Source organism: Shewanella algicola (genome assembly GCF_014648035.1).
Taxonomy (GTDB): Bacteria; Pseudomonadota; Gammaproteobacteria; order Enterobacterales; family Shewanellaceae; genus Shewanella; species Shewanella algicola.
The window spans coordinates 1-57,671 of the sequence record NZ_BMQI01000023.1 but is presented as its reverse complement, the minus strand read 5'-3'; the positions used below and the strand labels follow the sequence as shown (position 1 = coordinate 57,671).

General features: G+C 40.5%; 47 protein-coding genes (1 of these 47 running past the window's edge). 26 read left to right on the top strand and 21 right to left on the bottom strand.

The annotated features are described in order from the left end of the window. The 4 genes in view from ccoP to ccoN are tightly spaced (at most 12 nt apart) and all read right to left on the bottom strand, a layout consistent with a single transcriptional unit that may run on beyond the window. A protein-coding gene (ccoP, locus tag IEY42_RS11495) for a cytochrome-c oxidase, cbb3-type subunit III (RefSeq protein ID WP_188925364.1) crosses the window boundary here: on the bottom strand, window positions 1–930 show its 5' portion. 39 nt of this gene lie to the left of the window's left edge; 930 of the gene's 969 nt are visible here — the first part of the coding sequence; it begins with the start codon at window positions 928–930; its stop codon lies beyond the left edge, outside the window. Between the two features lie 5 nt (window positions 931–935). Continuing rightward, on the bottom strand, window positions 936–1,112 hold the full coding sequence (locus tag IEY42_RS11490) for a cbb3-type cytochrome oxidase subunit 3 (protein WP_188925363.1): 177 nt from the start codon (window positions 1,110–1,112) through the stop codon (window positions 936–938). 9 nt (window positions 1,113–1,121) lie between these two features. Then, on the bottom strand, window positions 1,122–1,748 hold the full coding sequence (gene ccoO, locus IEY42_RS11485; RefSeq protein WP_188921496.1) for a cytochrome-c oxidase, cbb3-type subunit II: 627 nt from the start codon (window positions 1,746–1,748) through the stop codon (window positions 1,122–1,124). Window positions 1,749–1,760: 12 nt separating this feature from the next. Further along, on the bottom strand, window positions 1,761–3,188 hold the full coding sequence (ccoN, locus tag IEY42_RS11480; protein WP_188925362.1) for a cytochrome-c oxidase, cbb3-type subunit I: 1,428 nt from the start codon (window positions 3,186–3,188) through the stop codon (window positions 1,761–1,763). Window positions 3,189–3,458: 270 nt separating this feature from the next. Between ccoN and IEY42_RS11475 the strand changes: the two genes are divergently transcribed. The 3 genes from IEY42_RS11475 to IEY42_RS11465 all read left to right on the top strand — a co-directional run bounded on the left by IEY42_RS11475 (window position 3,459) and on the right by IEY42_RS11465 (window position 5,905). Next, window positions 3,459–3,911 (top strand): hypothetical protein, encoded by a 453-nt coding sequence (locus IEY42_RS11475; RefSeq protein ID WP_188925361.1) that lies wholly within the window; start codon window positions 3,459–3,461, stop codon window positions 3,909–3,911. Between the two features lie 344 nt (window positions 3,912–4,255). Beyond that, window positions 4,256–4,507, top strand: coding sequence for a hypothetical protein (locus tag IEY42_RS11470; protein ID WP_188925360.1), 252 nt, complete (start codon window positions 4,256–4,258; stop codon window positions 4,505–4,507). Window positions 4,508–4,606: 99 nt separating this feature from the next. Beyond that, complete coding sequence (locus IEY42_RS11465) at window positions 4,607–5,905, top strand: tyrosine-type recombinase/integrase (RefSeq protein ID WP_188925359.1); 1,299 nt, start codon at window positions 4,607–4,609, stop codon at window positions 5,903–5,905. A 551-nt stretch (window positions 5,906–6,456) separates the two neighbouring features. On the opposite strand, the gene IEY42_RS11460 is transcribed toward IEY42_RS11465, so the two are convergent. After that, entirely contained in the window at window positions 6,457–7,614 is a 1,158-nt protein-coding gene (locus IEY42_RS11460; RefSeq protein WP_188925358.1) for a PcfJ domain-containing protein, read from the bottom strand. Window positions 7,615–8,106: 492 nt separating this feature from the next. Between IEY42_RS11460 and IEY42_RS11455 the strand changes: the two genes are divergently transcribed. From IEY42_RS11455 to IEY42_RS11400, 12 genes are read left to right on the top strand one after another with little or no spacing between them, the layout of a single operon-like run. Next, window positions 8,107–10,095 carry a TonB-dependent receptor gene (locus tag IEY42_RS11455; protein WP_229780035.1) on the top strand — a complete coding sequence of 663 codons (1,989 nt, stop codon included), beginning with the start codon at window positions 8,107–8,109 and terminating at the stop codon, window positions 10,093–10,095. 9 nt (window positions 10,096–10,104) lie between these two features. Further along, window positions 10,105–11,103: an ABC transporter substrate-binding protein gene (locus IEY42_RS11450; protein WP_188925356.1), complete on the top strand. Its 999-nt coding sequence runs from the start codon at window positions 10,105–10,107 to the stop codon at window positions 11,101–11,103. Continuing rightward, the gene (locus tag IEY42_RS11445; RefSeq protein ID WP_188925355.1) at window positions 11,094–12,140 is read left to right on the top strand and encodes a FecCD family ABC transporter permease; all 1,047 of its coding nucleotides are present in this window, start codon (window positions 11,094–11,096) and stop codon (window positions 12,138–12,140) included. The genes IEY42_RS11450 and IEY42_RS11445 overlap by 10 nt, the downstream gene beginning before the upstream one ends. Beyond that, window positions 12,140–13,462: an ATP-binding cassette domain-containing protein gene (locus tag IEY42_RS11440; RefSeq protein WP_188925354.1), complete on the top strand. Its 1,323-nt coding sequence runs from the start codon at window positions 12,140–12,142 to the stop codon at window positions 13,460–13,462. Before IEY42_RS11445 ends, IEY42_RS11440 begins: the two co-directional genes overlap by 1 nt. A gap of 29 nt (window positions 13,463–13,491) precedes the next feature. Continuing rightward, on the top strand, window positions 13,492–14,184 hold the full coding sequence (locus IEY42_RS11435; RefSeq protein ID WP_188925353.1) for a hypothetical protein: 693 nt from the start codon (window positions 13,492–13,494) through the stop codon (window positions 14,182–14,184). Further along, window positions 14,181–15,002 (top strand): hypothetical protein, encoded by an 822-nt coding sequence (locus IEY42_RS11430; protein WP_188925352.1) that lies wholly within the window; start codon window positions 14,181–14,183, stop codon window positions 15,000–15,002. The genes IEY42_RS11435 and IEY42_RS11430 overlap by 4 nt, the downstream gene beginning before the upstream one ends. After that, window positions 14,999–15,802, top strand: a complete 804-nt coding sequence (locus tag IEY42_RS11425) for a DUF3450 family protein (protein ID WP_229780034.1) — start codon at window positions 14,999–15,001, stop codon at window positions 15,800–15,802. Before IEY42_RS11430 ends, IEY42_RS11425 begins: the two co-directional genes overlap by 4 nt. Beyond that, window positions 15,802–17,253: a MotA/TolQ/ExbB proton channel family protein gene (locus IEY42_RS11420; protein ID WP_188925351.1), complete on the top strand. Its 1,452-nt coding sequence runs from the start codon at window positions 15,802–15,804 to the stop codon at window positions 17,251–17,253. Before IEY42_RS11425 ends, IEY42_RS11420 begins: the two co-directional genes overlap by 1 nt. Continuing rightward, window positions 17,240–17,761, top strand: coding sequence for a MotA/TolQ/ExbB proton channel family protein (locus IEY42_RS11415; RefSeq protein WP_188925350.1), 522 nt, complete (start codon window positions 17,240–17,242; stop codon window positions 17,759–17,761). Before IEY42_RS11420 ends, IEY42_RS11415 begins: the two co-directional genes overlap by 14 nt. After that, entirely contained in the window at window positions 17,751–18,152 is a 402-nt protein-coding gene (locus IEY42_RS11410) for an ExbD/TolR family protein (protein WP_188925349.1), read from the top strand. Before IEY42_RS11415 ends, IEY42_RS11410 begins: the two co-directional genes overlap by 11 nt. After that, window positions 18,152–18,793: an energy transducer TonB gene (locus tag IEY42_RS11405; protein ID WP_188925348.1), complete on the top strand. Its 642-nt coding sequence runs from the start codon at window positions 18,152–18,154 to the stop codon at window positions 18,791–18,793. The genes IEY42_RS11410 and IEY42_RS11405 overlap by 1 nt, the downstream gene beginning before the upstream one ends. A 6-nt stretch (window positions 18,794–18,799) precedes the next feature. Then, complete coding sequence (locus tag IEY42_RS11400; protein ID WP_188925347.1) at window positions 18,800–19,999, top strand: tetratricopeptide repeat protein; 1,200 nt, start codon at window positions 18,800–18,802, stop codon at window positions 19,997–19,999. 83 nt (window positions 20,000–20,082) lie between these two features. Here the strand turns inward: IEY42_RS11400 and IEY42_RS11395 are convergent, their stop codons facing one another. The 6 genes from IEY42_RS11395 to IEY42_RS11370 form a co-directional block, all read right to left on the bottom strand. Beyond that, window positions 20,083–22,182, bottom strand: a complete 2,100-nt coding sequence (locus tag IEY42_RS11395) for an EAL domain-containing protein (RefSeq protein ID WP_188925346.1) — start codon at window positions 22,180–22,182, stop codon at window positions 20,083–20,085. Continuing rightward, window positions 22,182–24,518: an ATP-binding protein gene (locus IEY42_RS11390; RefSeq protein ID WP_188925345.1), complete on the bottom strand. Its 2,337-nt coding sequence runs from the start codon at window positions 24,516–24,518 to the stop codon at window positions 22,182–22,184. The genes IEY42_RS11395 and IEY42_RS11390 overlap by 1 nt, the downstream gene beginning before the upstream one ends. Window positions 24,519–24,520: 2 nt before the next feature. Beyond that, entirely contained in the window at window positions 24,521–24,979 is a 459-nt protein-coding gene (locus IEY42_RS11385) for a YfiR family protein (protein WP_229780033.1), read from the bottom strand. An 83-nt stretch (window positions 24,980–25,062) separates the two neighbouring features. Next, on the bottom strand, window positions 25,063–27,099 hold the full coding sequence (locus IEY42_RS11380) for a TonB-dependent receptor plug domain-containing protein (protein ID WP_188925343.1): 2,037 nt from the start codon (window positions 27,097–27,099) through the stop codon (window positions 25,063–25,065). 204 nt (window positions 27,100–27,303) lie between these two features. Then, window positions 27,304–28,728, bottom strand: coding sequence for a LysM peptidoglycan-binding domain-containing protein (locus IEY42_RS11375; RefSeq protein ID WP_188925342.1), 1,425 nt, complete (start codon window positions 28,726–28,728; stop codon window positions 27,304–27,306). Window positions 28,729–28,868: 140 nt separating this feature from the next. Beyond that, window positions 28,869–30,233 (bottom strand): MATE family efflux transporter, encoded by a 1,365-nt coding sequence (locus IEY42_RS11370; RefSeq protein ID WP_229780032.1) that lies wholly within the window; start codon window positions 30,231–30,233, stop codon window positions 28,869–28,871. Between the two features lie 585 nt (window positions 30,234–30,818). Between IEY42_RS11370 and IEY42_RS11365 the strand changes: the two genes are divergently transcribed. The 3 genes from IEY42_RS11365 to IEY42_RS11355 all read left to right on the top strand — a co-directional run bounded on the left by IEY42_RS11365 (window position 30,819) and on the right by IEY42_RS11355 (window position 34,296). Beyond that, complete coding sequence (locus IEY42_RS11365) at window positions 30,819–31,532, top strand: FadR/GntR family transcriptional regulator (protein WP_188925341.1); 714 nt, start codon at window positions 30,819–30,821, stop codon at window positions 31,530–31,532. A gap of 185 nt (window positions 31,533–31,717) precedes the next feature. Further along, entirely contained in the window at window positions 31,718–33,583 is a 1,866-nt protein-coding gene (locus IEY42_RS11360; RefSeq protein ID WP_188925340.1) for a putative nucleotidyltransferase substrate binding domain-containing protein, read from the top strand. Beyond that, window positions 33,583–34,296, top strand: coding sequence for a 3'-5' exonuclease (locus IEY42_RS11355; protein ID WP_188925339.1), 714 nt, complete (start codon window positions 33,583–33,585; stop codon window positions 34,294–34,296). The genes IEY42_RS11360 and IEY42_RS11355 overlap by 1 nt, the downstream gene beginning before the upstream one ends. 171 nt (window positions 34,297–34,467) lie before the next feature. Here IEY42_RS11355 and IEY42_RS11350 read toward each other — a convergent pair whose 3' ends face one another. From IEY42_RS11350 to IEY42_RS11335, 4 genes are all read right to left on the bottom strand, one after another. Then, entirely contained in the window at window positions 34,468–34,857 is a 390-nt protein-coding gene (locus tag IEY42_RS11350; protein WP_188925338.1) for a hypothetical protein, read from the bottom strand. Between the two features lie 40 nt (window positions 34,858–34,897). Further along, entirely contained in the window at window positions 34,898–35,296 is a 399-nt protein-coding gene (locus tag IEY42_RS11345) for a DUF1801 domain-containing protein (protein ID WP_188925337.1), read from the bottom strand. Window positions 35,297–35,524: 228 nt separating this feature from the next. After that, a complete protein-coding gene (locus IEY42_RS11340; protein WP_188925336.1) occupies window positions 35,525–37,675 on the bottom strand; it encodes a heparinase II/III domain-containing protein in 2,151 nt (716 codons plus the stop codon). A 2-nt stretch (window positions 37,676–37,677) separates the two neighbouring features. Further along, window positions 37,678–39,831 (bottom strand): heparinase II/III domain-containing protein, encoded by a 2,154-nt coding sequence (locus IEY42_RS11335; protein WP_188925335.1) that lies wholly within the window; start codon window positions 39,829–39,831, stop codon window positions 37,678–37,680. Window positions 39,832–40,136: 305 nt separating this feature from the next. Between IEY42_RS11335 and IEY42_RS11330 the strand changes: the two genes are divergently transcribed. The 6 genes from IEY42_RS11330 (at window position 40,137) to IEY42_RS11305 (ending at window position 46,570) form a co-directional block, all read left to right on the top strand. Then, window positions 40,137–40,472, top strand: a complete 336-nt coding sequence (locus IEY42_RS11330; protein WP_188916341.1) for a cupin domain-containing protein — start codon at window positions 40,137–40,139, stop codon at window positions 40,470–40,472. 26 nt (window positions 40,473–40,498) lie between these two features. After that, entirely contained in the window at window positions 40,499–41,431 is a 933-nt protein-coding gene (gene kdgK, locus IEY42_RS11325; RefSeq protein ID WP_188925334.1) for a 2-dehydro-3-deoxygluconokinase, read from the top strand. Window positions 41,432–41,447: 16 nt separating this feature from the next. After that, window positions 41,448–42,074 (top strand): bifunctional 4-hydroxy-2-oxoglutarate aldolase/2-dehydro-3-deoxy-phosphogluconate aldolase, encoded by a 627-nt coding sequence (locus IEY42_RS11320; RefSeq protein ID WP_188925333.1) that lies wholly within the window; start codon window positions 41,448–41,450, stop codon window positions 42,072–42,074. A gap of 86 nt (window positions 42,075–42,160) precedes the next feature. After that, a complete protein-coding gene (locus IEY42_RS11315; protein ID WP_188925332.1) occupies window positions 42,161–43,933 on the top strand; it encodes a sodium:solute symporter family protein in 1,773 nt (590 codons plus the stop codon). Window positions 43,934–44,148: 215 nt separating this feature from the next. After that, on the top strand, window positions 44,149–45,690 hold the full coding sequence (locus tag IEY42_RS11310) for a YjjI family glycine radical enzyme (protein ID WP_188925331.1): 1,542 nt from the start codon (window positions 44,149–44,151) through the stop codon (window positions 45,688–45,690). Beyond that, on the top strand, window positions 45,662–46,570 hold the full coding sequence (locus IEY42_RS11305; protein ID WP_229780031.1) for a YjjW family glycine radical enzyme activase: 909 nt from the start codon (window positions 45,662–45,664) through the stop codon (window positions 46,568–46,570). Before IEY42_RS11310 ends, IEY42_RS11305 begins: the two co-directional genes overlap by 29 nt. A 26-nt stretch (window positions 46,571–46,596) precedes the next feature. Here the strand turns inward: IEY42_RS11305 and IEY42_RS11300 are convergent, their stop codons facing one another. From IEY42_RS11300 to IEY42_RS11280, 5 genes are all read right to left on the bottom strand, one after another. Further along, window positions 46,597–47,529 (bottom strand): LysR family transcriptional regulator, encoded by a 933-nt coding sequence (locus IEY42_RS11300; protein ID WP_188925330.1) that lies wholly within the window; start codon window positions 47,527–47,529, stop codon window positions 46,597–46,599. Between the two features lie 331 nt (window positions 47,530–47,860). Continuing rightward, window positions 47,861–48,802 carry an NrfD/PsrC family molybdoenzyme membrane anchor subunit gene (nrfD, locus tag IEY42_RS11295; RefSeq protein ID WP_188916345.1) on the bottom strand — a complete coding sequence of 314 codons (942 nt, stop codon included), beginning with the start codon at window positions 48,800–48,802 and terminating at the stop codon, window positions 47,861–47,863. After that, window positions 48,799–49,371: a 4Fe-4S dicluster domain-containing protein gene (locus tag IEY42_RS11290; RefSeq protein WP_188925329.1), complete on the bottom strand. Its 573-nt coding sequence runs from the start codon at window positions 49,369–49,371 to the stop codon at window positions 48,799–48,801. Before IEY42_RS11290 ends, nrfD begins: the two co-directional genes overlap by 4 nt. A 28-nt stretch (window positions 49,372–49,399) precedes the next feature. Beyond that, complete coding sequence (gene phsA, locus IEY42_RS11285; RefSeq protein ID WP_188925328.1) at window positions 49,400–51,682, bottom strand: thiosulfate reductase PhsA; 2,283 nt, start codon at window positions 51,680–51,682, stop codon at window positions 49,400–49,402. 199 nt (window positions 51,683–51,881) lie between these two features. Then, entirely contained in the window at window positions 51,882–53,750 is a 1,869-nt protein-coding gene (locus tag IEY42_RS11280; RefSeq protein WP_188925327.1) for a sensor histidine kinase, read from the bottom strand. Window positions 53,751–53,907: 157 nt separating this feature from the next. Between IEY42_RS11280 and IEY42_RS11275 the strand changes: the two genes are divergently transcribed. Beyond that, window positions 53,908–54,504 (top strand): response regulator transcription factor, encoded by a 597-nt coding sequence (locus IEY42_RS11275; RefSeq protein WP_188925326.1) that lies wholly within the window; start codon window positions 53,908–53,910, stop codon window positions 54,502–54,504. A gap of 234 nt (window positions 54,505–54,738) precedes the next feature. Further along, a complete protein-coding gene (locus IEY42_RS11270; RefSeq protein WP_188925325.1) occupies window positions 54,739–56,814 on the top strand; it encodes a M13 family metallopeptidase in 2,076 nt (691 codons plus the stop codon). A 103-nt stretch (window positions 56,815–56,917) separates the two neighbouring features. Here IEY42_RS11270 and IEY42_RS11265 read toward each other — a convergent pair. Continuing rightward, on the bottom strand, window positions 56,918–57,671 hold a 754-nt coding region (locus IEY42_RS11265), incomplete at its 5' end, for a group II intron maturase-specific domain-containing protein (RefSeq protein WP_268244269.1).

The window sequence follows — 57,671 nt, the reverse complement described above, 5'->3', positions numbered from 1 at the left end:
ATGCACTTTCTCTTCACCGAGAATGTCTTTCCAAGCTGGCATTACACCTGCGCGGCCATTAACAATCGACTCAGAAATTACACCACGGCTTCCGCCATATAACCACACATTATCTGTTAGGTTAGGGGCACCCATGAGCTTGTTACCTTTTGCATCCATACCATGACATGCAAAACAACCTTTCATAAATGAACCTTGACCTTGTGCAGCTAAGGCTTCGTCGTGCTCACGACCAGACAGTTTAACGACGTATTCAGCTAGACCTTCAATCTCGCTGTCTTCGATAGGTAAACCACCTTTAGGGGGCATCATACCGTTACGACCGTTCATTAGCGTGGTTTTAATCGTGGCTAAATCGCCACCATATAACCAATCGCCATCTGTTAGGTTAGGGAAACCTTTTGAGCCACGAGCATCAGAACCATGACATTGAGCGCAGTTTTGTAAAAACAAACGACCGCCCACTTTCAATGCTTCTTCGTCTTTAACTAACTCTTCTAACGGGGTGGCTAGATAAGCAGCAAAAATAGGACCATATTTTTCGTCAGCATGCGCGACTTCACGGTCATATTGTGACAGACGATTTTCAGCTTTTGCAGCTTCTAATGCTGCAGCTGAGTCAGCTTTAAGACCTTGTTCAGTACCAATACTTTGGTTAGAACTTGTCCAACCAAACAAACCTTTGTAATTACCAAGGCCTGGGTATAGAGCTAAATAGATCACACCGAACACGATAGTAAGGTAGAACATATAAGCCCACCACTTTGGCAGCGGGTTGTTTAGTTCTTCAATTCCATCAAACTCGTGGCCCATTGATTTACCTTCTTCAACTCCGGTGTAGTTTTTATTCACCAATTTAAGAAGGATAAAACAACCAACAATGACCACAATAGTCAGTACAGAAATCCAAATGCTCCAGAAGTTACTCATAATCATTACTTCTGCTCTCCTGAGTCTTTAGACATTTTTGCCAGTTCATCATCTGAAAATACTAAGTTCGCAGCTTCGTCAAAATTAGACTTGCTGTGCTTACTGTATGCCCAGTAAAAAATACCGACAAATGTCACCATTACAATAATGGTTAAAATGCCTTGAAAAGTACCGTAATCCATTATTGCCTCCTACTTGAGTGCGTGACCCAAAGATTGCAAATACGCGATTAGTGCTTGTAATTCAGTTTTGCCTTCAACCGCTTTTTGAGCGCCAGCAATTTCTTCGTCAGTGTAAAGATCGCCACCTTTGTAACCGCCTTTGTGCAGATTACGTAGGATAGACATCTTGTCACCGGTCAATTCGCCGTCTAGCGTGTTTTCAGCTAACCAAGGGAAAGCAGGCATGTTTGATTGTGGCACCACATCACGTGGGTTGATTAAATGCACTTCATGCCATTTATCGCTGTAGCGACCACCTACACGTGCAAGATCTGGTCCTGTACGCTTAGAACCCCACTGGAAAGGGTGGTCCCAAACTGATTCGCCCGCAACAGAGTAGTGACCATAACGTTCAGTTTCTGCACGTAATGGACGGATCATCTGGCTGTGACAGTTATAACAACCTTCACGCACATAGATATCACGACCTTCAATCTGTAGCGCAGTGTAAGGAATTAACCCTTCAACGGCTTGAGTGGTATCTTTTTGGAAAATCAGCGGCGTAATTTGCACCAAACCACCAAAACTGATGGCAATCACAGTGAAAATAGCAAGCAGTCCCACATTCTTTTCAATTAATTCATGATTAAATTTCATCGAATCTGCTCCTTAAGCTTCTGCTAACGCTGGTAATGATTCTTTAGGCGCTTTAACAGTGCGTAACACGTTATAAGCCATAATCAACATACCGGTTAAGAAGAAACAACCACCAAGAAAGCGTACAAAGTAGAATGGGTATGATGCTTCTAAACTCTCAACGAAGCTGTACGTTAACGTGCCGTCAGAGTTTACTGCACGCCACATAAGACCTTGCATAACACCAGAAATCCACATACTTACAATGTATAAAACAGTACCGATAGTGGCCAACCAGAAGTGGACATTCACTAGCGAGGTGCTATACATACGACCATGGCCAAATAACACAGGCACTAAGTGATATAGTGAACCAATTGACACCATTGCTACCCAGCCTAGCGCGCCAGAGTGAACGTGACCAATGGTCCAGTCAGTGTAATGAGATAACGCATTTACCGTTTTGATTGCCATCATTGGGCCTTCGAAGGTAGACATACCATAGAAAGACAATGAAACAACTAAGAAACGTAACACTGGGTCTGTACGTAGCTTATGCCAAGCACCAGATAGCGTCATAATACCGTTAATCATACCACCCCAAGATGGCGCGAATAAGATTAATGACATCACCATGCCTAAAGACTGAGTCCAGTCAGGTAGGGCAGTGTAATGTAAGTGGTGAGGACCGGCCCAAATGTATAACGCAATCAATGCCCAAAAGTGAACAATCGATAAACGATAAGAATAAACAGGACGTCCAGCTTGCTTAGGCACGAAGTAATACATCATCCCCAAGAAACCAGCAGTAAGTAAGAAGCCTACAGCATTATGTCCGTACCACCACTGAACCATTGCATCAACCGCACCTGAGTACAGCGAGTAAGACTTAAACAGACTTACAGGTACTGCCATTGAGTTAACAATGTGCAATACTGCAACAGTGATGATAAAGGCACCAAAGAACCAGTTCGCCACATAAATATGGGATGTTGTTCGTTTAGCGATTGTTCCAAAAAAGACGATTGCATAACTAACCCAAATAATCGTAATCGCGATATCGATAGGCCATTCTAATTCTGCATATTCTTTACTCTGGGTTATGCCCAAAGGTAGTGTAATTGCAGCTGCAATAATAACGGCTTGCCAACCCCAAAATGTAAATGCGGCTAATTTAGGCGCAAATAGACGGACTTGACAAGTACGTTGCACAACGTAGTAGGATGTAGCGAAAAGAGCTGATGTTCCGAACGCGAAAATCACCGCATTGGTATGTAAAGGTCGTAAACGACTAAACGTTAACCAAGGTGTGTCGAAGTTCAGTTGTGGCCAGATTAACTGAGCCGCAATCAATACACCTACTGCCATGCCAAAGATTCCCCACAAAACAGTGGTGAGTGCGAATTGGCGAACAATAGTGTAATTGTAATCAGCGCCTGTAGACTGGGAATGGTTCATCATAATGCTTCCACGGCTTATTACTTATACTTTTAATATTTAGTAAAGCGAACTTTACCAGTTAAGTTGACAAATGGTTACAAAAACAAACCAAGAAGGTTATTTTTACAACAGTTTGTCAAGGTGTTACCTCGTTTTTGTTGTCTCTATCACGAGGCGATGTAATGATACTTGAGCTGAGTCAAAAAAGATACTTCGCTACATGACTCAAATTTGATTTAGATCAAAATTCGTCAGTTAAAATGTTCAATTTATCACTAAAGGTTAATAACAGTGCCTAAAATAATAAAAATGGTTTCAGTAGTATTTTTCTTAATGTTTTTAATGGCATGTGATAATAAAAAAAATATCGAAAATGTTTCATTTCCAATCGACACCACACTTTGCCAGTTTTCTGCGGGTGAATGTTATAAAAAAGTTGCTGATTTAAATGTAGGTTTAATGCTCGATCCCGTGCACACACCAAGCGAAAAACCACTTAATCTTACGCTTAAATTTAGTCAAGCGATCACTAATATTTTAGTAAGAGTAGAAGGGCGCGATATGTTTATGGGAGTAATACCTGTGACATTATCTGCTATAGAAAACAATCAAGCACACGGCACACTCATATTCGGCTCGTGCAGCAGTGATTACATGGTATGGCGAGTATTTGTTACGTTTGATTACCAAGGACAGCAGCGCACATTAATGTATGACTTTTTAGCTGATAATTCACAACGCTAAAAAGGTGAGAAAGTCGTTTCTCTTTATACTATAAAGAGTAGGGCACAATAGACATAAGTTACAGCTAGGTGATGTGACAATGGTTAGCTTAATTCATCACTAATAAATAATTGTGCCTATTTCATTCTTTATAGGCGATACAAATTACATTTTTTCAGAGAGTTAGGCTCACGCGTTAGTTCTTAGTATTGAGTATTACATATTTTCTACGGTATCAATATCAGGCAAGCACTCTGGCAGGTGAGTCGGTTAGGTTGCAAAGTAAACACAACCTCAAAATCTAATTGATAATCATTCTCAATAATGTATTATGATATATAAGATACATTTAAATGAGAGGCGATATGTCTAGAGTCAATGTCACAATCGACACGGCTAAAGTGGCTCAATTAATAAAAGCAGGTCACTTGTGCGCAGCAGATTTACAGTGTTTAGACAGAGACAGCAAACAAACCTTGTGGCAATTATGTCTATGGAGTTGCCAACATCGTGTGGGCTGTCAAAATACTCAGTGCCAGCATCCGTGTAACTCAGAGAACAATCTACAAAACTCAATCAGCAAACCAATTTCGATATTAAACTATGTAGAGTCATAAACCTCAAATCAATTGATGCCGATAAATAACGTTATCGGCATCAGTTATAAAACGCTATAATAGTCATTTAAACAATAACCTAACTGCAATGTATTCACTATGACTATAGAGACTCTGCCGCCAGTATTACCACTTTTTGACGCTGCAGAATTTGTATTGCAAGGTAATCCCACTGTAAATCAATACATAACGCGAATATCTATCAGTAAAGTGACAGACGCAGGCCTTATTATTGAGCACTGTGCCGACTGGTTATTTGAGCAAAAACAATCAGAAAACAACTACAAAGCATACCGAAGCGAGCTCACCACATTTCTTCATTGGTGTTTTGACGTTGTGGCATTATCGCCAATTGCCGTTACACGCAAAGATATCGCTAAATACATTGATTACTGCCAATCACCACCTAATCACTTAATTGGCTATTTTAATGTCGCGCAATTTAAACTCGACAAAGCCAGTGGTGAACGTCAGCCAAACCCACAATGGCGGCCGTTTATCGGTAAAAAGCAACTCGGTAATTGTCTGCCATATCAATTAAGTGACAACGCACTAAAAACCAAAATAGCCATATTATCATCATTTTACGGTTACTTAATTAGCGAAGAATACACAGAACGTAACCCAGCACAGCTTTGGTTAAAGCACAGTAGATTTTCCATCAAACGTAAATTCACCATAAACGAAGACAGCAATCACCATGCATTTACAGAATTACAATGGTCTTATGTTGTCAGCACCGTAAAGCAATTAGCAAAAACACAACCTGAGCAACATCAGCGTAGTTTATTTTTAATTACACTATTATATAGCTGCTATTTACGCATATCTGAAATCAGCGCGCGTGCAGGTTATGCACCTATGATGAGTCAGTTTCGGCAAGATCCACATTCCAGAGTGTGGTATTTTCATGTGCCATATTCTAAAAGTGGCAAAGCCCGAAATATCGCCATATCCAAAGTGTTATTGACTAGCTTAAGCGAATATCGTCGATACCTAGGGTTAAGTGATTTACCAGGCATCAACGATCAACAGCCAATATTTGTTCGTCATAAGGCTGCTGCACACGGCCGAGAATCCGGAGTCATTAACGCCAATCTAGGCATAAGACAAATACGTGATGAAATCGACAAGTTAATCAATCTTGCTGCAGACAATGCGGCAAAAGATGGGTTTGAGCACGACAGTCATTTAATGAAGCAACTCAGTGCGCATAACATTCGTCACACCGGAATAACGCACGACATCAACATTAACCGCCGGCCGTTATCGCATGTCCAGGCTGATGCTGGCCATGAAAGTATCGATACCACGTCGCAGTATTTACACACGACACAAACCGAACGTCATCAAAGTGCCGTAAATAAACCCTTAAATCATCTTGCTGAGATTGAATAATTGGCTGGCATTAGTGGTAAAAAATAAAAGCATGCAATGTAAGCACGATTTTAAATGCTCAATTTGCCACTAAAACGCTTTAAACAAACGGTTGGTAGATAGTGAGAACCATAAAGGCAGTCTTACTAACAATGGGAAATACAGCCTATTGAACATAAACCTATAACTGCGCACAATGTATATTATGTTAAATAGACTATTTGTGTTTATGAGCTGATAACCTGTATGTTGTGTGGCTTGTCAAACCAAATGACTTTTGTGTCAACTTTTTACTGGGACTTTAGTCATGATTAATCAATAACTTAAGCTCGATTCAACTTTGAATTATTACCTTTTAGGTTCAAACCTATACATTAGAGCGCTTTTTGTGCCAGTTTCCACCACCTGACTTTAATAACACGCGTGGTATATTTTTTTGAGTTGTTTGTGCATGCTTTACGACTGTTACCTAACATTGTTCGATCTAAATTCGACCTTACCTGATGGCGTGATGTTTAAATGGTTGAAACGCATCTTAGCAATCGCCAAGCTAGAGTTTGTGAATTAGACAACTAAGCTTTTAACTCCAGCTGATGATCATAACCTTGCTTATAGATTTTCTTCACTCTCTCAAACCATGCATAGACTAACTCTTGGGTTTCATTAGTTGCGATTGCATTGCGTATTCCCTTGATTTGGTCCAATTCAAGCATGCCAATGCGTTTATTGACTTTCACTCCAATGGTTACTCTTTGTGGGTGATCCATTTTAAACGCGCAATAATGTCCTGCGACTATACGATTGTGATAAACAGCAATACAATGCTTTTGAGTCATACCTTCATGAATAAGCGCATCATAATTGTCTATTGCGACAAAGTTAGGCTCACTCGCGATCAATTGTGGATATGGTGTATCTGCATCGACTGGCCTGTGTTCCAATCTTTCAATATCATTACGTTGATCAATCCATTGTTGGTGCAATCTTTCAAGCTCATCAAATGACGAAAGCTGGCCAATTCTGTTTGCAGGCTCATTTATACCGAGCGCTAAACCCAGTGCTATGGTGTCAGCCAAACAAGCACGTAACGGCCCTCTTTTGATATTTTTATTATTTGCTATAGCATGGCCTAATTTTGTGCAGGTTAAAAATGGATATCGGTTATCCAGGCTTATGGTCAAATAGTTTATTACCTGATGATGCTTAAAAACTTTGTAACGACACATTCTCTTATCTAACAATTTTTTCAAAAACTTTAACTCTATATCTCTATCAAACTTGAGTGTTAGCTTGTCGATAAACTTGAGTGCAGCTCTTGCGTTGTCGTATCCGAGTTCACACAGAATGTCACGTTGTCCTAGTTGGCTTAATGCTAATGCCTTTTCATTATCAATTGGGTACTGCTCACAAATTAGCACTAATAATAACGGCCGCATTAATAGCAATTGAGCGGCTTGTTCACTATTAGCTGCAAGCCACAAAAGCTGATACTGATGCTCAGGAAATGCATTCGTGATTGAAATATACTGCTCTGGAATTTGCGCCAACCATTCATCACCTGATACAAACTGAGTGATAAAATTAAGCCCTAAGCCTAGCCCACCTTCTAATAATTCTTTTGGTTTAGTGTCGAAGACTCTATAAGCCCGTAACTTTTGATGCCAACTATGTAGCTCTATGTCATAGTCAAATCCAAGGTGAGTCGTTTGTATCGTCAGTTGAAAATCCATATTTCTGCTTAATGTAGTTGTGGGCTAAGGCCTTATATATAGTAAAAACATAAAATCACCTAACCAACCTATTGGTAACTTATATATAACTTTAACTTAGTTTATTAAATAATAAATATTTTCTAACTCAATAATTAATCGACCCATCACATTAAGTCGATGTCGAGTTTCATTTTCTGCTCAATTAATAGCTTCGTTAATTTTGATGGACAAATTGTCCGCTCACTGTTAATTCGTTTCCCTTTAGATGAGATTTTGCTGCACTTGTCGTAATTTCAATTTGTTTTTGTTGAGTTCAATCAACGCTATCGTAACAATACTTACATTTATGTCCAACTAGATTTCAACGTTGACAAAAAGACATAGATTAACTAAGTGCTTCTAAATGAATAACAAAATCATAACAAGCCAGGTAGTCATTAAAGTAAATGTATGGAGATTAAAATAACGATGATTAAAAAGCACAAAGTTGCAATTGCAGTTTGCAGCATAATGACCTGTCAATTTGCAATCGCCAGTGATGAAAGTGATGTCTTTTCCTTAGGCGAAATTGTTGTATCTGAACAAACAGGCGTTAAAGATATTGCAATTAATAATACTATGACAGAAGAACAAATTGAATTGGTTGGTGCAAAAACGGCTGCGGATGCATTAGATTTTATTCCTGGCGTGCATACAGCTCAGTCTAGCAAAGGTGAAAAATTCATAACCATACAAGGGTTCGAGCAAGATAAAATCTTAATCCTTCTTGATGGTGTACCTTATTATGAAACCAATTACGGTCAGTTAGATTTAAACCAAATTCCAGCAAGCATTATCGCCAAAATTGAAGTGACTAAAGGCGCATCATCAGTACTGTATGGCCCAAATGGTATGGGTGGTGTGGTAAATATTATCACCAAAAAAGGCCAAGATGGCGTCAGTGGTGAATTGGAAGCATCTGTAGGGCAAATGGGGCAAAATAATGAATCAGCCTCAATGAGTCTGGGTAAAAATGGTTTCAGCTTATTTGCGACCGTAAATCACCGTGGTCGCGACTCTATGAGAATGTCTAATGACTATGAACCTATACTTTCAGACATAAAAGATAAGTATGGCGACTTACCGAAACAGATGATCGTAGAAGATGGCGACAAGCGTGAAAATTCATCTTATGACTCCACAAATATCTGGGTGCGTGGTGGATATGCTAACGAAAATAGCGAATTTTTTGCAAGTGTGTTCAATCTAGATACCGAAAGAGACTTACCTTACAACACCCGTTATAACAAAGTTTTCAGCGACTTCAGTAGTTTTGCCAATATTTCTGAATATAAAGATACCGGGGTAGATTTAAGTGGCCTTCATCGTATTAATGATTCACTCACTCTACGTGCATTAGCTTATTATCATATCCATGATGACAGCTATGATTCCTATGATACACCTGAACAATACGTAAAATTGGCGGTAAGTAGTTATAGTGATTATACCGGTGGTGGAGCTATTTTTGCCGATATAAACTTAACCGATTGGAATCGTTTAAGCGTATCCGTTAACTATAAAAATGATGTCCATAAGAAAAAAAATGTCGCTTATGTTGACCCTGATGAATCACACGGTTATGAACGCTCTCAATTAGATACTATTAGTTTTGCGGCCGAAGATACCATGACATTTGGGGCGCTCAATGTTGTTGCAGGGATTGCATGGCATAAACAAACTGTTGGTGAAGACCGCGGTATCGATGCAGACACAGATAATGATGATTCAGATACATTTGATCCTAGCTTAGGTATGAGTTATACCTTTGATAACGCAGGGCTTGTTTATGGTTCAATCGCACAAAAAACTCGTTTCGCTACTTTTTCGGAAATGTATGATGATACCGGTGCACGTCATGATCTTAAACCAGAACGCAATACCAGTTATACATTAGGTTGGAAAAATGATCTTGCTTATACTTGGTTAAACAACATCGATATTGGTCTATTTTATCATGATATTAGCGATAAAATTGTAGAAGTATACATAACAGATCCAACCGTTCCAGACTCCAAGCTTGAAGTTAATCAAAATGTGGGCACATCTAAATTCTACGGTGTTGAATTCAGCACGTTAAGCCAGTTATCAGAAAATGTTAGTTTATCATTCGATTACAGTTACACCCACGCTCGTAATGAAAGTGAAGATCGTGAATCTGATTACTTCCGTGATATCCCTAAAGATTCATTTACCGCGATGTTAAATTGGTATCAACCCACGTTAGACATTAATAGTAATTTACGTGTTCGTTACCGTACGGATATTTTAATTGATGTTGATTCAGACGAATGGGAAAGCGATACATTAACCATTGATATGGGCGTTAAGAAAGCCTTTACACCGCAATTTTCTGCCTATGTAAACCTCAATAACGTGTTAGATGAGTCGCACTACGAAGGATACGGCCAACCAAATGAAGGCCGTTCTTATGAAGTCGGCGTTAAATATCGTTTTTAAGGATAATGAATGCCTAACATACTATTAAGTATTGTAGCCATTCTACTTTGTGGTCTTTCAAGTGTATCGGCAGCGCCGATACACTTGATTGATCAACAAGGTCGTGAAGTGGTATTACAAAAACCTGCAGAGCGAATAGTCTCAACCTTTACCCCTGCTAATTTATTCTCCTTAAGTTTAGGACTTGCAGATAAATTAGTAGGGATTGGTGGCATGACTAAAAACTCACCGTTTATCAATAAGCAACTAGTCAATCATGAAGCTTCGGTTGTCGGTAGTCGTTCAGCTGGCACCAGTTTAGAAACCATCATTGCGTTAAATCCTGACTTAGTTTTAGTCTTTGGAAAAAAAGACGGTTATAGGCTAGCAGATCGATTAACGTCTTTAGGCATTGCAAGTTTAATCATTCAGCCAGAAACATTTGAGGATGCCGAAACCGTAATAGATTTACTCGCCAAAGCAACAGGTACTCAAGATAAAGCTGCGCAAATTGCTGCAGAAAATCTGAGGTTAAAAAACATTATCAACACGGGTTTGGCAGATTTGCCCGCATCACAGCGTTTACGTGCTTATTATGTTAATAGTTCAGATTTGTACCGAACCGCAAGTGAAGAAATGTTTCAACACCAATTAATGACGACCTCTGGAGTCACCAATGTCGCTAAAGATGTTCCTGGCTTTTACCCTAAAGTGAATGTAGAGCAATTATTAATTTGGCAGCCACAGTTATTAATTAGAGAATCAAATGATACAACCAAAGTCGACGATCAATTAGCACAATCTTTGGTGACACCGCTAACCAAATTGCCACAAATAATGTTACCCAAAGGCAGTTTTTGGGATATGCCCTCGCCTATGGCAATGGCTGGTGCGCTTTACATTGCTGTAAACACATATCCAGAGCAATTTAAAGAGGTAGACGCTGAAGCTGAAATAGCCCGTTTTTATCACGTTGCTTTTGGCGATGAGTGTTTATCTCCTTTAAAAAGTCAGCCTAAATGCCAGTAATCAAAAAATACACATTATTGTCCATTCAATCGGTAGCGGTTGCAATCATCATTCTTTTAGTTGGGTTGTATGCTGGGCGATTTGCTATTAATCCAAGTGATTTGTTAAGTGCCATACAAAAGCTGCCTTCGGTACTCATTGATTTAATGATGACGGGGCAAGTATCTGAAGAGTTAACCCAACAAGAACGGATTATTTTACTGATTCGTTTTCCACGGTTACTCACCGCATTGATAGTGGGTGCTGGCCTTGCGGTTTCTGGCGCTGTTTATCAAGGCGTATTTCGAAACCCGTTAGTGTCACCTGATATTCTAGGGGTGGCATCGGGTTGTATGTTTGGTGCCGCTATGGGGCTTATTCTGCCTGGAAGTAGCTGGTACACCGTACAGTTACTCGCTTTTGTTTGTGGATTATCAGCCGCTTGCGTTGCGATGTTTATGGCCAGAAAATTTGGCAGCAATAGCATATTGTTGATGTTAATGACCGGTATTATTATCGGGTCAATATTTGGTTCAGGCTTAACCATGCTAAAAGCACTCGCCGATCCTTATGGCGAATTACCCGCAATTGTCTTTTGGTTAATGGGCTCCTTGTCTGCCAGTAGCTGGAGTACTGTAGCGCAACTGGCTGTACCGGTCGTTATTGGATATGGGCTAATTCACTCACTGCGTTATCGTTTGAATGTTCTCTGTTTGGGTGACCAACAAAGCCGCAGTTTAGGCATAGAACCTGCAAAATTACGCTTAGTATTAATTATTATTAGCTCCTTTATTGTGGCATCTTGCGTGGCAACCGTCGGACAAGTGGCATGGATTGGCTTGGTGGTTCCGCATATGGTACGCACCTTTGCTGGGGCGAATAATATGCGTGTCATCCCCCTTTCCACTTCAATTGGCGCGATTTTTCTACTGCTAGCTGACAGTGTTGCAAGATCAAGTTTCACCATGGAAATCCCCATTGGGATTGTCACCTCTTTAGTTGGCGCCCCTTTGTTTGCTTTCTTATTATTCCGGTTCCGCCAAGGAGGCTCTTACTAATGCTCAAGGTATTTGATATTAGCTTTGCTATTGGCGATAAACTTTTATTAGACAATGTCAGTTTTGAGTTAAAACCCGGTGAGTTTTTAGCTATTTTAGGCGCAAATGGTGCCGGTAAAACCACATTGATGAACTGCTTATGCGGTTTAACTCGCCCAAGTAATGGCTCTATATTGTTAAATCAACGTCCATTAAGTGATATGTCTCGTGCTGACATCGCCATGCAAATGGCATTGGTGCCTCAGCAACAAGAAACTGCATTTGCTTTTACCGCTTTAGAAATGGTGGTAATGGGGCGAACACCCTTTATTTCCACTTTCGAATCACCATCAGAGCAAGATGTGATTGATGCAAAAAGCATTATGCAATTATTAGATGTTGGCGGGTTGGCTCAAAGTGATTACAACCGCTTATCTGGTGGCGAGCGGCAGTTAGTTTTATTAGCCAGAGCATTATTTCAAAGTAACCGTTTACTGCTACTTGATGAACCCACAAACCACCTTGATTTTCGTCATCGTTATCAAGTGTTATCTCAAGTTAAGCGCAGCTGTATTGAATTAAATACTGCCGTTATCGCCATTTTACATGACCCCAATTTGGCCCAACTTTACGCGGATAAGGTACTGCTGCTAGAAGATGGCAAAGTGCTTAATTATGGTGAGCGAGATGTGGTGATGACCAGTGAAAATATTAGTCGCCTTTATGGCATCCCTGCCACTAGCTACCAAGTCGCTCAGACAGAGTTTTTTATTCCCCAAAATGTATTAGGGCAAGCCCCAAGCAAGGTGGTGATTATTACTGGCGAAAGCGGCAGCGGCAAAACAACACTGCTTACCGAATTGATTCAGCAATGTCACAAAGACGGCATTCCTCTGGCGGGAATACTCTGCCCTGGGGAGATGAAAGACGGCCAAAGGTTCAGTAGCGACATTGTCGATATTGCAACAAATGAACGCTGCTTGTTCGGCCACCGTACTGGCGTATTGGATAAAAAAACCAAGACTCGATTTTATTTTACAGAACAAGGTATGGCATTAGGTATTAAGGCATTATCGCCAAAAGACATCCACACAAAAACGGTCTGTATTATCGATGAAATAGGCCCAATGGAGCTAAACGGACATGGATTTGGTCATCAAATAGCACCATTGTTAGCCATGCCGGGAAGTCGGCATATTTGGGTCGTTAGGCCCAATTTAGTCAGCCAAGTTTGCCGACATTGGTCTTTACATCATCCTCAAGTCATCAATATTACAGACATTGATGTATTGGAAAAACTAATACGATTTGCGAAGAATAATCAGGAATATACCCAGACTTAATAACAAGCGTTAATAAGAGAATAAATAACATGAGTGAAACAAGTTTAAGGTCTATTGCAACCACGAGCAAAACAAGATTATCGGTGCGATTAGCTAATGTTGCTTTGCTTGGTTTAGCAATATTTATATTAACCCTCATTAATGCCAATAGTCTGCTATTTCCTGCTAGCAGTGAAATAGTTTATTTAGTCGCCACAGCCTTGATATGTATGCTGTCGGTGATTTTCTTAAGTTTACAAAACCGTGCGCAAATAAATTATGTGTTTATCTTATGTGCGCTGGCAATTGCAATGTTGATGTACAGTCAAATGCTTACTCAGCCTAAAGATAGTGGCGCCATGCTAACCTCCATTTGGGCACAATTATTTTTCTTATCACGGCCATTAGCCTTGGGTTTAGCCATTGCGGCATGTTTAGGTTATTTAATACAAGCTTTACGCAGTGAGGCCAATTTAGAAAGCCATAGCCACCTATTAAGTTTATTTGCAGGAACTGCTTATTTAGGCGGTGAGATTGCGGGAAGTTATTGGGCATTTATCGGCTGGGGGCGCAGTTGGAGCTGGAGCGGCCACTTTTTCTTATCGGCATTAACTTACCTGTTGTTTATTTTGGTATTTCACATCCCTAAAGCGTGGTTTTCCAATGTCAGCGCACTGTGTATGGGAAAGGCGGTTGTATTAGGTTTTATTAGCTTACTGATGTTGGGATATCGATTAATATGAAGATGAACTGGTTATTTTCAATGCGCTTAGCATTTGTCTTATTAGTCCTTGTTTCTCTATGGTTTGCTGCAGGTATGGCCGTTAGTGAGCATGAAGCATCAAGACAAGTATTTAAACTTTTAAATGATTTCCCCATGTCTCAGTGGTTACAACCTTTAGCAACGGCCCCAGTGGTTGCGGTGTGGCTCATTGGGTTAGTCGGATTAATGGTGTTATTAGGTATGAATACGGCTTTGTGTTCTTGGCGCGATTTATGGCCAACTTGGCGTCGAAAGCGTTGGCATAGCCCACGGATAATGATGCTACCCATACATGTTCTCACCCTACTGGTTTTTTTATTTCATGGCATCGATTTGGTGTTTATTCATGGACACGATAGCGCGGTGTTGCATCAAGGCCAACATTTCTCCAGTGGCCATTATCAAATACAACTGACCAATGTGGATTATCAAGATGATATTTCACTTATTAAAGAAGATGAAACAGGCAAAAGTCCTGCTGGCAGAATTACTCGTCGCAGCGTAGCAGAATTTGATCCACGTAAAAATAAGGCTCATTTTATTGTTGATGATGGCCATAAAAAAGTCAGTGGTGACGCTGAATTTATGCGCCAGTTTAGAGTAGATGATTTATACCTCACTGTGACCGATTTTAGTATCCCTTATCAAAAGGATAATCTTGGGGTGCATGTCAAAGTGGTTGCCGTTCATAACCCGTTAGTAAACTACTTTTTTGCTTGTTATGGATTATTACTATTAAGCCTATTCATTCAAGGATTTGTGTTTTGGCGCCGTTCATATAAAAAAGGAACTCGATGATGACAAGTCGAATGACACTAAATGCTGTATTACCCTGCTGCTTATTATTACTTAGCAATTTAACAATGGAGAGTGACACTAAACAGGTAAACGAACAATTTTCCGTTGATGCTTTAGCCGAACAATGGGCAGAAAAAATACAACAGCCGATACAACAATCGGTTCAATTAGGGCAAGAAGCTGCTGATTGGCAGCAACAAAAAATGCATGCTTTATCTGAGCAACAGCAAAGCTTAGGCGAACTCTATTGGACTGAATACCAACTGCAAAAAAAACAAAAAAACTTACAGTCTCTACAAGCAGAAGTCGTTCAGTTACAACAAGATATTGATACAATTAATGTGCTAAAGCAGCAACTTGAGCCTCAATTAGAGGTTTGGTATGCCATGTTAGAGCAACAAGTATTTTCTGATTTACCGTTTGATTTTGATGAACGTAAACGACGTTTAGCGTTTTTACGTAGCGCAATGGATAAAAGTGAATTGCCATTAGCAGAACGTTTTAGACGTTTATTGGAAGTTATCAGTATTGAAGTGGCTTATGGATATGGTCAACAAGTAAACCAAGATGTGATCGTAATAGATGAAAAACCGATGCAAGTTAACTTGTTACTTTTAGGTCGCTTAGCTTGGTTTTACATGACCCCAGATGAACAACAATTTGGCTGGTTTGATCGCAAAACTCGCCAATGGAATAGCATACCAATCAACGAACAAGGCGATTTAAGATTGGCAATGGCCATTACCATGAACAAGCAAATTGCTGAAATCGTCAATGTTCCATTGGGAGTGCAAAGATAATGAAAGCAATATTAATTATTTTACTCCTGAGCCTCACAATCTTAATCAGTGTGCCAAATGCTGTGGCATTAGAAAAAGAAGAAATCATACCGCAAAGTGATAAATACAGCCAAATTGATCAGGCAGTGGACACTCACGCAAAAGCGCTCAATCAACAAAATCAGCAATGGCGTGGCCGACTTAAACAAGAAATATCTGACGTAAAAAGTAATCAACAAGGTTTAGACCAGCGCTTAAGTGATAAAAAACAAAAGCTCGCGGCTATTAATCAAAAAATAGCCACATTAAGCGCGCAAAAAAATACCTTAACCAACGATTATCAAAGTATTGTTGATGATATGAAGCTAGTCCAAGGAGCATATCAAAAAACGATCCGCAGCCTATCGCAACAATGGCAACAGAGTCCGACTCAGCTAATTGAGCCGCAAAGACGGCAGTCATTGGAAAAAGCCCAATCCCATCTTGGCTTTCCAAACTTAGCCCGCTTAAATGAATTAGTCACTTATGCTGTTGATGATATGAAAATGACCGCTGAAGTCGCAAAAACTAATACGCCTATTAGCTTTGAAGATGGCCACGTAAGTGACGAAAAACTCAGCGTTATTGGTGGGTTAATGGCGGTTACTGCCACAAAAACACCAAAATTCATTATGTTTACCGATAAATTACCCACGGCAATAGCCCCCAATAATTCGACAATAAGTCACAACATCAATCAGTGGTTAAATAATCAATCGCAATTATTGCCGCTCGATTTAAGCCAAGGGCGGATGCTACCAAGTTTGGCTGATAAACAAACCGTTATTGATTGGGTAAAAAAGGGCGGAGAAGTGTTATGGCCTATCCTAATTTTAGCTTTAATTGGTGTCATCATTGCTTTATGGCGAGCCATTGTATTGTTTAGATGGCGACCGTTAACCCATTTAGCCAACGAAGATAACTCAGCCAACGAAGATAATTCAGTCAATGAAGATAACGTAGAAAATACTGATTTAAGCTTGATAAAACAACAATTGTTAGAAGCCTCGCGCACCCCTGCGGCATCGGTACTCGCAAACGCTATGGCCATCGATTCAAGTGTTGAATCGATGGACCTCAGACTGAAGCAACTCATGCTGAAACAGATGTCTAAATTTGAACGAGGGTTAGGCTTTATCGCTTTACTGGCGGCTATGGCGCCTATGTTAGGCTTACTTGGTACGGTATCGGGTATGATTGAAACTTTCCAATCACTGACCGAATTTGGAAATAGCGATCCTAAATTATTATCACAAGGCATTAGTAAAGCATTAATCACAACTCAGGCAGGTTTACTGGTTGCACTACCGTTACTATTACTTCATTACCCATTAAAACGCCGCGCACAAGCCCTTAGCTTGAATATGGAACAACAAGCGGCGCTATTACTAGCATTGTTTATTGAATCTGGTGATAAACATGACAATCGATAATATTATTTATTCTATTAGCCAGTTTGAACATTCACTGCTCGCATTTATTGACGTTGGCGGAATCATCATGTGGCCACTTTTTGGTTGTTGTTTGTGGATGTTATGGCTGGCAAGTCAAATTGTATTCAAGTCATATGATTTATCTTATACCCGCACGACAACGCAAACTTGTCCGGACTGGCTTAATCATCGACTTGATTCGATAGCTTTAAGACAAGCTTATCAACAACAACATTTTGATCTTCAAGGCGTAAAATTGTTATCTATGGTTGCACCGTTATTAGGTTTACTCGGTACCGTTAGTGGTATGATCGCCATGTTTACTGCGGGTGCGAACTACGGTTTTCATGATCCGGCGATCATTTCAGCAGGGATATCCATGGCAATGGTCACGACTCAAACTGGCCTTTTTATTGGGTTAAGCGGGGCATTATTGGCGTTTTTCTGGCAAAGAAAATTGAACAAAATTCAAGATGTCGATCTTGTAAGAAGTTACCATGCTGAGTGATCGCTTTAGACAAGATAAAGATCCTGAGATCAATATGACTCCCATGCTTGATGTGGTATTCATCCTGCTCATTTTCTTTATTGTATCGACCAATTTTGTGCAACAGTCTGCCGTTGAAATACACCGTCCATATGCCAGTACAGCATCCCGAGTTGAGGGTAGCCCCATCATAGTGACATTAGATACCACTGGAAGGGTGTACTTCGAATCTAAAGAAATAGATATCTATTATTTACCCGGTAAATTACAACAAATTGTTACCCAAACACCCAAAATAAAATTATTGATTGTTGCGGATACTAATTGTCCTACAGGGGTGACAATAAAAGTACTCGACATAGCCAAAAAAGCCGGAATAAGCTTTAGTTCTGTTGCGTCCGAGAGTGACTAATGAAACAAAAGCCACATTATAAAATAGCGATGGTGAGTGTCCGATTATTATTATCAATTGGACTCACCATTTTGCTGTGCTTTTATCTGCCCAACGCTTTAAATCACAAACCTTCGCAACGATTAATAGATAATAAACCTGCCACTTTAGAAATGGTGTTACCTGAAATCGAACAGCCCAAATCACCGAAAATAGAAACGGTGGAATTAACCCATACCACGGCAAAAGTCGCTCCGCCACTCACCATGAATTTACCCACTATGGCTAATGTCGCTGACACGCCAATACAGCAACCCGTTTTTACCGCGCCGTCAATGGAGAGTACTCCCCTACCCAGCCTTGGGCCTATGACGATGGGCATAAAAGATGTCGATCAACCGCCTGAATTACTAAAATATATTCAACCACAAATGCCCATTGCAGGACGAAAATACAAAGACGGCGGCAGAGTACTATTACGACTGATAGTTGAAGCGAATGGCTTGGTAAGCCAAGTGAATGTGGTAGAGTCAAATCCTGCAAAAGTATTTGATGATTCTGCCACCCAAGCCGCACGAAAATGGCGCTTTAAACCGGCAATATTATCTGGCGAGGCCGTTAAGGTTTTTGTTGATGTTCCCATTAACTTTAAGGTCAATTAACTTAAAATGAAGCACCTTACCCTTATCGCCTTTATATTGTTGTTACTAGTTGGTGTTAATGCACAATCTCGCGAGCTCAGTCATTTTGAGTCGAACAAACTTTATAAAGTGAATCAATTACTCGAAAAAGAAAATTATGCTGCAGCTTTGCAGTTAATTCAGCCGTTATTTGAACAACAAAAACCCCATCCAACCGTGTTTAAATATGGCTGCAAACTCTTGACTGACACTGAAAAGCAAACAGAAGCTTTAAGTTGTTGGACACGAGGATACAAGCTTTACCCTAATGATATTAATTTAGCCATGAACTTAGCGGATTCATTACTAAAATCTAATCAGTATCAAATGGTTATTGATATATTAACCCCATTACTGGTATCAAATAACGATCAAGTTTTACTCGTGCAAGCTCGTTACATTATCGGTTATGCGCATTATCAGTTAGCACAATACCAAGCAGTTATCGACCAGCTATTAGTTTCGCCAGTAAAGCAGCATTGGTGGCCACTGATTAGCTATAGTCAATTAGCTTTGGAACATTGGCAAGGAGCTAAAAGCAGTGCACAACAGTGGTTAAAAAGTGCACCAGATAATCTAGCCGCTTGGCAAATTTTAGCTCAAAGTGAAATGGGATTAGATAATCCAATGGCAGCAGCTGTCGCGATAGATATCGCACGGCTGGTTAATGATGAAAAAACACCCGTAAATGTTAACTTATTAGGTAATCTGAAAGCCTATAACTTTGCCGCCGAATGCTTATCTCAATCACAACAAAACCGACAAGCCTTTACCACACAAGATTATACTTGTGCCCAGTATGCATGGCTTTCCGGTCAATATCAGCAGGCATTAGACTTTATGCAATCGTTTATTATTGATAGCAAATTGAATTCCATTTTATTTGACGATTTTTATTTACTTCAAGGACAATTATTTGCCGCATTAAAACAAAATAATAAGGCAATAAACGCATGGAAAAAAGTAGGCAAACAAGCACTGAAACTTGGTACGGCTAAAGACATTAAATACGCCCGACAAAAGCGTAATCAACAACAAGGGAAAGCATTATTACTGATGGGGCAAAATTACTGGTTAGCCCAGCAATGGCCAGAAGCAAAAGCCTGTTATCGCAAACTAGCACAAACGCCAGGATTTGAACCTATCGCAAAAGCTTATATTGAAAACTTAATTAGATTTGGTCTATAAGTAAAATAGCTTAATATCTTACTCGAGATAACAGAAAAATTATCATTGGTCATATTCTAATAATGTAACGCTGAAACTAAAACTTACTTTTCCCATAACTTTTTAGCAGGTAATGCTTTGCTGTACAGGTATCCTTGTATGTCATTACAACCAAGGCTTTTGAGAATTTCAAACTGTTCGGTTTGTTCAACCCCTTCCGCAATGGTACTGAGCTCTAGGTTCATTGCTAATTGAATGATAGTTCGTGCTATTGCGGCATCTTTTGGGTTTGTGACTATCTCATCGACAAACGATTTATCTATTTTTAAGGTATCTATTGGGAAGTTTCTTAAATAATTTAATGACGAGTAACCGGTACCGAAATCATCAATGGCAAGTTTAACGCCTAAGTCTTTTAATTTAACTAATAATGCGATCGCGTCATCAACATTTCGGATAATCGCAGATTCGGTAATTTCTAACTCAAGTAAATGTGGTGAAACTTGAGTGTGATCGATAGCAAACTTTACATAATCATAAATATTTTCATCGTTAAATTGTAAAGCAGATAGATTGACAGCCATTCGCTTAAAATCAATGTGTTTATCTTGCAACATTTTGGCTTGTGTACAGGCTTCAACTAACACCCACTTACCTATTTCAATAATTAAACCACTGTTTTCAGCAACGGCCATAAAATCAATTGGAGACAAGATACCTTTAGTTGGATGGTTCCAGCGTAATAGTGCCTCGTAGCCAACAGCTTGTGAGGTAATGACATTATATTGAGGTTGATAATACAACTCTAATTGATCGCCACATTGTATTGCCTCGCGCAGTTCAGCTTCTGTTTTAAGTCGTGCCATGAGTGATTGATGTTTTTCATGTGAAAATAACTGATAACTATTTTTACCGTTGTTTTTAACTTCATACATGGCGGTGTCAGCATGCTGTAGTAATATATCCGCCGTTATACCGTCGTCTGGGTAAAATGAAATACCAATACTGGCGGAAATAAATGATTTAATTCCTTGAATAAAATATGGTTTAGACAGTGAATCAATTATCCGCTGTGCAATGTTCGCAACGCTGTCAAAATCGGTTAGGTCTGACAAAATTAGGGTGAATTCGTCACCACCAAGCCGGCCGATATGCTGTTCATTAAACTTCGTTAGCTCCCCTACAGCTAAGTTGTCTGAGTCCCTGATTGAATCTTTTATCCGCTGAGCCGCTTGGCACAATAACTCGTCGCCTGCTTTATGGCCTAATGTATCATTTATTTTTTTGAAAGAATCTAAGTCGATAAATAATAACGCTAATTTATTGGCATGACGTTGTGCATTTGCAATCGCTGAGTCTAATTGCATTAAAAATTTACGGCGATTTGGCAAGTCAGTTAATGTGTCATAAAACGCGTAATAGCTTATTTCTTGTTCTGTTTTTTTTCGAGTGGTGATGTCGTGTAAGGTACCGTTAAGCTTAGGCTCACCGAAATCAAATGTGATATCGGTGACGTCATGAACGGTTATCACCTCTCCAGATGTGTTTAACACTCGGTATTCAATATCGTATGGTTGTTTGGTTTGTAGGGCATTTAGTACAGTTGATCTTACAAAGTCTCTGTCGTCAGGGTGAACAACCTCTATGAGGTAACTCAGTGTCATTTGAGCTTGGTGTGGAGCAATGCCTACTATGCGATAAACTTCATCCGAACAATCTAACGACTCGGTTTTAAAGTCCCATTCCCATGAGCCTAGGTGAGCAATACTTTGTGCCTTGGCCAGTTTGTTTTTACTTTTGGTGAGTTCTTTAATGGTTTTATTGGCTTTGAGAACATACTGTATACGATGACTGAGTAATGGCCACTTTACCGGTTTTGTCATAAAGTCTGTGGCACCTACATTAAACGCTTTTTGTATATCTTGCGGTTGATCTAATGCTGTGACCATAATAATGGCCACGTTGTCACCTTCTGGTAACGCGCGAATGATTGAACAACACTCAAAACCATCCATATTGTCCATTGATACATCAAGCAATATAAGGTCCGGAGAATAGCGTTTAAACAGTTCAATGGCCTCTTCGCCATTGCTCGCTTCGATAATCAATTCAACGGACGATGTTAATGCTTTACGCATTAGAATACGGATAACGGGATCATCATCCACTAACAAAATAACATCATGTGCTTTAGATAATGTCATTAAGAGAGTTCCTTTAGCTTAAGCAATAAGGCTTGCTTACTTTGTTCAAATACACTCATTAATGTGTCAACTATATCGTCAACATCATCTAATTGCTCATTTCGAACACAACGTTCAATTTTACTGGCCAGGCTTTGCATTTTCATAGTGCCTAAATTTGCTGAGCTAGATTTAAGTGAATGGGCCGCTTTAAATACTCTGTCAGTGTCCTTATGAGTGACGCCTGTCAAGATTTGATTTATTAGATTGGGCGTCGTTTGCAAATAAATATCGACAATATTTTGTACAAGCTCCTTTGAGTCATCAGGTGATATCTCAATAATGTCATTTAAGGGACCATCGGAGAATATTGGTGGCTCATCAGTATCGTCTTTGAGGCTGTTTGGTGATTGTTTTTCATCAAATACCCATTTATTAAAGCATTCAGTGAGGTTTTGACGAGTAAAGGGTTTTAGTAAGGTATCTTTAGCGCCTGCCTCTCTAAAACGACGCTTAACATTGGGTTGAATATCTGCGGTTAGCGCGATGATTGGGGTGGTATGATTAATGTTAGTTGGCCCCAAATTACTGATGGTTTCGGTGGCATCAATACCGTCCACTATTGGCATATGATAATCCATAAATATCACATCAAATTTTTGCTCACTCGCTGCAGCAATGGCTTCCATTCCATTTGACACTATAACGCAGGAGTGTCCTAATGATTCTAATAAACGTTTAACCACCAATTGGTTAACAACATTATCCTCTGCAACTAACGCTGACGCTTTACGGTACTCTGCATCATGATGTTCAAGCGAGACAACTTCTTCATGTTTATTTTGAACAGTACAATGGCCTGGCACTAACGGTATGCTAAACCAAAAAGTACTGCCAATGTTGGGAGTACTATCGACCCCATAGCGACCGTTCATTAATTCTATCAGTTGTTGGCAAATAGCTAAGCCCAATCCGGTGCCACCGTACTCTCTGGTAATAGAGTTATCGGCTTGTGTAAAAGGGGTGAAAATGGACTCTAACTTGTTGGAGGCGATTCCCATTCCGGTATCTTTAACCGTAAACGTAATAAAAGTGTCCGAGCTTTCAATATGTTGGCGCACTTTTATCATAACCCCACCCTGGCGAGTAAATTTAAGTGCATTTGATAGAAAGTTATTAAGAATTTGCCTTATTCTAACGGAGTCACCTAAAAAAACATCTTGAGATAATGGCGGAATATCGACATCAAATATCAAGTGTTTCCTTTCTGCAACCGCCTGATGAGATTTACATGTTGAATTCACTAGTTCGTATAAATTGAACTCATGTATGTCTAAATCTACCTTATTAGCATCAATTTTAGAAAAATCTAACACTTCGTTTAACAGCAATAATAAAGTATGTGCAGACTCATTAATTAATTGCACGGTATTGGATACATCTTGATCAAGCTCAAACGAGTTCAATAAATCAGAAAAACCAATAATGCCATTTAGTGGGGTTCTGATTTCATGGCTCATTACCGCTAGAAACTCTGACTTAGCTAGGTTGGCATTTTTTGCAATTTCAAGTGTTTGCTGTAATTCAAATGTACGGTCTATCACCCTATTTTCTAATTCGTGATTAATCGTTTCAAGCTGCTGCCCTCGGGCATCAACTTCGGCGATCATCACATTAAAACTGTCGGCTATTTTTGAAAACTCATCATTTGAGTCAATATGAACACGTTGCGAGTAATCTTTTTTATTGGATATTTGTTCAATTACCGACAATAAGGTATTGAGTGGTTTGGTGAACAAGGATTGTAACCATAACATCACCAATATACTTGCAAAAAAAGCAGATACGCCAGTTGTAAATACCAATAGTAAGTATTCGTCCAGTTGTTTTGACAAGGTATTCATGTTGTCGGTGATATATAACACACCTAAATACTCCTCTTCAGAAAACAACGGGGTATATGAATGTACGCCAACAGAATCGAGACGGATTTGTTTTTGTTTAATTTCCGTGACGCTATTCATCGCCTGCAATGTTGATTTGTCGGCGGTCTTTTTCCCGTGGTAAGCCGCAAAAACCTCTCCTGTCGCATTGTAAATCATGGCACTAATAATATCTGGCTGAGCTATCAATGCTGACAAGGTTTTTTGTGCCGATATGGGATCATTAAAAATCACTGCGGCAAGGCTATTACTGGCGACAATGTCACTTAATACCGTGAGATTTTGTTGGGCTTTTTGCTGGGTATTTTCATACTGTTGATTAATTAACGATGTGGAGATAATGGTAATGACAATGAGTGCGATAGCCAACATTGAAAATATCAGCTTTGTCCTAATCGAAAAAAAGTTATTCATTTTCATCGTTTAACCTCAACAGCTAATTTCAACACTTGCGAGCTTATGGTTAAGCCCGCCTTTTCTAATGCCTGCTGATTTACTTTGAAATATAAACGCTGGTCTTGTTCAATAATTTCAATCATGCCGCCTTGTGCACTAAAGCCTGATATATCAGACACCGTTAAGATGGCCTTATCGTTAACGGCTAAAAATAAACGGCGGGTTAATTCACGGTAATTGCTATCAATGAATATGGCATCACAATGATCGACTTGATTAGTTTCTGTTAACTCTATAGGTGAGATAGATTGATTGTCTATTTTCTTTGTTGAAAGTGCCATAAAGCTGTCGCGATATTGCTTACCAATAAAGCATATTTTCCAAGTTGACTGCTGTTCAATCCGTGCTTGTGGCCATTGTGTAAATTTAGCGAAGTTATAGGTAAAAGCCGCCTTTAACTCAAAAGCGTCTTCTGCCATAGATGAGCCTGAAAACAGGCCAAATATAACCATTAATCCATAAATTAATTGCCTATAAATCGTTACTTTTTTCATCAATTAGCTTAAAAGTTAACGCTAGCTTTAACAAAATAGCTTGGGCCGACTTGGTATGGCAGCAAAATGCTTTCGGCTTCATATTCAAGGTGTGAAGAATAAAATAGATTTTTACCGAAAGCAGATAACATCAAATCAGGAGTTGCCGCCCAGTGAATACCAATATCAACGCCTTTATAGCCATCAATAGTTTTAAAGCTAGAACCATTACCGGTGAGTAACTCTGTATTATCAATGAAACGCCATACAATATTCACGTCAATGTTTTCGGTCATGTTCCAATCAACCATCGTTGACACCATATTTTGGGGTGCTTGAGTGTTCTGGCCTAAAATATCACCAAATTCGTTTTGAATATAACTGTAGTTAATGCGTAATTGCAGTAAATCAGTTACAGCCCACATTGACGATAATTCGGCGCCATAGTTGTAACCATCATATTGATTTTCAAAAGCAGTGTATTGTGAAAGGTAATTCGGAAAAGCACTAAAATCAGTTGTGCCATCAGAGGTACTGCGTAATTTATCGTAAGCATTAAAGAAAAATGTCGTGTCAAAAGACCATTTTTTAGCGGGTACAAAGCGGTAACCTACTTCATAAGAGACAATCTCTTCCGATTGATAATCATCATTGCCAGCAACAAATACTTTAACCAGTGGCGATACTTCCGAAGGGGCAATATTAAGTGCATTTACGATTAAATTATTTTCTACACGAGACGGCGTTCTTACTGCTCGGGCAATTGAAGTCCATACACTGTTTTTGCTATCAACTTGCCACATTAACCTGATATTGGGCTGAACTTCAAACCCGGTATAATCATTGTGCTCAAACCGTGAGGCTAACGTTAACCAAAGTGCATCGTCTAAAATGGTAATTTCGTCGCTTACAAATGCACTCCATAAATGCGTTTGTGTTGAATCGGGTTCTGAACTGGTCAAAATTGAACTTGCACTTATGTCATCGTTTATATATCGATAACCTAAGCCCCAAACGATATTATGATCTTGACCAACGATGAGCTGATGCTGAAAATCAATATCAACAGTATTGGTGCGTAAACGATAAATTTCTTCGTCTCTGTCAGCAAAGTCATAATAGGTTTGCAGCGTGTATTCTGAGGTTGCCGATAACGCTTTAGTGTAACGAGATAATAAATTAAAACCTTCGCTCTCAACCTCTTCTGAATAAAACTCACGGTATACTGGTGAATCCATCGTGGCGACATTAGATGCTTGGTTCATTTTGGTTGTATAAAAGTCACTGCTTAAGGTCAGGCTCGTGTCGTTTTCAAGTTGAATATCAACTCGGCCACCTAATTGTAAATGGCGCCAATCATTATTTTTATCGACGGTCGCAGCAGCATCAATCAGTGAACTGTCGAGATCGTCTGGGTTATGGTCTAAAGAGTCACGAGTATTGCCTTTTATATACATTCTCGAGGTCGTATTGTCTGACAGCTTAGTGCCGTATCGTGCACCGATAAAACCTTGTTCATAATCCCCCGCACCAAGCTCAGCATAGCCTCCTAACGTATCTGCACTGTGTTTAGTGATAATGTTAATAACACCATTAACCGCATTAGCTCCCCATAAGGCAGCGCTTGGACCGCGGATCACTTCAATGCGCTCAACATCAGCCATCAATACATCTTGTACTTCCCAATACACGCCTGAAAAGGCTGGCGAATAAAGGGTTCTTCCGTCTATCATCACTAGGAGTTTGTTATTGTAACGACCATTAAAGCCGCGGCTACTCACAGCCCACTTTTGTGAGTCCAATTGTGCAACATGTAAGCCGGGTACATCACGCAGAGCTTGAGGGATGGATGTCGCGCCAGACTGACGGATGGCTTCGTTGGTAAGAACATAAATAGCGGCGGGAGAATTGGATAAAGGCTGTTTTTGCTTTGAAACCGATGTGACTTCTACGTTCATCAATTCTTGTAAACTGAGATCTAATGAATTGGCTTCTTCTGCATGAGTCGAAGCGCTGACGAGCAATCCAGCAAGTACAGAAAAAGGTATAACATGCAATTTCAACATCTCTATAATGCCTCACTATTTTAACGTTAGATGTATCCATTTATACACAAATACATTCATCTATTTAACTTACATCAACATATTAGAAAAGTATGCTGTAGGGTATGTTTTTTTTACATTAATAAGCCTAGGTGAGATCAAGCGCGCAGTTTATGGCTCAACGAATAACATAGATGTATTCATAACGCGTGTAAGTGACAAACTTTACGACTGCTTATGGCTGATAACCTGATAAAACTTAAGTTTTTTGCCAACGCTCAGTTTGTCTTTGTGAGCCATATTATTCCAGTAAATAATTTGCTCAACACTGACGTTATACACTTTAGCGATACTCCACAGTGTGTCACCGTATTTTACTCTGTGATCTGCTGTTGGCGATACAATAGCTAGAGACATTGGTTTAGCCGTTGATTTAGTTGTGGCTTTAGCCGGACTAGGTTGGCTGATTATAGGGCGCGCGGATTGTGTGGCCGCAAGCTCAACATCTAAAATGACTTGTGAAGATGTATGTGGCATATATAAAAAATCACCCGCAATTATTTTATCGCCGTTCATGTCATTCATTTGTTTTATCTTGGCCACGGTAGTCTGGTGACGCTTTGCAATAATGCCAATATTGTCACCCGGCTGAATAATGTATTTATACCACTGCATTCGCTCCGCAACGTCGGTATTGGCTAGGGCCTGTTTAAATTTATGCGCTTTACTTACCGGTACAACAAGTTGATGCGGTCCATGTGGAGAAGTTGCCCAGCGATTAAAACCCGGATTAAGCTTTTGCAGGCGTGAAACGTGCATCTTAGCCAGTTTTGCCGCGACGGCTAAATCGATTTGACTTCCTACATCAATCACCTCAACAAAAGGTTTATTGGGAATAGGTTTTAGGTTAATACCGTATACTTCAGCATTTTTTATGACATCAGCAATCGCCAGTAATTGCGGTACATATTGTTTAGTTTCTGTTGGTAAATTTAATGCCCAAAAGTCTGTGCTTAAACCGCGCTCTTGATTGTATTTAATTGCTTGGTTTAACCGCCCTTCTCCCGCATTGTAAGCCGCTAAAGCGTAATGCCAGTTGTCGGTTTTTTGATATAAATACTCAAGCATGTCTAATGCTGCAGATGTTGCTGCGGGCACATCTTTACGGCCGTCGTACCACCAATTCATATTTAAGCCAAAATGGCTGGCCATAGGTAAAGTAAATTGCCACAAACCTGAAGCGTCAGCTTTTGAATATGCTAATGGATTAAATGAACTTTCAACAATGGGTAACAAGGCGATTTCTATCGGTAAATCTCGATGATCAAACTCTTCAACAATTAAGTATAAAAACGGTCTAGCACGCTGTGATATTTGCTCCAGGTGCTGAGGGTGATTAATATACCAGTCGCGGTATTTATTGACTAAAAACTCATCTGGTATGGGCATATCCATTTGCATACGGATCCGCTGCCATACATCATCAGCTTGTTTACTTTGTAGCCTGGCCAATGCTCTCGGGACTTTAATCGGTTTTGAGTGGGCCTTATTATTGACTAACGTTGTTGGTTGGATATCACTTAAGGTTGCAGTTTGGCAACCCGCTAACAACATAGCACTGACAACAATGAAAATGATGGTTGATTTCAATTCAAGTTAACCTTTAAATATCGCACAGGCAAAGAGTTTATATACCAAGATTTCGCATTGTAATTGAGTTGTAAAAAGCTTTCCATTGCTTTGTTTTACCCTGAAATAAAGTCTATTAATTAGCTGTGATTAAACCTTTATCAAATCAATTTATCAGCTTGTGTATGGTCAAACTCTTTTAAGGTTTTTCTTGCCAAATGTCTAAACGGTAATGCTTTAACCGCTTCTTCAAATGGCATCACGGCAAAAGCCCAAAAAATAGATGCGTCAAAATAAAAAATAAGCCCCCCACAAAGCGGAATAGAGATTAGCCATTGACCAGTAAAGTTAATTTTGAATACCGCTGTCGTTTTACCTAATGCACGTAATATATGACCATGCACTGTGTTATAGCCTCGAATAAACGGCAACAATATATAAAGCGGTGCAATGGTGGTGAGGGCTAAATAGGTTTCAGGATCCAACCCTGGATAAATATCTGCAATAACAAAACTCAAGCCCCAGAATAATGCACATGAGATTACCGATAAAGCCACCGCCATAATAATACTGATATCAACATCGGCAGTTAAATTGTCGAGTTTTTTAGACCCAATAGCCTGACTGATAGTAATGGCTGAGGCGTGGGCCCATGACGTAATAAACTGTGTACCGCCCCTTATCCAGGGCATTAAAACAGTGATCGCTGCATAAGCATTAATTGAAAGCTGTGAATACAATAATTGATAAATTGTCGCCCCAATCGATAACATCGTCACGTTTGCCGCCACAGGGAAAATCTCAATAAAATGCAATCTCATGTTGTTTACAAACACACTAAATTGACTGGTAAAACTCAGGGTTAATTCAGGTTTATATTTTAAACAGGCTGTAAGAAACACCATTCGTAAACTAATGGCAATAACACTGCCAATCGCAGCGCCAATAACCCCGAGGCCTTGCCACTCGTTAAATCCATGAATTAATAAATATGACGCAATGGCATTGATGGGCAGCTCAATCAAATAGCTTTTAAATGGTGTTTTACTGCTGCCTATCGCGTTAAACATGGCGGTGATCACTTGAGTAATTGCGGTGAATAACACAAGGTATTTGGCAATATCTAGGTAGGCGCCAATTTCAATATATAAGGTTTTATTGTCGGTTAGCCAACGTATTAAGTCTTGATCGAGCCAGGACAGTAGCAACCAAAAGCCCATGGCGACACTGAGATTAATTAACATCCCAGACCAATAAGCATTAGACAATTTAGATGGGCTACCAGATCCCACCGCACGGCTCATGACCAATTGGGTACCATTAGCCAGCGCCATTTGAATGCCAAGAATAAACGACACTATGGTTGTCGCAATCCCCATTGCGGCTAATGACACTTCACCTAGTGGGCTTACCAGCAAAGTATCAATCATTAACATCGACTGCATTAATAACGCATTAAGGGCTAATGGCCAACCTAAGGCGATGTTTTTTCTTATATAATTATTTGATATGAATGAAGATAACACTGTGCATCCTGGATAACATCATATAAAAACCCAAATGGCTTTTACTCAGTACAAGAGTAACGGCAATCGGAGAGCAATAAATAACAGACCTAACGTGAATGACCAAACCTCAACAACCTGATTGATTTATTTTATACATCAATCAATTAAACCGCACTTGAGTTTGTATCTCATGTTTATGGTTCAATAACGTTATGTCCGCAACATCAATCGCAATAGCCTTTGTATCGAACAATACAAACCACAATACATTAAATCATACAATAACACGTAATAATCGTATCAAATGACGGTTAACCTGTCGATAAAACAGTCTACTATTTGGCAGCAAAAAGCCCCATCAACGTTAAGATATTCAACACATGAATAATTGCATAAGCAGGGTCATTATCCATTATTGAAATGTCGATTATTCGTCTGGTTCAAGATGGTAATTAATCTCATGCCAATACAGATCCCAACCGCAAATACTCTTTAGATAAACAGTACAATCAATATCACATTTCAATGTTCACCTTGTTTGGTGATGCCATTGTTTAAGCGTATACTTGTATTTAAATAGTATTTATAAAATTTGAGATAGATATGAATAGTGGTTTCGAGTCTATTGCCGGTTCAAAACGTAGCTTACATGTCCAAGTTGCTCGTGAAATTGCAAGAAAGATCTTGTCTGGTCAATTACCGCAAAATTCAATTATTCCGAGTGAACTTGAATTGTGTGAACAATTTGGCGTAAGCCGTACGGCGTTGCGTGAAGCCGTTAAACTATTAACGTCTAAAGGTTTATTAAAATCTCGACCAAAAGTGGGCACTAAAGTTGTTGAGCGTGCTTACTGGAACTTCTTAGATTCACAATTGATTGAGTGGATGGATGGCATTTCGGACAATGACGAGTTTTGTTCTCAGTTTTTGGGTTTACGTAATGCTATTGAACCTGAAGCCTGTGCCCTCGCCGCGCGTAATGCTACCGTAGAACAACGAATGAAACTGTCTGAAATATTTGAACAAATGTGCGATATCGCAAACGCAGATGTATTTGATCAAGTAAAGTGGACCTCGGTTGATACTCAATTTCATAGTTTGATTTTTAACTCAACAGGCAATGTGTTTTATCTGCCGTTTGGTAATATTTTAACGACCATGTTTGCTAATTTTATACATCACTCATCAACAGATGGTAGCACCTGTATTGAAGAGCACCGTCAAATTTACAGTGCCATTATGGCTGGTAATAGTGACAAAGCACGTTTAGCTTCATCGACTCATTTGCAAGCCGTTAAAAGTAAATTACCAATATAATTAATCTTAAAACAACATATCGACATAATCTCAATCTGTGTCGATATATTATCCATAATGTATTTAACCTCACGGCGAGCATCTCAGCAGTAAAATCACCCTATTAATAAATCATACAAATTAGCGTGTGATTGCCACTGTTAACCTTATGATGGATAAACAGCTAACCTATTAAGAGACGATTTATGCCACAGTCACTTTTACCTAATATTTCGCTTTTTATTAGCCAAATCGATCCTTTTGATAAAATTGAAACTGAAAAATTGAGAGAGCTCTGTACTCATGTAAAAATTAGCTATCTCGCAAAAGGCGAAACAGTCGATTTAGCTGAAAATGACAAAGAAACCTCGTTATACATTGTTCGCACAGGATCAATGGAGCAACGTAAAACCAACGGTGTATTAAGAGCGCGTTTAGGGCCAGAAGATTTATTTGGGTTTACTTTTCTTAATGCCGCCGTTGATGATGATGATGGTTATTACGCCACTGCAATTGAAAATACCCTACTGTATTTAATTCCGCACTCAGCATTACAAACTTTGTTTAAACAATCGCCACATATTGCTGAACATTTTGCCTCACAGGCACAGGTTCGTTTGAAATCAGCCTTGGATGTTGTTTGGTCCAATAAAGAAAAAGGCCTTTTTTTACGCCGTGTAGGTGATATTGCCACAGGGCGAATCGCGATAGTTACCGCTGATATGAGCATCCAACAAGTCGCCCATCAAATGCGTAATGTACTGCGAACCTCCTGCGCGGTGATTTATAAAGACAACCACATTGTGGGTCTAATAACAGACAGAGACATGACCAAGCGTGTCATTGCCGATGGCGTTGACGTAAACAGCCCCATTGAAGATGTGATGACGTTATCGCCATACATTATCAAACCAGACGATTTAGTGTTACATGCCGCGTCTTTAATGATGCAGCATAATATTCGTAACCTACCCGTTGTAAAAGACAATAAAGTCATTGGGTTACTTACTACAACACACCTGGTTCAAAACCACCGAATGCAGGCCATATTTTTGATTGATAAGATCAAATATGCTGGTAACACGTCGGTTTTAGCCAGTTTTACTCCTGAGAGACAAGCCATTTTTGAAGCCCTGGTTGAAGGAAAAGTTGCTCCTGAAACCATTGGTAAAGTAATGACCATGATTATGGACGCTTATAATCGGCGCTTAATTCAAATTGCTATTGATAAATTAGGTCCGCCACCTTGTGAGTTTTCTTGGATAGTAGCGGGCTCTCATGCACGCAACGAAGTGCATATGTTGTCAGATCAAGATAACGCTATTGTGTTAGCGGACAATGCTACCGACAGCGATAAAATTTATTTTAAACATTTAGCTAATCTGGTCACTCATGGCTTAGCCAGTTGCCATTATTCGCTTTGCTCTGGTAACTACATGGCATCTACATCTAAATGGTGCCAATCTGTATCGATTTGGAAAGCGTATTATAAAAAATGGGTCGCCAACCCAGAGTATGAATGCCTACTTAACATCAGTGTTTTTCTTGAAATTCGCACCATCTATGGCAATGCAGCTTACGAAACAGAGTTGCGTAATGCACTGTACAACAACATTAAAAATAATCGTGAGTTTTTAAGCACACTGGTCAAGGATGCAGTGAATACCAACCCACCATTGGGGATTTTTAATAAACTCGTACTAGAAAAGTCAGGAGAAAACAAGAAAACACTCGATGTGAAAAAATACGCCATTAACTTGATCATCGACCTTGCCCGAATTTACGGGCTAGCAGTTGAATGTGATTTGTCAGCAACCGATGAGCGTTTTAAAGCCGCTAACGAAAAAGGCATACTCAGTGATGACTCATTTAAAAATATCATCGGCGCGTATAAATTCATTTTATCGTTTAGGTTTAACCATCAATTAGTGGCATTAAAACAAGGCGATGAACCCAATAACAACATTAATCCAAATCATTTTGGCAGTTTTGAGCGTAAACATCTAAAAGATGCATTTAGGATTATTGCTGACTTGCAAGAAGCGGCAAAAGTCAGGTTTGGGAGTCGTTAATGAAATCAATTATTCATTACTTTCACCCGTTAATGCGTATCATGCGCGAACGTCAGCAATTTTTGCTCAAACAAAACATTCCCGACTTTATTAATGACAATTTACAGGAAACACTGCCAACCCTAAATGATACAGCAGAATCGTTCGACTACTTGGTGCTTGACTTTGAAACCACAGGCCTAGATGTTAATAATGACTTAATCCTATCGATTGGTTGGGTTGAAATCATTAACTCGCACATTGATTTAGCATCGTGCAAACATCACTACATCAATTCAAAATCACAAATTAAACCCGTTACGGCAGTCATTAATCACATTACCCCACAAATGCTTGATGAAGGCGAGTCTATCCATGAGGCAATCAAAGCATTATTTACCGCCTCTAAAGGAAAAATCCTGGTGGCGCACGGCTGCTTGGTTGAAGCGCATTTTCTACAAAAATACCTTGAGCGAAATTTTAATCTTTTGGCATTACCACTGCTGTGGGTTGACACCTTAAGTATTGAAAAACACATGGCGGTTGCGGTTAATAACCCTGACTTAGACCTGACACTTGCCAGCACTCGTGAGCGCTATAATTTACCAGAGTATAATAGCCACAATGCATTAGCTGACGCGGTATCGACCGCTGAGTTATTGTTAGCCCAACAAAAAAAACTGCAACCTCATCATAAAATTCGTTTTGCTCAATTGTATAAAATGAGTCAGTAACAATACCAGAACGTGGGCTTTCCACAAAAAGCAGGTATTTGGCTAAACATAACAAATGAAAAATTGTGCTCAGCAAGGTGGCAAGAGCGAATTAAATTGTTTATTTTATAGTCAGGTATTGTGATTGATCGGTCTTTGCGGTGATTTCACAGTGATAAAAATAACGATAATTTACAAGACCCTAAACGACACTAGCGTTGTCTCATAGGGGATCATATCGCAACATTGTTCCACATCTGACTTCATCTGATTTAACATCAAATCATTAGTGATTAAATCATCGCTTGGTGATTCATCTGCTTTTATATCATCTGCTTGTAAATCAAATTCGCGCTGTAAACGGCCTAAAAAGCTGTGGTGTTGTGCACTAGTATGCTTAATATTTTTATCGAGTTGAATGTCGATGTCCCACTCAGCAAATGCCATTTGAATTTCTTGTTCAAAATGATGTTGCATCAACACCTTATCGCCATCTGCGTTTGCTAAATTGTCAGCGTTAAACTCATGGGTTATCACCAGTTCAAACTGAGCAAGTATCTGTAAAACGTCATCATTGGCCATCAGGATCTCCTATTCATTTATCTGTGTAGCTTTGGTAATTTTAGTTCGCTGTACATTGATATTTTTGTTGCATGTGTTTAACCGATAACTCAGCAATTTTCGTTAATACACTCAGGTTTACATCAGATAGTTTATTGATATACAGACAAGATTTGCCCAATTTGTGTTTGCCAAGCTTAGCAAGTAAATCATGATACTCATCAAAGCCTGGCATGATATAAACGACTGTATTTTGTTTGCGCGGCGAAAAAGCGATAACCGCAGAGTCACCTTCTCGACCACTGTCATAGTGATAATGGTAGTGGCCAAACCCAATAATACTGCCCATTAAATAGGGCTGATAACCCGATGCACTTTCAAGTAGTGATAACATGCTATGCGCATCCTGCTGGCGGGCTTTATTGTCTGTCTTTGATATAAACAGCTGAATATCATCCATTTTCAAAACCTTCTACGTTTAATAAACTTAACTAGAATAATCTACATTTCGTTAATCATGTAACGATTTCCGATTTTTAACTTAGTGGCAAATATTTGAGCCCGTATCACTAATCAACGGGTTAAAGACAATTCGCATAGCCTGCAAATGGCTGATTAACTTGTAAACGCCAACAAAAAGGGTTGAACATGTTGTTCAACCCTTTTAGAGCTAATAAAGCATTTGGCTTTAAATTACCGCAAAAGCGCCCTGCCATTGGTAAGTTTTACCATTAAACTCCACAGTATGCAGACCGTCTAGCGCGTCACCACTGAGGTTTGAAATCACGACGGTGTAACCGTTACCGCTCGTGGTGATGATGTTAATCACTGTTGCAGTGTCATTGTGACCAACCACATCAACCTTGCTGACTAGACCGCGCGCTCCCACTGAAGCTTCAATCGATTCATTAAAGTATCCGTGAGTTTCTAACACAGAGGCAAACACATGATTTTGTCCAGATTGACGTAAAATAAACGCCGGTTCACTGCGCAGGTTAAAATCAGGATCGTTTGCCCCAGTGCGTGCAAATATCACTTTGCTGTCTGGTGTCGCGCTCGACACTAAACTGTAATAGCTATTGCCATGTAGCCAACTGAGTAAGCTGCTACCGCTGACATGACCTGAGCCAACATTCCATAAATGTTGGTAACCGTTGTCGGCGCCCAGAGGTTTTAACGTTGACTCTGTTTGATAGTCAAAGTCAGTACGGATTATTTGCCCAGAATAATGCACAGGTAAATCGTATTGATGTGGTTGATCTGCCGTAATACGGTAAACATCAATCACTAACGGTTTTTCAAATTCAGCGAGCTCAGCAATAATAATGCTGCGCTGCATGTCTGCGCCATCGTAATAACCAGATATACGCCCACTCATACCTTGTAAGCTTGAGTCATCAGCCTTGAAAAAATGCTTTTGACCAAATTTAGATTCAGCTCGGGCGGTATCAAAGTTATTTTGGGTCTTTTGGTCAACAGTAACCGTATTGTGAGCGACGGTTTGCTTACAATACGACTTGTTTTCAGGAATGTAACGACCACCAAATTTAGGTTCAACGTTGACCCAACGGCCAAAGCCATAGTCGTGTAATACTTCCTGGCCACGGTTAAACACACTTAAATGCAGGCCGTCGTAATGGCCATGGTCGAGCGCAGAATGGTATTGATGATCGCTACCATGTTGACCAAACCATATCAGAGCCATGGTATCGTCATTTTTAGCATCGCGATGACGCAAAATGCCCACGCCGCCTTTTTCGCCTTCAGGGCCATCGGTTACAAACAAGCTGCCCCAGCTAAAGGGTTTAATGTCTTTGGTATCGTTTACTGCGTTAGATAAGGTTAACCCGGATATATGCACCCACACATCTTGTTGATGGTTTGCCATGCTAAGTAAGGTATCGTTTTGCTCATAGCGGTGATAACACACGCTGGTTGCCATGATCACACCTTCATCATTAATACTGATGGTTTTAGATGAATCATTAAGCGCAGGCAATGTGCCGTCAGGAAACGCAGTCGACATTACGGCATATGAGGTGGTTTTAATCACTGAATCGTTAAATTGATAAATGCCGATTTCAGGTTGGCGACGCTCAATGGCTTCGGCAAATAGATAAATTGGACGTAGCGAGAAACGGTGATAGTACGGCCCTTCCATGTAATAACCGTCTGGCGAAAACAATTGATCTAGCTGCTCTAAAAATCCGCCACTGACTTTGTCTAATTTAAGGCCATACAGAGCTTTATCTACTGATGCTTGATCGTTTATCGCATAACCACAAATACCCACAGCAGCCACGGCCCATAGACCATGATTATGAATAATATCAAAATCATGTGCATAGGTGACTACAAACATATCAATCATTTGTTTAAGCAGATTGTCTTCAATATGGCATTTTTGTGATTCATCTAAGGTGTGATAAATACAGCTATACGCGCACGATGCATAAAGCATCCACATGTTTTCATTTAATGTTTGATGAAACAACTTACCCGGTGGATTACTATCACGACTGACATTGCTTTCCAATGTTGGGTAAACAGTGGCATAAGCCGTCAACATATCCACAATGTAATTGCGGTATTTATCTTCTTGGGTGATTAAAAATAATCGTCCAGCCAAATCCATATGTATATAATTTTGCTTGTGGCGATTATGCTCATAACCCCCACCTTCGCCGTGGCCTGGTACTTCAATACCAACCGAAGTCATGTATTCGTCAGTTTGAACGATGTCACGGGTTAACGCTTTACCTAATAGTGTCTTTGTATTGAGCGACTGTCTGAGCTGCGCAGCTTCATCAAAATTTAATAGTAAAGGTTGGTAACTCATGTTTATTTCTCCTGCTTAATGGCAGTAATATCGACAGCGTAAGGGCCAGTCCATTGATAGTTTATTTTATTAAAAGTCACACTGTGTTGACTTCTCGCTGTAGTTAATTGATTGCAAACCATTAGGATAATAAGCGAATTAGCAGTAAATATTTGAACCACCGAACTGACATCATCGTGACCTAATACCTTGATGGAAGACACTTTACCGCGAGCATTTACCGACTGCTCAAACTCTTCATTAAAATAACCATGAGTTTCTAATATTGATGCTAACAAACTGGTTTTGCCGTGTGTTCGGTATATAAAAGCAGGTTCACTGCGCAGGTTAAAGCTTGGGTCATTAGCACCTGTGCGTGTAAAAAATACTTCACCTGAGTCATTGCTGCTTGTGCCAAGCCAGGTGTAGTAAGTATTGTTCTGTAACCAGCTCACTAAAGCGGTATCACTCGTTTTACCGCCGGCGATATTCCACAAATGTTGGTAGCCATTGTCAGCGCCTAATGTCGACACTTCTTGATGGCTTTGATAATCAAAATTGGTTCGAATAATTTGCCCTTCATACTGATGCGAATAGTCATATTGATGATCACCCTCACCCGCTAAACGGTATAAATCGATTAACAGTGGCGATTCAAGTTCATCTAACGCCAACATAAACACGCTTCGCTGCATTGATAAACCATCATAATGTTGATTAGCAAAAGCACTCATGCCGCTAATTACATCACTGTCGACACTAAAAAAGTGCGGCGTGCCATGTACACTGTCTGCTCGGGCAACGTCGAAGTTGTTTTGACACTTTTGATCGACGGTAACGGCATTATGGGCGATAGTTTGCCGTGCATAAGATTTATTTTCGTCAAGGTAACGACCGCCAAATTTAGGCTCTACATTAACCCAACGTGCAAAACCATATTCACGCAATACTTCCTGACCACGGTTGAAGAAACTGATCCCTAAGGTGTCAAAGTTTCCGTGGCCCATACCGTGCTGGCCGTAATTCATCACCAGTTGCGACACATCACCTTTTTTATCCTGCATGCGGATAAAACCTTGTGCGCCATGGGTACCCTCAGGGCCTTCGTTTAACTCTACACTTGGCCAAAATGGCATACCAACACTGGCCTTTTGCTCTGCTTGTTCAAGTGCACGCGACAAGACTAATCCACATGAATGCATCCAAACTCGATCTTGAATTTTAGCCATGCCTAATAGGTTATCGTCAACGCCATAATGTTTGCTATATACACTGACCGCCACCTGTACGCCCATATCGGTAATCGACATGGTCCGTGACGCATCATTAAGTGCAGGAAATTCACCATTAGGATACGCTGTCGACAATAACGCATTGACCGTATTACCAATCACTTTGCCTTTGTAGTTGTAAATATCGACTTCAGGCATATGACGATGCAATATTTCAGCGAATAAACAGGTTGGGCGGATGGCATAACGATGATAATAAGGCCCTTCCATGTAATAACCTGATGGTCCAAACAATTGCGAAATTTGTGCAAGAAAACCACCACTGTCATTACGTTCGATGCCGTAAACGGCCATGTCTAAATATTCACGTTTACCGATGGCTAAACCACAAATCCCCACCGCGGCTACCGCCCAAATACCATGATTATGGATACGGTCAAAGTCGTGAGCATATTTAACCGTAAACATGTCTAACATTGGCTCAAAAATACGGTTTTTAATGCGTTGTTGCTGCGCGTCAGTCATCACCTCAGCGACACAAGAATACGCAAGGCTAGTGTACAAAAGCCAACAATGCTCATTCAAAATTTGATGAAATAAACGTCCTGTGGGATTCGTGTTTTTTTGCACATGAAAATCGAAGGTTAAATATTTATCTGCATACTCTTCTAATAAACGAATAACAAAATCAGCATAGTGTTGTTGGCGAGTAATTTGAAATAAGCGACCCGCTAAATTCATATAAGTGTAGTTTTGCTTATGACGATTATGCTCGTAACCACCAGCTTCACCGTGACCTGGGACATCTGTAGGCAAAGCCATAAATTCTTCTAGGTCTTTGATGTGAGCATCAATGGTTTTACCCATCAAGCTAGATCGTCCCAACTCTTTGGCAAGCTCAGATACTTCTACTTGCGTCAGTAAAATGGGGGAAGTTTTGGTCATAATCTTTACCCTATGGCTAGTCGTAGTCTTTCTAATAACACTCAAAATCTGTATTACAATATTGTCATACAAGTCGGCATATTAACAATGCTTTTTGATATATTTGTAGTCAAAAAGACCAATCATTTTAAAATAATTGTCTTTTCACAAAAATAAATAATAATTTAAGCTATTGATTATTAAACACTAAGCTTCGTTATTACCGATTTTAACCTCATTGGTAAGATCTAATTGTATTACAATATGTATTTAATGTTTATTATTTGTATAATAATGTCCATATCGAATGCTGTAGGAGAAAGCGCATGAACACATTTTTTAAAGCTGATGAACACCCATGGGAAGAGTTAGGTGATGGAATTAAGCGTAAAATCGTCGGTTACACTGACGAGCTCATGGCCGTACATTTAAATTTTGATAAAGGCGCGATTGGTTATCCTCACTCACATGAAATCCATGATCAAATAGGCTATGTGATTAGCGGCAGTTTTGAAGCTGAAGTTGATGGCCAAAAACAAGTGCTTAAAGCCGGTGACGCCTACATTGCCCGCAAGCATCTTATGCATGGCGCAGTCGCATTAGAGCAAGACAGTATCTTACTGGATATGTTCTCTCCTGCCCGTGAAGACTTTTTAAAGTAATACCAGAATAATTATAAGGTAACAGCATGAAACCATTGAAAATGGCAATTATTGGCGAATGTATGGTTGAGCTACAAAAAAAGATGAGCGGATTGAAGCAGTCGTTTGGCGGCGATACTCTAAATACGGCTTTATACCTTTCTCGGTTAACTCATAACACCAACATCACCACAAGCTATGTTACTGCGCTAGGTCGTGACCCTTTCAGTGAGCAAATGCTAGCGGCATGGCAAGCAGAAAGGATTGATACGAGTTTGGTATTGCAGTTAGACCATAAAATGCCTGGCTTGTATTACATCGAAACCGATAACACCGGTGAGCGCAGTTTTCATTATTGGCGTAACGACTCAGCCGCTAAATATTTGTTTGATCAACCTCAATCTGCTGCGCTTTGTGAGCACCTGCTCAGTTACGATTATCTGTTAATTACTGGTATTACCCTCGCGATATTAACTGACTCAGGTCGAGCCACATTATTTTCATTACTCAGTGAGTTTAAGTGCCGTGGTGGTAAAGTGATTTTTGATAATAATTACCGCCCAAGATTATGGCCTAACCCACAGCAAACAATGGATGAGTATGCCAAAGCATTAGCACTAACAGACATAGCCATACTCACCTTTGACGATGAAATGCAATTGTACGGTGATACAGAGGTACAACAATGTATTACACGCACACAAGCTACTGGCGTAAAAGAACTAATTATTAAACGAGGTGCAGAAGATTGCATCGTTATTGATAATGATGAAACCAGTTATGTTGCCGCTACGTCAGTTTCAAACATTATTGACACCACCGCCGCTGGCGACTCTTTTAATGCTGGCTTTTTAGCGAAACGTTTACACGGCGGCACCGCGGCACAAGCCGCTGCTGCAGGCCATTGTATGGCCAGTACCGTAATTCAATATCCCGGCGCAATTATCCCTGCCGTCGCGATGCCAGATATTCAACTTTAATGACATTGGGAACGACATGAGCACAATGAACCAATTATTAGCTAAACATAAATTAATCCCGGTGATAGCCATCAACAAGACTGCTGATGCAGTACCATTAGCGCAAGTGTTAATCGACAATGGTATGCCAAGTGCTGAAGTGACTTTTAGGACAGAATGTGCGGCCGATGCCATTAAAGCCATGCGTAGCGCATTTCCGAGTATGTTTATTGGTGCCGGTACCATCTTAACCACCGAGCAAGCCGATCAGGCAATTGACGCAGGGGTAAACTTTATCGTTAGTCCAGGGTTTAACCCTAAAGTCGTTCAGCACTGTATCGATAAAGGTATGCCGATTATTCCAGGGGTGAATAATCCAAGTTTGGTTGAACAAGCCATGGAGATGGGATTAAAAACATTAAAGTTTTTCCCTGCTGAGCCTTCTGGTGGCGTTAACATGCTGAAAGCATTGACCGCCGTTTATCCCGTTAAGTTTATGCCTACTGGTGGTGTTAACCCTGACAATATTGACACTTATCTCAATATTCCTGCCGTGCTTGCCTGTGGTGGTACTTGGATGGTACCGACTTCATTGATTGATTCAGGACAGTGGGATGAAATTGGCCGTTTAGTCAGTGTCGCTGTCGCAAATATTAATAAATAAAATACATCATATGACCCATAGAAGGTCATTTTTCGCGGTTAACATTGTTAACACAAACATAGAGTTACTATTATCGAGGCTAAATCATGACTATTGATATGCTTGTCGTACTTGCCTATTTTTTCTTCTTAATCGCCATTGGGTGGATGTTTAGAAAATTTACTACATCTACCAGTGATTACTTTAGAGGTGGCGGAAAAATGTTGTGGTGGATGGTTGGGGCCACCGCATTCATGACTCAATTCAGCGCATGGACATTTACAGGTGCTGCGGGTCGGGCTTTTTCTGACGGGTTTGTCGTTGTTGTGTTGTTTCTAGCCAATGCCTTTGGCTATTTAATGAATTACCTCTACTTCGCACCTAGGTTTAGACAACTTAGAGTGGTCACCGCGATTGAAGCGATCCGTCAACGTTTTGGCAAAACATCAGAGCAGTTTTTTACCTGGGCGGGCATGCCTGACTCATTAATTTCTGCAGGTATTTGGCTTAATGGTTTAGCGATATTTGTGTCGGCTGTGTTTGATATCCCCATGGAAACCACCATTATAGTGACAGGTGCAGTACTGGTTATTATGTCAGTCACGGGTGGTTCTTGGGCGGTTGTCGCCTCTGATTTTATGCAAATGATTGTGATTATGGCCGTGACCATTACCTGTGCCATTGCAGCCTATTTTTATGGCGGCGGGATAGGCAATATCATCGACAAATTCCACGGTAACTTTATGTTAGGTAATGACTTAAATTACGTCAGCATATTTGTACTCTGGGTAGTGTTTATCTTTGTTAAACAGTTCGGTGTAATGAACAACAGCATTAATGCCTATCGTTATTTATGCGCTAAAGACAGTGAAAATGCTAAAAAAGCTGCTGCCCTAGCCTGTATATTAATGGTTGTTGGCCCGTTAATTTGGTTCTTACCACCTTGGTATGTGAGCGCATTTATGCCTGAGTTTGCCCTACAATATGCGTCAATGGGCGACAAAGCAGGCGATGCAGCCTATTTAGCCTTTGTACAAGAAGTCATGCCAGCCGGTATGGTCGGTTTGTTAATGTCGGCCATGTTTGCTGCCACCATGTCGTCAATGGATTCAGGGCTAAACCGAAATGCAGGGATCTTTGTCTGTAATTTCTACTCACCGATATTACGCGAACATGCCTCACAAAAAGAGTTAGTCACAGTGAGTAAAATCACTACGGTTGTCATGGGCGTTATCATGATTTTGATTGGCTTGTTTATTAACTCTCTCAGTCACTTAAGCTTGTTCGATATTGTATTAAACGTTGGGGCATTAATCGGCTTCCCAATGTTAATTCCGGTATTACTTGGCATGTGGATCCGTAAAACACCAGACTGGTCTGGTTGGACAACCTTAATTGTGGGCGGTTTTGTATCTTACTTCTTTGGTATTGCACTGACATCTGGGCAATTTGAAGCAATATTAGGCTTAGAAACGCCACTCACAGATCGTGAATGGTCTGACTTAAAGATTGGCTTGAGCTTAGCGGCGCACGTTGTCTTTACGGGCGGTTTCTTCTTAATGACCATGTTGGTTTATAAAGGGTTGTCTCCAGAGCGCAAAAAAGAAGTCGACCAACTGTTTATTAACTGGAACACCCCGGTTATAGCAGACAGCGAAGATCAACAAACGCTAGACACTAAACAGCGTTCAATGCTCGGTAACCTCATTACTGTTGCAGGATTTGGTGTACTGATTATGGCATTAATTCCTAACGAACCAACTGGCCGTTTAATGTTCTTACTTTGCGGTTCGATCGTGTTAGTGGTTGGTGTACTACTAGTTTATGCCGCACGTTCCGGTAATGGCACAGTAAAAAAACTTGAGAGTCAAAATGCATAGCGCATCTTGATAATCCACTAAACGGATAGTGAATAAAGGCCTTATTTTCATAAGGCCTTTTTTTATATCCTAAAAAGCTGTGATCTATATCATCGGATTTCGATTCCCTCAACCCCGCCTTCGGCTATTTTCACTGTAGTAATGCCTTTTTTATCAGTAAATTATACCTATTAACTGATCTCATTAAATCAGCACTGTCATCAATGGACTGCATTATGTCATTACAAAACCGCATTACTCATATCATTAAAGATCCTCATCTATCAGCAAAGCAAAAGTCACATTACTTAGCGTTAGAAGCTGAGAACAGCCTTGATTATGTCGAAGTTTCAGCACAGGCATTAGCGGCAAAACAAGCAGGTATTATTTGCGATATGTTTGAAGGTCACGCACCGTTTAAACCGCGCTATGTATTGCCAGATTATGCCCGCTACCTTAGTCAGGGATCTGATTATTTGGAGATGTCACCAGCGCAAGACTTTGATGATGCGTTAAACGCTCTAATGGTGCTTTATCATCACGTGCCATCGGTCACCAATATTCCTGTGTATTTAGGCCAACTCGATACACTGCTCATGCCATTTGTGTCTGATATGAACGAAGATGCGATTTACAGAAAATTAACCCGCTTTTGGATTTTATTGGACCGCACCCTGCCCGATGCATTTATGCATGTGAATATTGGTCCTACGGATAATATAATTTGTCGTACGCTGTTACGCATTGATGCTGAGCTGCAACAAATAGCCCCAAACCTTACCTTTATGTACGACCCACTCATCACCCCTGATGATTTGTTGCTACAAGCCACTAACAACATTTGCTTGTGTAATAAACCGCATATTGCCAATTACCCTATGCATGCAAACAGTTTTGATGAGCGTGGATTTGGCATTGTGAGTTGTTATAACGCGCTGCCGTTAGCCGGAGGTGCCAATACCTTAGTACGCCTTAATCTTAAACAAGTGGCAATGCAATCAAGCAATATTACAGACTTTTTTGAACGCGTCTTACCCTATTATTGTCAACTCACCTATGAACTCATTGAAGCACGCTCAGCATTTTTACATCAACAATCACATTTCTTTGACAGTTTTTTAGTGAAAGAGCAGCTTATTGAGGAGTCGCGTTTTTCTCCCATGTTTGGCATTTATGGCATGGCAGAAGCCGTGAATATATTACGGGGGATCTCTAATGATTCTCACAGCACTCCTAAAACTTATGGCCATCACCAGGAGGCTAACGCACTCGGACTTAACATTTCACAGGCTTTGGATCAAATTGTGACCACCACCCCAGTAACCTATGGTTTCAATCAACGTGCTTTGTTGCATTCACAAAGCGGCATTAGTCTCGACATTGATGTGACACCAGGCGTGAGGATCCCTAATGGTTTTGAACCGGATCCTATTAGCCATATTCAAGCATTGGCACAGCATCATCAATATTATCCCGCCGGCATAAGTGATATTTTAAGCTTAGATGAAACCATAAAAGCCAACCCTCAAGCCATGATGCAATTGTGCAAAGGCGCGCTAAGTATGGGCTTTAGAGAATTTACCGCGAATGTAGCTAACACCGAATTAATGAGAGTTACCGGCTACATGGTGAAACGTTCGGACCTTGAAAAGTTTAGCCAATGCGGCTCTCGGACAAACACCACAGGTTTAGCCGCTGAAGCCGCTGCAAATACCGGGATGATGCAAAGAAAAGCACGGGTGATTGCCCATGAGCAAGCGCCCATTTGTTATGAGTAGAGAAGCCATTGTAAGTCAAATACTGCCATTTTCATGTGTCGATGGACCCGGCAGTCGTTTAGTGATTTTTTTGCAAGGATGTAATTATCAATGTAAAAACTGTCATAACCCGTATACGATTAATGTCTGCGATGCGTGTGGTGATTGCATTGCCCACTGCCCTCAACAAGCGCTTAAGCATGTAAAGATTGGCACTAAAGATCATATTGTGTGGGATAAAAACCTGTGTACTCAGTGTGATACCTGCCTGAGCATTTGCCCAAAGCAATCATCGCCTAAAACCACCACTTACAGCATTGAACAGTTGGTTGCGATAATCGATGCGCAAAGGCATGTTATTAATGGCATCACAGTGAGTGGTGGTGAAGCCAGTTTACAATTGCCTTTTGTAATTAACTTATTTAAAACCATCAAGTCGACTGCACATTTAGCGCACTTAAGTTGCATGATAGACACCAATGGTAGTTTATCAATAACAGGCTGGCACAGGTTATTGCCTTATTTAGATGGTGCAATGGTCGATTTAAAAGCCTGGCAACAAGACACTCACCGCTATATCACCGCTCGAGATAATCATAAAGTATTTCAGTCAATTACATGGTTAGCAGCGCAACAGAAATTATATGAAGTAAGGCTATTATCTATCCCGACAATAACTGATTATGATAGCGAAATTGATGCGTTAGCCAATTACCTTCGACAATTGCCATCCACTACGCAGATCAAACTCAATGCATTTCATCATCACGGTGTAGAGGGAGTTGCTGTGCAATGGCCAGCATGTACTCAAGATGATATCGAATTACTTGCTAGCCAACTTATACAACGTAGCGTGAATAACATCACCTTACCCACAATATATTTAAATGAGGTCAAATAATGGCTTGGCATTATAGCCATTAAGCATTAGCGTATTATTTCAGGTCGACAAAGTAATATCTGCTCAAATAACCAACGCAAGGCTGGATCATTCATGCTTTGACGATGCCACACCACACTATAGGCAACACTGCCATATTCAATCGGTAACGGTTTTATCGCCAGCCCTTGAGCCTGTTTAGCTTGAGTTGCCCAACTATGCGAGCAGGTAAACAGTAACTCACTGTGATGACACATCATGGCGGCGCTGCCAAAATCAGCAACCGAGATAGGCACGTGACGTTTCTTTGCTTGCTGAGCCAATAAAATATCAAAAAATGGTGTATTCAAATCGGTATCACTGATGCCAATATGACCAAAGCGTAAATAATCTTCTAGGGATAGATGGGCTTGAGAGGTTAAAGGATGGTTAGGATGCATTAGACACACCATTTCATCATTGACTAAAGTTTCCCAGATGAGGTTTTCATCAATATGAGTCGGTTGACTAAGATCATGTGGCAAAATAATAAAATCTAATGAACCGTTTGTTAGCCCGTCAAAACCGATATTATCTTTATTATAAATATCTAAGTGAATATTTGGCGCTACCGTTAAGATATGAGCGCACAATTTTGCGGCTAATAATTCAAAGGTACTTTCTCGCATCGCAATTGAATAGCGTCCTTGGTATTGCGCAGGGTTAAACACATCCTGATTCATAATTTGGTTCATGTCATTGATCATTTGCTGCACACTTGGCGCTAAGCGTTTTGCTAACGGTGTTGCGATCAAAACATTGCCATGACGATAGAATAATTCGTCATTAAGATTATCCCTAAGTTGGCTTAAAGTTTTACTCACCGAAGATGGGCTCAAACATAATCGCTCGGCACTGACGGTAACACTTAACGTATCGAGCATCACATGCAAAGTAATTAGGTGTTTCATACTAATACGAGAAAGTTTTGTCAAATCCATATGTTAATAAGCCTTCATCAGAACAATGAATGAAATATATCCCGTAAACACCATCAGAGATACGCCAAGACGTGATAATCACGAAGCAATTCACAATCAAGCAAAATAACCTGTCAGAATTGATGAGTTATCTATCAATATGCACTCATTCATCCCATAATTTTTCTTAAAACTGATATTTAACACTAAGCCCCCCAAGACTTACGCTTTTCAACTAGCAAATCAGGGTTTGTCATATCATAAAAAAAGTCTTCCTCTTTTTGCAAAGAGAAAGACTTTAACATTGTTGATTTAAATCGATTTACTTAATCACTTAACTGACTCAAATCGGTTAACTAATATAAGTTTGGCCCGCGTAAATAATGAAATGTCGTAGCGCTAACACACCGGTTAAGCTGCAGCACGCAACGGTTAACATCATCGCTTTTGTATGACGAGCCTTTGATGGCAGGAACATTGATAAGATTGGAATACAAAAACCAATACCAACCACACCATACCAAAATACACTCGCCCAAATATCCTGTGTTAACGACGCTAATGCTTGTGCCGCTGCACCGCCGGTAAAATACAGTGAGGTAAATAACATCACCAAAAACATCATTTCAGTAATAATGACCGGTAAGTCTAGGCCATGCAATTTGCTCACATCATCGTCATGTGAAGTGCTGTTAAAGCAGGTTAATGCCACAATTAAGTTACCTGCAGCACCTGCAGACAAACCCGATGCTAAAAATAATGCCGGTAATATAGCCGTGTTTAACATTGGATAGGCATTCATCGCCGAAATTAAGAAACCAGTATAAGCACCCACGCCCACTGCCAATACAAACAATAGAATTTCAATCATTGTTCTAAATGGCATTAGCATGTGACTTATTGGTACAAGAAAGCCTAATTTCCACTTAGGCAACTCATCACGTAATACAATCATTGAATAGGCAATGCCTAAAGGTGAATAAGCCAGTAACGCAGCCACACCAATCGCCATAACAGAATCAAAATTGTAATTAATTAAAATCAACCAAAAATGAAAGGGTTTGGTTAAATCAAATACTAAACAGGCTAAACCTAGCGTTATCGCCACAGGCCCAATAATAGCCGAGGCTTTTAATATCGCACTTTCAATCTGTTTATCTTTGCTATACCAACGCATACCAATACCAATCAGTACGCTACCAGCCGATAACCCCGCCATAAATAAGTAAACCGCAATTATCCAGTTCCACACCACTGGATCGTATTGCGCCATATCGCCCCAGATATTGTTCATGATTGAATCCCTCCACGTTTAGTCGGAACACGGTAAACCCTAGGTTTGGTGCCTAAATGGGTTTTATCTTGATAGGTTATTTTGGTATTGAGTAACTTGGCCACGTCGCTGTTACTGTCGTTAGCATCGCCAAAATACAATGCATCAGTTGGACACACCGTCACACATGCAGGTTGCTCACCTCTTGCTAAGCGGGTGTCTTTACAGAAATTACACTTATCAGCCGCTTTGGTTATTGGGTTAATAAAGCGGACTTTATAAGGACACGCCGCCACACAATACATACAACCAATGCACTTATCATTATGGATAGACACTAAGCCATTTTCATCTATGTAGGCTGCACCTGTTGGGCACACAGTGACACAAGGCGCATCTTCACATTGCTGACACGACACTCGATGGTATTTAAAGTGTAAATCGGGTGCTTCACCAAAAGGCCCTTCTACTCGTACTTGTAAGCGAGTTACCCCTTCAGGCACATCATTTTCACTACGGCAGGCTACATTGCACGCTTGGCAGCCGATGCATTTGTTTTCGTCATGCACCATGACATATCGTTTATTCATAGGAGACTCCAAATCAATTAATTACCGGCTAAATTTTTGCCAACTTAACGCCTGTTGTATGTAAGTTCATGCCACAAATGGGCGCGACTGAATTAGGTAACAGATTGCCACAATGGATACCCTTACCCGTTGCACGAACCAGCTCTTTGTTTTTTGAACCAAAGCCCATGTAAGCAAATACGGTGTCTTGACGAATACCTGGTGTGACTAATGCTGTGCCCTCTTCGCTGCCAACGCTGCTGGTTAATTGAACGGCATCACCACTATGAATATTTAAACGACCTGCGGTAATGGGATGGATCCAAATAGCATTACTGGACATTAAGTTAGACAGTAATGGAACGTTGTGGGTTGCCCCATTGGTATGGACTGCGACTTTACCTTGGATAAAATACAGTTCGTCAGCTTGTTTAAGGTGCACAGGGCGATGCTTAATCACACCTCTGCCAGGCGCCATGTCTTCAACTTGCGCTGAGGTAAGTTCAATTTTTCCGCTTGGGGTTTTAAATTTCATTGCGGTAGCAAAAGTGCCGTCATGATCTACGTGCCTGGCATTGGCATAAGCATCAACAAACTCTTTAACCATACTCGGTTCACGTAGCATTAACGGTTTACCATAACTGACGTAGCCTAGTTTTTTGATGTGCTTTAATAAATTGTGGTCACGATTAAGCTGCATAAGTTGCAAGGTTTCAATGTTTTCCCATGGGTAATATTGCTCTAAGCCTAATGCCTCCCCGAGATCTTTAAATATTTGCCAACTTGGACGTGTTTCACCAATTGTTTCTACTGCACGTTGGCGCACATAATAAGCCGGGTTTTTCCCTGATTTATCAAAAATTTCTTCATCACGTTCAAGGTAGGTAGACTCTGGCAAAATGATGTCGGCATAGGCGGCGGTTTCACTAATATACAAATCGCAACAAACCACTAACTCAAGCGCCTTAAGAGATTGCTCCACTTTGGCTCGATCCGTCAGCGTCTGCATAGGATTGGTACGGCTCATTATCCATGCTTTGAGTTGATAGGGTTTAGCATCTAAAGAGGCGTCGATAATACTTTGGTATATCCCACCTGAAGACCACATTAATTTAAATTGTTTGTCTACTTGATCAATACGTTTAGCGGTAATTTCGGGCATATCTTTAACACCCGGTTTCGCTAATTCTGGTGCCACTTGCTCGCCAGCTAACTTGTTATAGCTTGACGCCTTCTTGCCCATGTAAATGCCACCTTTGCGTTCAATATTGCCTATTAAAATATTGGCGGCATAAATAGCACGGCGCATGTCAAATTCTTCTGGGGTGAACGTCGCTCGATGACCAAAATCGACCACGGCATGAGGCGCATGACTTGCATACTCATGAGCGATACGGCGAATGGCAGAAGCTGAAACATCAGAAACTGACTCTGCCCACTCAGGGGTATATTGTTTCACCTCTGCAGCGAACTCATCAAAACCAACTACATACTGTTCAATAAACAGCTTGTCATAGAGGTTGTCATTAATCAGTACATGACAAATAGCCAATGCGACAGACACATCAGTACCAGGGCGGATGGCATGCCATTCATCGGCTTTATCTGCAACAACAGAAAAGCGAGGCTCAAATACCACTAACTTAGCCCCTTTATCCATCTGTGCTTGCATCATGCCTCTGGTTTCAGACATGTTAATGCCTTCATAAATATTATGACCAAAGTTAATAATGTATTTAGAGTTACCTAAATCTCGCTTCATTTTGGTGCCGAACATGGCTTTTGCCGCTATCACATAGCCACCGGGACAAGTTGAAGCATGCGTAAATGTATTTGGCGTACCCAACGCTTTAGCTAAATGAAATACGTGACCGTCTAATGATCCAGATTTAGATGAAAATGCGATTGATTCTGCACCGTGTTGTTGTTTAATTGCAGTCAATTTTTGTGCAATGAATTGATACGCTTCATCCCAACTAATTTCAGCCCATTTACCCTCACCGCGCTCTCCAACGCGTTTTAATGGCTTAACTAAACGCTGTGGATCATAAAGCAAGCTGTGACCAGCACCGCCCCGAGCACACACTTTGCCGCCAAATGATTTAGCTTCTTTATTGCCGCTAATAAATACATTTTTACCATCCACAATACGTGCCTTGATCGGACAACGGGTGGAACACATTTCACAAATACTAGCCACTTCAGAAGACACCCCTTTTAGAGGTTGTTTTTCTATTGCAGCAAGTGAACCTGGTAAAATACTCGCAAGCGCACAAGTCGCGCCACTGGCACCTGCACCTTGTAAAAAATGACGCCGATTTAACTGGATCATGATTGCCCCCTTCACCTTGGCGAAACATAACGCTATTACGGTTAACCTAGATTTAATGGCGCTTAATGAATCAACATCACACTAAGCGTCATCCCTAAGCACATTGTTAAACCTTATTGAAATCATGGGTATTGTGGTAAACCACAATGAAGGGAATCATTTGATAAACATCACGGTTTAAGTGCTCAAAACACAAAAATTAGATGTATTTAGGATCGCTAAGATAGGATATTTCGGGAAGGCTAACGGGGATATCGATTAAGACCCTGCATCCAGATGTTGTTGGTGCATCAGGGTCTTCGGCACAAGTAGATAAGTCGAGGTCACCGCCAAATTGCATAATGACATCTTTGCAAATAGCAAGACCGAGCCCTAAACCATTTGGTTTAGTCGTAAAAAATGTCGATTTAAAATCTTCATTAGCACAGCTCAAACCGATGCCATTGTCATAAAATTTTAACTGTAAATGACCATTCACAACCCTTAGGTCAATTAATATTTGCTTAGAAATTAACTGCGCACAGCTTGTGTCAGTCAGTGCATCAATGGCATTTTTTAATATGTTGATTAAAACCTGACAAAACCCCACTTTATCGCCTTTTAATTTCAGTTCACTGCAGTGGAATTTGCTTGTCACTTCAATCTTGTTCGTTTCAAAATCATGAGCTAATAATTCTATGCACAATGATATTTGTTCACACACATCAAAATCAGTGCTCTGTGTGTCTTTTCGTTGCAGTAACGTTCTAATTCGATGGACAATTTCACCTGCTCGGTTTGATTGGCGCAATATTTTACCGAGTAATTTGTATTGCACAGAGTCTTCACCATAGTGTTTAGCCTGTTCAAGCATGCCACCTTCACTGTATTGCGTTATCGCAGCAATGGGTTGATTAAGTTCATGGGCTAAACCTGCCCCAATTTCACCTAAAATAGCCGCGCTTTGTAAGCGTTCTAATTGTAATGCTTTGGTTTTTAACTGACGCTCAGTAGCAAGTAAATTCTCACTTTTTTTCATAAAACGGTATTCAAGCCACACATGATACATTGTTGCAAACATAAAAAATCCGATGAAACCAAAACCCCATTTTTGATTTAATTTTATCCACTGCCAAATCTGTAAATACAAAGGCTCTTTTTCCAAATGCAGATCTAATGCTTTGTAGAGTTTCATCACTTGAAATTGGCTAATAGGTGCAGCCCAACCTCGGTTTTGACCAATAACAGAAATGGGATCCGATTCACTAATGGCAAACAAAGCTCGAGTAATGTTGGTTCTGACTTTTAACGGAACGTCGTCAGATGAGGCAAAAGACCAATTAGGGTATAACGGAGTACTCACTGCACAATCATAACCGTCTGGAGTGATATCATTGATGACTCGATAATTCTCAGCTTTGATATAACCTTGTTCGACCATTTGCTCAAAGGTACAAAATGGCGTAATCGCTATATCCGCCGTGTTATCTCGCACCTGATAAATTAACGGTTCTAAAGGAAACCCCAAAAAAGTGACTTTGTCGAAAAAGTTATCGGTAGGATAATTCATAGAATGAATCAAACCCATCGCGGCTTGATAACCACCAAGAGCATTAGGATCGCTGGCAACGGCTGTATGACCGGCTAAGTCTTCAATAGATTTTAATGGACTATCTTGCCTAACAATAATGGTGGCACCAATGGCAAAGGTATTACCGCCATGTTTATCACTTTTCATGGTGGCGAGCCACGAAATGGGGAAATCACCGCTCATATTAAAATAATGACCTGGATTGGTGACCACAAATTGCACCTGGCCATTAATTAACTGTTGATTCATATTAGTAAAATCAAGCGGAACGACTTCAAAACTAGCAGAAGGCACTATTGCGGTAAGGTAATCCATCAACGGTTGCCAACGCGCTATACTTTTGGCCACGCCATAATTGGCCAGCACCGCCACACGATAATGCACAACATCGTTATCTTGTACGGTAGTAGTGAGATTTACTGTCTGTTTTGCCACAACAGTCGATAACAGCGTCAATGAAGTTAACAAAATCAATAGTAATGTGATAACTAAACGCATTTATGGCTCATCACTCTTAACAGGGCACAGGAAGAAGATAATTTATTTTAAAGCACTATTTAAGCCAATAAAGTTGCATGTCGCACAAAATCTAAGTAACAATTTGCTCAAAAAAAACTAACCATTACACTATAATAAAAAAATTTAAGTGACTGATATGCCGAATATTCAACGTGTTTATATGGTGGACGACGACCTGGCCATCCTCGATTCAATGCAATTTATGTTGTTGCAGTATGACTATGATTTGAACATTTTTGATAGTGCTGAAGACTTTTTAGACAAAATAGACATATCACTTGCGGCTTGTTTAATTGTCGACAGCAACATGCCTGATATTACTGGGCAGCAATTGCAGCAAAAACTGGTTACAGCCCAAAGCCCAATTGGCATAATATTTCTCACCGGTCATGGCGATTTGCCCATGGCCGTAAATGCCTTTAGGCAAGGTGCATGTGACTTTTTTCAAAAACCGGTTAAAGGTACCGAGCTGGTTAAAGCAATAGACAAAGCACTGACAACTAGCGCTTACGAGTTTGAAACCATTCAATTAAAAAAACGTTATAACACGCTCACTGAAAGAGAGAATCAAGTTTTACATTTATTGATAGACGGGAAAACTAACAAACAGATGGCAGATACCCTTTTTGTTTCACTACGCACTATAGAAGTTCATCGAGCTAACATTATTAAAAAATTGCAAGTACATAACGCTGCTGAACTGGCTAAATTTAGTCCTTTACTCGCACAATAATAACGCCGGACATTATCGTTTTTTTTACACTGCTTATTCAAAACTCAAGCACCAAAGGCTTGTCTCTATCTGTATCAATAAGCCAAAAACCGCCCCCCAAAACCTGCATTTAAGCTTGTATTCATAAAGTTTTGCTTATATTTACTCACAATTTCAACATTGACAATTTTTGTCAGTCTTAGATTATGGTAATGCAAACAACCATTGGATTTTAAAAAAGGAAAAACGATTACAATGAAAAAGTCCTTAATCTCTATCGCGTTAACCAGCGCATTATTAACAGCGTGTGCCAACGACAAACCCAATACCACTGCAGAAGTGACCGCCCCCGTTGTGGCGCCTGCATCAGATAAAGCTGAATTAGGTAGTTTTGGTGTCGACTTAACTGCACGTAATGAAGCGGTTAAACCTGGTGATGACTTCTTTATGTATTCAAGTGGTAATTGGTACGACAATTTTGAAATGCCTGCAGACAAAACACGCTATGGCGCATTTACCGCGTTAGCAGAGCGCAGCGAAGAACAAGTTAAAGCCATTATTGATGATATTGCCAGCCGCAAAGATTTATCTGCAGATGAGCAATTGATTGCTGATTTTTATCATGCCTACATGGACACCGACACCATCAACAAACATGGCATCAGTGCGATTCAACCTACACTCGATCAAATCTCGGCCATCGACAATACTGATGAGTTAACAGGTGTATTTGGCCAAGCATGGCTCACGGGTGCATCATCACCTATCGGTGGTGGCATGTGGTTTAACCGTATTGACCCTGATCAATATGAATTAACCATTGGTGCTGGTGGACTAGGCTTACCAGACCGTTCATATTATTTAGAAGACACCGAACGCTTTATTTCGATCCGTGAAGCTTATGTCGATCACATTGCGAAAATGCTGAAATTTGCCGGCATACAAGATGGCGAGCAACGCGCTAAAGCGATTTTAGCCTTAGAAACTCAAATTGCTGAAGGTCAGTGGCCACGAGAAAAACGTCGTAATCGTGACTTAACCTTAAACCAAATTAGTCGCGGCGATTTAGCTAAAACCTACCCTGGGTTTAACTGGGATATATTCTTTGAGCAAATGGGTTATAAAGTGCCGCAACTCAACATTGCTCAACCAGAACCAGTTAAAGCGATGATCAACCTGGTTAATACCGGCTCGCTTGATGTATGGAAAGATTACCTCACCTTCCACACCATCACCAATAACGCAGAATTGTTGTCTGAAGACATTTTTAACACCAGCTTTGCGTTTTTTGGTAAAACCTTAAACGGCCAAGAAGAGCCTCGCCCTCGTTGGAAACGTGCTGTTGAGCAAATGTCGGGCACTCAATCACTGGGCTTTGCGATTGGTAAAGTATACGTTAAGCGTTATTTCCCTGAGTCATCTAAGCATCAAATGGCTGAGTTAGTTGAAAACCTTCGTACTGCATTAGGTCAACGTATTGACGGCTTAGATTGGATGGGCGAAGAAACTAAAGTGAATGCTCACGCTAAACTTGCTGCGTTTACCCCTAAAATTGGTTACCCAGATGTATGGCAAGAATACGATGGTTTAAACCTTAAAAAGGATGATTTGCAAGGTAATATCAAGCAACTTCGTCAATTCTTCCGCAATGACAGTATTGCCAAAGAGCTTGAAAAAACGGATCGCAACCGTTGGGGTATGACACCACAGTACGTTAATGCGTATTACAACAGCTCATTTAATGAAATTGTCTTCCCGGCAGCCATTTTACAACCACCATTCTTTGATCCAAATGCCGATCCAGCAGTCAACTACGGCAGCATTGGCGCGGTAATTGGCCATGAAATGGGCCATGGTTTTGATGACCAAGGTTCTAAGTCTGATGCCAATGGTATTCAGCGTAACTGGTGGACCGATGCAGACCGCGCCGCGTTTGAAGCTAAAGCCGATATGCTTGCCCAACAATACAGTCAGTACGAACCCATCCCAGAAAACTTTGTTAATGGCCGTAACAGCCTAGGCGAGAACATTGGCGATGTAGGTGGTTTATCGATGGCCTACCATGCTTACAAGTTAAGCCTTAACGGCAAAGAAGCCCCCATTATTGACGGCACCACTGGTGATCAACGTTTCTTTTTAGCATGGGCACAGGTATGGAAAGAAAAACGCACTGAGCAAAGTATGCTAAGCCAGCTACGCGCAGGTACTCATGCTCCTGGACGTTACCGTGCACTTGCACCACGAAATCACGATGCGTGGTACAAAGCGTTTGATGTCAAACCTGGTGACAAGTTGTATTTACCAGAAGATCAACGCGTTCGTATTTGGTAATCACTTATCTAAATTGATATATGCGTTAATACTCATCGAGTAGGGTGAGGCGTCACCGCCCCATCCCTCTCACAGAACCGTACGTACGGACCTCGTATACGGCTCATGCATACTTCCATTCAGCATAGTTGCTGAACACATACCCTGTCCTATCATGCGCCAGATTAACTAAACCAAGATCATTGAACCATTGGTTTGGCATTGCAAAACTGGCTAACGGACTCGCGGCATTTCTCCAACTTGTCATCGATATCGACCTGAACGGTGGTTTGTACCCAAGCTGTTTTAACCTGCGGTGTAACCGTGTCGGTTTCTTCCATAACCTTAGCTGAATACTGCGAAGCCTTCGTCTTAACCAGCCTGCTATCTTGGCGAACGCCCTGTCGGTATTGGCGATCCTAAAGTACTGACTGAACCCTCGTAATAATGGATTCAGCTCTTTGATGACCTGCTCTAGCGGTTTACCGCCATTGCGTTTGGTCATCCGCTTCAACTTCTGTTTGAACCCCGTTAGTTTCTTAGCCTGAATACGGGTAAATCGACTCCCGATTTCAACACCGAGGAACTTCACCCCATCATTGCTGTGCGCTATATGAGATTTACTCTGGTTCACCGTCAGTTTTAGCTCGCCCTCCAGTATCTTCGTTGCCTGTGCAAGCGCATTTTCTGCGCCTGCTCTGCTACGACAGAAGATCAAGATGTCATCAGCATAGCGCACTATGCGATGACCACGCTTTCGCATCTCCTGATCGAACGCATCCAGATAGATGTTCGCTATCAGCGGACTTATCACCCCACCCTGCGGACTTCCAAGCTCTGTCTTCAGCCAATTCCCATCGACCATTACTCCACTTTTT

Coding starts and splice junctions, on each gene's coding strand:
- ccoN (WP_188925362.1), bottom strand. CDS start 3,188: ATGATGAACCATTCCCAGTCTACAGGCGCTGATTACAATTACACTATT.
- IEY42_RS11415 (WP_188925350.1), top strand. CDS start 17,240: ATGACAATCGATAATATTATTTATTCTATTAGCCAGTTTGAACATTCA.
- IEY42_RS11420 (WP_188925351.1), top strand. CDS start 15,802: ATGAAAGCAATATTAATTATTTTACTCCTGAGCCTCACAATCTTAATC.
- IEY42_RS11305 (WP_229780031.1), top strand. CDS start 45,662: ATGAGCAAGCGCCCATTTGTTATGAGTAGAGAAGCCATTGTAAGTCAA.
- IEY42_RS11310 (WP_188925331.1), top strand. CDS start 44,149: ATGTCATTACAAAACCGCATTACTCATATCATTAAAGATCCTCATCTA.
- IEY42_RS11440 (WP_188925354.1), top strand. CDS start 12,140: ATGCTCAAGGTATTTGATATTAGCTTTGCTATTGGCGATAAACTTTTA.
- IEY42_RS11430 (WP_188925352.1), top strand. CDS start 14,181: ATGAAGATGAACTGGTTATTTTCAATGCGCTTAGCATTTGTCTTATTA.
- phsA (WP_188925328.1), bottom strand. CDS start 51,682: ATGATCCAGTTAAATCGGCGTCATTTTTTACAAGGTGCAGGTGCCAGT.
- IEY42_RS11340 (WP_188925336.1), bottom strand. CDS start 37,675: ATGAGTTACCAACCTTTACTATTAAATTTTGATGAAGCTGCGCAGCTC.
- nrfD (WP_188916345.1), bottom strand. CDS start 48,802: ATGAACAATATCTGGGGCGATATGGCGCAATACGATCCAGTGGTGTGG.
- IEY42_RS11395 (WP_188925346.1), bottom strand. CDS start 22,182: ATGACATTATCTAAAGCACATGATGTTATTTTGTTAGTGGATGATGAT.
- IEY42_RS11465 (WP_188925359.1), top strand. CDS start 4,607: ATGACTATAGAGACTCTGCCGCCAGTATTACCACTTTTTGACGCTGCA.
- IEY42_RS11335 (WP_188925335.1), bottom strand. CDS start 39,831: ATGACCAAAACTTCCCCCATTTTACTGACGCAAGTAGAAGTATCTGAG.
- IEY42_RS11320 (WP_188925333.1), top strand. CDS start 41,448: ATGAGCACAATGAACCAATTATTAGCTAAACATAAATTAATCCCGGTG.
- IEY42_RS11300 (WP_188925330.1), bottom strand. CDS start 47,529: ATGGATTTGACAAAACTTTCTCGTATTAGTATGAAACACCTAATTACT.
- IEY42_RS11270 (WP_188925325.1), top strand. CDS start 54,739: ATGAAAAAGTCCTTAATCTCTATCGCGTTAACCAGCGCATTATTAACA.
- IEY42_RS11360 (WP_188925340.1), top strand. CDS start 31,718: ATGCCACAGTCACTTTTACCTAATATTTCGCTTTTTATTAGCCAAATC.
- kdgK (WP_188925334.1), top strand. CDS start 40,499: ATGAAACCATTGAAAATGGCAATTATTGGCGAATGTATGGTTGAGCTA.
- IEY42_RS11350 (WP_188925338.1), bottom strand. CDS start 34,857: ATGGCCAATGATGACGTTTTACAGATACTTGCTCAGTTTGAACTGGTG.
- IEY42_RS11460 (WP_188925358.1), bottom strand. CDS start 7,614: ATGGATTTTCAACTGACGATACAAACGACTCACCTTGGATTTGACTAT.
- IEY42_RS11410 (WP_188925349.1), top strand. CDS start 17,751: ATGCTGAGTGATCGCTTTAGACAAGATAAAGATCCTGAGATCAATATG.
- IEY42_RS11275 (WP_188925326.1), top strand. CDS start 53,908: ATGCCGAATATTCAACGTGTTTATATGGTGGACGACGACCTGGCCATC.
- IEY42_RS11345 (WP_188925337.1), bottom strand. CDS start 35,296: ATGGATGATATTCAGCTGTTTATATCAAAGACAGACAATAAAGCCCGC.
- IEY42_RS11380 (WP_188925343.1), bottom strand. CDS start 27,099: ATGTTGAAATTGCATGTTATACCTTTTTCTGTACTTGCTGGATTGCTC.
- IEY42_RS11490 (WP_188925363.1), bottom strand. CDS start 1,112: ATGGATTACGGTACTTTTCAAGGCATTTTAACCATTATTGTAATGGTG.
- IEY42_RS11470 (WP_188925360.1), top strand. CDS start 4,256: ATGTCTAGAGTCAATGTCACAATCGACACGGCTAAAGTGGCTCAATTA.
- IEY42_RS11330 (WP_188916341.1), top strand. CDS start 40,137: ATGAACACATTTTTTAAAGCTGATGAACACCCATGGGAAGAGTTAGGT.
- IEY42_RS11280 (WP_188925327.1), bottom strand. CDS start 53,750: ATGCGTTTAGTTATCACATTACTATTGATTTTGTTAACTTCATTGACG.
- IEY42_RS11315 (WP_188925332.1), top strand. CDS start 42,161: ATGACTATTGATATGCTTGTCGTACTTGCCTATTTTTTCTTCTTAATC.
- IEY42_RS11365 (WP_188925341.1), top strand. CDS start 30,819: ATGAATAGTGGTTTCGAGTCTATTGCCGGTTCAAAACGTAGCTTACAT.
- IEY42_RS11455 (WP_229780035.1), top strand. CDS start 8,107: ATGACCTGTCAATTTGCAATCGCCAGTGATGAAAGTGATGTCTTTTCC.
- ccoO (WP_188921496.1), bottom strand. CDS start 1,748: ATGAAATTTAATCATGAATTAATTGAAAAGAATGTGGGACTGCTTGCT.
- IEY42_RS11390 (WP_188925345.1), bottom strand. CDS start 24,518: ATGAATAACTTTTTTTCGATTAGGACAAAGCTGATATTTTCAATGTTG.
- IEY42_RS11385 (WP_229780033.1), bottom strand. CDS start 24,979: ATGGCAGAAGACGCTTTTGAGTTAAAGGCGGCTTTTACCTATAACTTC.
- IEY42_RS11405 (WP_188925348.1), top strand. CDS start 18,152: ATGAAACAAAAGCCACATTATAAAATAGCGATGGTGAGTGTCCGATTA.
- IEY42_RS11400 (WP_188925347.1), top strand. CDS start 18,800: ATGAAGCACCTTACCCTTATCGCCTTTATATTGTTGTTACTAGTTGGT.
- IEY42_RS11445 (WP_188925355.1), top strand. CDS start 11,094: ATGCCAGTAATCAAAAAATACACATTATTGTCCATTCAATCGGTAGCG.
- IEY42_RS11355 (WP_188925339.1), top strand. CDS start 33,583: ATGAAATCAATTATTCATTACTTTCACCCGTTAATGCGTATCATGCGC.
- IEY42_RS11290 (WP_188925329.1), bottom strand. CDS start 49,371: ATGAATAAACGATATGTCATGGTGCATGACGAAAACAAATGCATCGGC.
- IEY42_RS11450 (WP_188925356.1), top strand. CDS start 10,105: ATGCCTAACATACTATTAAGTATTGTAGCCATTCTACTTTGTGGTCTT.
- IEY42_RS11435 (WP_188925353.1), top strand. CDS start 13,492: ATGAGTGAAACAAGTTTAAGGTCTATTGCAACCACGAGCAAAACAAGA.
- IEY42_RS11425 (WP_229780034.1), top strand. CDS start 14,999: ATGATGACAAGTCGAATGACACTAAATGCTGTATTACCCTGCTGCTTA.